This is a genomic window from Caulobacter sp. GW456-12-1-14-TSB4, from assembly GCF_059424195.1.
The window spans coordinates 1-54,640 of record NZ_JBWKZF010000032.1; the positions used below are offsets into that span (position 1 = coordinate 1).

Annotated in this window: 58 protein-coding genes, 1 other RNA gene and 1 pseudogene (1 of these 60 cut by a window edge); 29 read left to right on the plus strand and 31 right to left on the minus strand. The window is 67.8% G+C overall.

All coding sequences use genetic code 11. The features are described 5' to 3' along the window. The first annotated feature begins 49 nt into the window (after nucleotides 1–49). The 5 genes and pseudogenes from metH to AC07YH_RS22330 all read left to right on the plus strand — a co-directional run. Nucleotides 50–2,719, plus strand: coding sequence for a methionine synthase (gene metH / locus AC07YH_RS22310; RefSeq protein ID WP_494749118.1), 2,670 nt, complete (start codon nucleotides 50–52; stop codon nucleotides 2,717–2,719). 151 nt (nucleotides 2,720–2,870) lie between these two features. Further along, nucleotides 2,871–3,338 (plus strand): DUF805 domain-containing protein, encoded by a 468-nt coding sequence (locus tag AC07YH_RS22315; protein ID WP_494749119.1) that lies wholly within the window; start codon nucleotides 2,871–2,873, stop codon nucleotides 3,336–3,338. A gap of 190 nt (nucleotides 3,339–3,528) precedes the next feature. Further along, nucleotides 3,529–5,694, plus strand: coding sequence for a putative bifunctional diguanylate cyclase/phosphodiesterase (locus tag AC07YH_RS22320; protein ID WP_494749120.1), 2,166 nt, complete (start codon nucleotides 3,529–3,531; stop codon nucleotides 5,692–5,694). 74 nt (nucleotides 5,695–5,768) lie between these two features. Then, complete coding sequence (locus AC07YH_RS22325) at nucleotides 5,769–7,211, plus strand: GH1 family beta-glucosidase (RefSeq protein WP_494749121.1); 1,443 nt, start codon at nucleotides 5,769–5,771, stop codon at nucleotides 7,209–7,211. Next, a pseudogene (locus AC07YH_RS22330) lies at nucleotides 7,207–7,320 on the plus strand (hypothetical protein); the annotation flags it as partial. The gene AC07YH_RS22325 and the pseudogene AC07YH_RS22330, both read left to right, overlap by 5 nt. A 15-nt stretch (nucleotides 7,321–7,335) precedes the next feature. On the opposite strand, the gene AC07YH_RS22335 reads toward AC07YH_RS22330, so the two are convergent. Continuing rightward, nucleotides 7,336–8,199, minus strand: coding sequence for a hypothetical protein (locus AC07YH_RS22335; RefSeq protein ID WP_494749122.1), 864 nt, complete (start codon nucleotides 8,197–8,199; stop codon nucleotides 7,336–7,338). Nucleotides 8,200–8,482: 283 nt separating this feature from the next. On the opposite strand from AC07YH_RS22335, the gene AC07YH_RS22340 reads away from it, so the two are divergent. The 5 genes from AC07YH_RS22340 (at nucleotide 8,483) to AC07YH_RS22360 (ending at nucleotide 12,573) form a co-directional block, all read left to right on the plus strand. After that, nucleotides 8,483–9,178 carry a TerB family tellurite resistance protein gene (locus AC07YH_RS22340; protein WP_494621777.1) on the plus strand — a complete coding sequence of 232 codons (696 nt, stop codon included), beginning with the start codon at nucleotides 8,483–8,485 and terminating at the stop codon, nucleotides 9,176–9,178. A 111-nt stretch (nucleotides 9,179–9,289) separates the two neighbouring features. Further along, nucleotides 9,290–9,604, plus strand: coding sequence for a hypothetical protein (locus AC07YH_RS22345; protein WP_494749123.1), 315 nt, complete (start codon nucleotides 9,290–9,292; stop codon nucleotides 9,602–9,604). A 289-nt stretch (nucleotides 9,605–9,893) separates the two neighbouring features. Continuing rightward, nucleotides 9,894–10,184 (plus strand): putative quinol monooxygenase, encoded by a 291-nt coding sequence (locus AC07YH_RS22350; protein ID WP_494749124.1) that lies wholly within the window; start codon nucleotides 9,894–9,896, stop codon nucleotides 10,182–10,184. Between the two features lie 6 nt (nucleotides 10,185–10,190). After that, the gene (locus AC07YH_RS22355; RefSeq protein WP_494749125.1) at nucleotides 10,191–11,402 is read left to right on the plus strand and encodes an acyl-CoA dehydrogenase family protein; all 1,212 of its coding nucleotides are present in this window, start codon (nucleotides 10,191–10,193) and stop codon (nucleotides 11,400–11,402) included. 79 nt (nucleotides 11,403–11,481) lie between these two features. Then, nucleotides 11,482–12,573: an NADH:flavin oxidoreductase gene (locus tag AC07YH_RS22360; protein ID WP_494749126.1), complete on the plus strand. Its 1,092-nt coding sequence runs from the start codon at nucleotides 11,482–11,484 to the stop codon at nucleotides 12,571–12,573. Nucleotides 12,574–12,776: 203 nt separating this feature from the next. On the opposite strand, the gene AC07YH_RS22365 is transcribed toward AC07YH_RS22360, so the two are convergent. Then, nucleotides 12,777–13,568, minus strand: a complete 792-nt coding sequence (locus AC07YH_RS22365; protein ID WP_494749127.1) for an SDR family NAD(P)-dependent oxidoreductase — start codon at nucleotides 13,566–13,568, stop codon at nucleotides 12,777–12,779. Between the two features lie 212 nt (nucleotides 13,569–13,780). Beyond that, nucleotides 13,781–14,692, minus strand: a complete 912-nt coding sequence (locus AC07YH_RS22370; RefSeq protein WP_494749128.1) for an SMP-30/gluconolactonase/LRE family protein — start codon at nucleotides 14,690–14,692, stop codon at nucleotides 13,781–13,783. A 345-nt stretch (nucleotides 14,693–15,037) separates the two neighbouring features. Here AC07YH_RS22370 and AC07YH_RS22375 point away from each other — a divergent pair, with 345 nt between their 5' ends. Beyond that, complete coding sequence (locus AC07YH_RS22375) at nucleotides 15,038–16,057, plus strand: hypothetical protein (RefSeq protein ID WP_494749129.1); 1,020 nt, start codon at nucleotides 15,038–15,040, stop codon at nucleotides 16,055–16,057. 82 nt (nucleotides 16,058–16,139) lie between these two features. Beyond that, complete coding sequence (locus tag AC07YH_RS22380; RefSeq protein WP_494749130.1) at nucleotides 16,140–16,556, plus strand: hypothetical protein; 417 nt, start codon at nucleotides 16,140–16,142, stop codon at nucleotides 16,554–16,556. Here the strand turns inward: AC07YH_RS22380 and AC07YH_RS22385 are convergent. The 4 genes from AC07YH_RS22385 to AC07YH_RS22400 all read right to left on the minus strand — a co-directional run bounded on the left by AC07YH_RS22385 (nucleotide 16,553) and on the right by AC07YH_RS22400 (nucleotide 19,719). Further along, a complete protein-coding gene (locus AC07YH_RS22385; protein ID WP_494749131.1) occupies nucleotides 16,553–17,062 on the minus strand; it encodes a dihydrofolate reductase in 510 nt (169 codons plus the stop codon). The genes AC07YH_RS22380 and AC07YH_RS22385 overlap by 4 nt on opposite strands. Further along, nucleotides 17,059–17,898: a thymidylate synthase gene (locus AC07YH_RS22390; RefSeq protein WP_494749132.1), complete on the minus strand. Its 840-nt coding sequence runs from the start codon at nucleotides 17,896–17,898 to the stop codon at nucleotides 17,059–17,061. Before AC07YH_RS22390 ends, AC07YH_RS22385 begins: the two co-directional genes overlap by 4 nt. Nucleotides 17,899–18,125: 227 nt before the next feature. Continuing rightward, nucleotides 18,126–19,076 carry a CsgG/HfaB family protein gene (locus AC07YH_RS22395; protein ID WP_494749133.1) on the minus strand — a complete coding sequence of 317 codons (951 nt, stop codon included), beginning with the start codon at nucleotides 19,074–19,076 and terminating at the stop codon, nucleotides 18,126–18,128. 82 nt (nucleotides 19,077–19,158) lie between these two features. Next, nucleotides 19,159–19,719, minus strand: a complete 561-nt coding sequence (locus AC07YH_RS22400; RefSeq protein WP_494749134.1) for a DUF924 family protein — start codon at nucleotides 19,717–19,719, stop codon at nucleotides 19,159–19,161. A 108-nt stretch (nucleotides 19,720–19,827) separates the two neighbouring features. Between AC07YH_RS22400 and AC07YH_RS22405 the strand changes: the two genes are divergently transcribed. Next, on the plus strand, nucleotides 19,828–20,853 hold the full coding sequence (locus tag AC07YH_RS22405; RefSeq protein WP_494749135.1) for an RcnB family protein: 1,026 nt from the start codon (nucleotides 19,828–19,830) through the stop codon (nucleotides 20,851–20,853). A gap of 112 nt (nucleotides 20,854–20,965) precedes the next feature. Here AC07YH_RS22405 and AC07YH_RS22410 read toward each other — a convergent pair whose 3' ends face one another. Further along, nucleotides 20,966–21,901, minus strand: coding sequence for a flavodoxin family protein (locus tag AC07YH_RS22410; RefSeq protein ID WP_494749136.1), 936 nt, complete (start codon nucleotides 21,899–21,901; stop codon nucleotides 20,966–20,968). A 167-nt stretch (nucleotides 21,902–22,068) separates the two neighbouring features. Here AC07YH_RS22410 and ilvC point away from each other — a divergent pair, with 167 nt between their 5' ends. After that, nucleotides 22,069–23,088 carry a ketol-acid reductoisomerase gene (gene ilvC, locus AC07YH_RS22415; protein WP_494749137.1) on the plus strand — a complete coding sequence of 340 codons (1,020 nt, stop codon included), beginning with the start codon at nucleotides 22,069–22,071 and terminating at the stop codon, nucleotides 23,086–23,088. A gap of 339 nt (nucleotides 23,089–23,427) precedes the next feature. Further along, nucleotides 23,428–24,009, plus strand: coding sequence for a YceI family protein (locus tag AC07YH_RS22420; RefSeq protein ID WP_494749138.1), 582 nt, complete (start codon nucleotides 23,428–23,430; stop codon nucleotides 24,007–24,009). Between the two features lie 159 nt (nucleotides 24,010–24,168). Here the strand turns inward: AC07YH_RS22420 and AC07YH_RS22425 are convergent, their stop codons facing one another. Then, entirely contained in the window at nucleotides 24,169–24,984 is an 816-nt protein-coding gene (locus tag AC07YH_RS22425; RefSeq protein ID WP_494749139.1) for a CAP domain-containing protein, read from the minus strand. Between the two features lie 53 nt (nucleotides 24,985–25,037). Here AC07YH_RS22425 and AC07YH_RS22430 point away from each other — a divergent pair, with 53 nt between their 5' ends. After that, nucleotides 25,038–25,598, plus strand: coding sequence for a nucleoside 2-deoxyribosyltransferase (locus AC07YH_RS22430; RefSeq protein WP_494749140.1), 561 nt, complete (start codon nucleotides 25,038–25,040; stop codon nucleotides 25,596–25,598). A gap of 3 nt (nucleotides 25,599–25,601) precedes the next feature. Here the strand turns inward: AC07YH_RS22430 and AC07YH_RS22435 are convergent, their stop codons facing one another. Next, nucleotides 25,602–26,012, minus strand: coding sequence for a DUF6180 family protein (locus tag AC07YH_RS22435; RefSeq protein WP_494749141.1), 411 nt, complete (start codon nucleotides 26,010–26,012; stop codon nucleotides 25,602–25,604). 815 nt (nucleotides 26,013–26,827) lie between these two features. Next, complete coding sequence (locus AC07YH_RS22440) at nucleotides 26,828–27,571, minus strand: methyltransferase (protein WP_494749142.1); 744 nt, start codon at nucleotides 27,569–27,571, stop codon at nucleotides 26,828–26,830. 99 nt (nucleotides 27,572–27,670) lie between these two features. On the opposite strand from AC07YH_RS22440, the gene AC07YH_RS22445 reads away from it, so the two are divergent. From AC07YH_RS22445 to AC07YH_RS22455, 3 genes are all read left to right on the plus strand, one after another. Then, nucleotides 27,671–28,681, plus strand: a complete 1,011-nt coding sequence (locus AC07YH_RS22445; protein ID WP_494749176.1) for a polyprenyl synthetase family protein — start codon at nucleotides 27,671–27,673, stop codon at nucleotides 28,679–28,681. 60 nt (nucleotides 28,682–28,741) lie between these two features. Then, complete coding sequence (locus AC07YH_RS22450; protein ID WP_494749143.1) at nucleotides 28,742–29,278, plus strand: hypothetical protein; 537 nt, start codon at nucleotides 28,742–28,744, stop codon at nucleotides 29,276–29,278. Between the two features lie 147 nt (nucleotides 29,279–29,425). Further along, on the plus strand, nucleotides 29,426–29,812 hold the full coding sequence (locus AC07YH_RS22455) for a YccF domain-containing protein (RefSeq protein WP_494749144.1): 387 nt from the start codon (nucleotides 29,426–29,428) through the stop codon (nucleotides 29,810–29,812). Nucleotides 29,813–29,882: 70 nt separating this feature from the next. Here the strand turns inward: AC07YH_RS22455 and AC07YH_RS22460 are convergent, their stop codons facing one another. From AC07YH_RS22460 to fumC, 4 genes are read right to left on the minus strand one after another with little or no spacing between them, the layout of a single operon-like run. Further along, nucleotides 29,883–30,290 (minus strand): DoxX family protein, encoded by a 408-nt coding sequence (locus AC07YH_RS22460; protein ID WP_494749145.1) that lies wholly within the window; start codon nucleotides 30,288–30,290, stop codon nucleotides 29,883–29,885. After that, the gene (locus AC07YH_RS22465) at nucleotides 30,274–30,972 is read right to left on the minus strand and encodes a phytanoyl-CoA dioxygenase family protein (protein ID WP_494749146.1); all 699 of its coding nucleotides are present in this window, start codon (nucleotides 30,970–30,972) and stop codon (nucleotides 30,274–30,276) included. The genes AC07YH_RS22460 and AC07YH_RS22465 overlap by 17 nt, the downstream gene beginning before the upstream one ends. A 2-nt stretch (nucleotides 30,973–30,974) precedes the next feature. After that, entirely contained in the window at nucleotides 30,975–31,412 is a 438-nt protein-coding gene (locus tag AC07YH_RS22470; RefSeq protein ID WP_494749147.1) for a GNAT family N-acetyltransferase, read from the minus strand. A 6-nt stretch (nucleotides 31,413–31,418) separates the two neighbouring features. Continuing rightward, complete coding sequence (fumC, locus tag AC07YH_RS22475; protein ID WP_494749148.1) at nucleotides 31,419–32,810, minus strand: class II fumarate hydratase; 1,392 nt, start codon at nucleotides 32,808–32,810, stop codon at nucleotides 31,419–31,421. A 93-nt stretch (nucleotides 32,811–32,903) separates the two neighbouring features. Here fumC and AC07YH_RS22480 point away from each other — a divergent pair, with 93 nt between their 5' ends. The 4 genes from AC07YH_RS22480 (at nucleotide 32,904) to AC07YH_RS22495 (ending at nucleotide 35,401) form a co-directional block, all read left to right on the plus strand. Further along, entirely contained in the window at nucleotides 32,904–33,224 is a 321-nt protein-coding gene (locus tag AC07YH_RS22480; protein WP_494749149.1) for a YbjQ family protein, read from the plus strand. Further along, nucleotides 33,225–33,764: a DUF1697 domain-containing protein gene (locus AC07YH_RS22485; protein ID WP_494749150.1), complete on the plus strand. Its 540-nt coding sequence runs from the start codon at nucleotides 33,225–33,227 to the stop codon at nucleotides 33,762–33,764. A gap of 10 nt (nucleotides 33,765–33,774) precedes the next feature. Continuing rightward, nucleotides 33,775–34,950, plus strand: coding sequence for an acyltransferase family protein (locus AC07YH_RS22490; RefSeq protein ID WP_494749151.1), 1,176 nt, complete (start codon nucleotides 33,775–33,777; stop codon nucleotides 34,948–34,950). A gap of 61 nt (nucleotides 34,951–35,011) precedes the next feature. After that, entirely contained in the window at nucleotides 35,012–35,401 is a 390-nt protein-coding gene (locus AC07YH_RS22495; protein WP_494749152.1) for a RusA family crossover junction endodeoxyribonuclease, read from the plus strand. Here AC07YH_RS22495 and AC07YH_RS22500 read toward each other — a convergent pair. The 7 genes from AC07YH_RS22500 to AC07YH_RS22530 form a co-directional block, all read right to left on the minus strand. After that, nucleotides 35,369–35,755 (minus strand): hypothetical protein, encoded by a 387-nt coding sequence (locus AC07YH_RS22500; RefSeq protein WP_494749153.1) that lies wholly within the window; start codon nucleotides 35,753–35,755, stop codon nucleotides 35,369–35,371. The two genes, AC07YH_RS22495 and AC07YH_RS22500, sit on opposite strands and share 33 nt — an antisense overlap. An 83-nt stretch (nucleotides 35,756–35,838) precedes the next feature. Further along, nucleotides 35,839–37,989, minus strand: coding sequence for a serine hydrolase domain-containing protein (locus tag AC07YH_RS22505; protein WP_494749154.1), 2,151 nt, complete (start codon nucleotides 37,987–37,989; stop codon nucleotides 35,839–35,841). A 190-nt stretch (nucleotides 37,990–38,179) separates the two neighbouring features. Further along, a complete protein-coding gene (locus AC07YH_RS22510; protein ID WP_494749155.1) occupies nucleotides 38,180–38,953 on the minus strand; it encodes a C13 family peptidase in 774 nt (257 codons plus the stop codon). An 11-nt stretch (nucleotides 38,954–38,964) separates the two neighbouring features. Further along, nucleotides 38,965–39,438 carry a PaaI family thioesterase gene (locus AC07YH_RS22515; protein ID WP_494749156.1) on the minus strand — a complete coding sequence of 158 codons (474 nt, stop codon included), beginning with the start codon at nucleotides 39,436–39,438 and terminating at the stop codon, nucleotides 38,965–38,967. Nucleotides 39,439–39,451: 13 nt separating this feature from the next. Further along, nucleotides 39,452–39,937, minus strand: coding sequence for an SspB family protein (locus AC07YH_RS22520; RefSeq protein WP_494621847.1), 486 nt, complete (start codon nucleotides 39,935–39,937; stop codon nucleotides 39,452–39,454). A gap of 278 nt (nucleotides 39,938–40,215) precedes the next feature. Further along, nucleotides 40,216–40,579: a transfer-messenger RNA gene (ssrA, locus tag AC07YH_RS22525) on the minus strand. A 5-nt stretch (nucleotides 40,580–40,584) separates the two neighbouring features. Beyond that, nucleotides 40,585–40,827 (minus strand): Atu4866 domain-containing protein, encoded by a 243-nt coding sequence (locus AC07YH_RS22530; RefSeq protein ID WP_494621849.1) that lies wholly within the window; start codon nucleotides 40,825–40,827, stop codon nucleotides 40,585–40,587. Nucleotides 40,828–41,163: 336 nt separating this feature from the next. Between AC07YH_RS22530 and AC07YH_RS22535 the strand changes: the two genes are divergently transcribed. Continuing rightward, entirely contained in the window at nucleotides 41,164–42,072 is a 909-nt protein-coding gene (locus tag AC07YH_RS22535) for an AraC family transcriptional regulator (protein ID WP_494749157.1), read from the plus strand. Between the two features lie 97 nt (nucleotides 42,073–42,169). Next, nucleotides 42,170–42,832 (plus strand): aquaporin, encoded by a 663-nt coding sequence (locus tag AC07YH_RS22540; RefSeq protein ID WP_494749158.1) that lies wholly within the window; start codon nucleotides 42,170–42,172, stop codon nucleotides 42,830–42,832. Between the two features lie 47 nt (nucleotides 42,833–42,879). Here the strand turns inward: AC07YH_RS22540 and AC07YH_RS22545 are convergent, their stop codons facing one another. From AC07YH_RS22545 to AC07YH_RS22565, 5 genes are all read right to left on the minus strand, one after another. Then, a complete protein-coding gene (locus tag AC07YH_RS22545; RefSeq protein WP_494749159.1) occupies nucleotides 42,880–43,317 on the minus strand; it encodes a hypothetical protein in 438 nt (145 codons plus the stop codon). 87 nt (nucleotides 43,318–43,404) lie between these two features. Next, a complete protein-coding gene (locus tag AC07YH_RS22550) occupies nucleotides 43,405–44,229 on the minus strand; it encodes a hypothetical protein (RefSeq protein ID WP_494749160.1) in 825 nt (274 codons plus the stop codon). Nucleotides 44,230–44,232: 3 nt separating this feature from the next. After that, a complete protein-coding gene (ilvN, locus tag AC07YH_RS22555; RefSeq protein ID WP_454759230.1) occupies nucleotides 44,233–44,790 on the minus strand; it encodes an acetolactate synthase small subunit in 558 nt (185 codons plus the stop codon). A 49-nt stretch (nucleotides 44,791–44,839) separates the two neighbouring features. Next, entirely contained in the window at nucleotides 44,840–46,645 is a 1,806-nt protein-coding gene (locus AC07YH_RS22560; protein ID WP_494749161.1) for an acetolactate synthase 3 large subunit, read from the minus strand. A gap of 113 nt (nucleotides 46,646–46,758) precedes the next feature. Further along, nucleotides 46,759–46,806 carry a hypothetical protein gene (locus AC07YH_RS22565; RefSeq protein ID WP_024265762.1) on the minus strand — a complete coding sequence of 16 codons (48 nt, stop codon included), beginning with the start codon at nucleotides 46,804–46,806 and terminating at the stop codon, nucleotides 46,759–46,761. Nucleotides 46,807–46,979: 173 nt separating this feature from the next. On the opposite strand from AC07YH_RS22565, the gene AC07YH_RS22570 reads away from it, so the two are divergent. Next, nucleotides 46,980–48,047 carry a serine hydrolase domain-containing protein gene (locus AC07YH_RS22570; RefSeq protein WP_494749162.1) on the plus strand — a complete coding sequence of 356 codons (1,068 nt, stop codon included), beginning with the start codon at nucleotides 46,980–46,982 and terminating at the stop codon, nucleotides 48,045–48,047. Here the strand turns inward: AC07YH_RS22570 and AC07YH_RS22575 are convergent. Both AC07YH_RS22575 and miaA read right to left on the minus strand, forming a co-directional pair. Beyond that, nucleotides 48,044–48,538: a CinA family protein gene (locus AC07YH_RS22575; RefSeq protein ID WP_494749163.1), complete on the minus strand. Its 495-nt coding sequence runs from the start codon at nucleotides 48,536–48,538 to the stop codon at nucleotides 48,044–48,046. The two genes, AC07YH_RS22570 and AC07YH_RS22575, sit on opposite strands and share 4 nt — an antisense overlap. Before the next feature lie 22 nt (nucleotides 48,539–48,560). Then, complete coding sequence (gene miaA / locus AC07YH_RS22580) at nucleotides 48,561–49,454, minus strand: tRNA (adenosine(37)-N6)-dimethylallyltransferase MiaA (protein ID WP_494749164.1); 894 nt, start codon at nucleotides 49,452–49,454, stop codon at nucleotides 48,561–48,563. Here miaA and serB point away from each other — a divergent pair. After that, nucleotides 49,435–50,313, plus strand: coding sequence for a phosphoserine phosphatase SerB (serB, locus tag AC07YH_RS22585; RefSeq protein WP_494749165.1), 879 nt, complete (start codon nucleotides 49,435–49,437; stop codon nucleotides 50,311–50,313). The two genes, miaA and serB, sit on opposite strands and share 20 nt — an antisense overlap. Beyond that, nucleotides 50,310–50,990, plus strand: coding sequence for an HAD family hydrolase (locus AC07YH_RS22590; protein ID WP_494749166.1), 681 nt, complete (start codon nucleotides 50,310–50,312; stop codon nucleotides 50,988–50,990). Before serB ends, AC07YH_RS22590 begins: the two co-directional genes overlap by 4 nt. A gap of 135 nt (nucleotides 50,991–51,125) precedes the next feature. Here the strand turns inward: AC07YH_RS22590 and AC07YH_RS22595 are convergent, their stop codons facing one another. After that, on the minus strand, nucleotides 51,126–53,462 hold the full coding sequence (locus AC07YH_RS22595; RefSeq protein ID WP_494749167.1) for a putative bifunctional diguanylate cyclase/phosphodiesterase: 2,337 nt from the start codon (nucleotides 53,460–53,462) through the stop codon (nucleotides 51,126–51,128). 9 nt (nucleotides 53,463–53,471) lie between these two features. Next, a complete protein-coding gene (locus tag AC07YH_RS22600; RefSeq protein ID WP_494749168.1) occupies nucleotides 53,472–54,089 on the minus strand; it encodes a cupredoxin domain-containing protein in 618 nt (205 codons plus the stop codon). Between the two features lie 175 nt (nucleotides 54,090–54,264). Between AC07YH_RS22600 and AC07YH_RS22605 the strand changes: the two genes are divergently transcribed. After that, nucleotides 54,265–54,640: the beginning of a DUF3034 family protein gene (locus tag AC07YH_RS22605; RefSeq protein WP_494749169.1), read on the plus strand. 503 nt of this gene lie beyond the right edge of the window; the window shows 376 of its 879 coding nt (coding positions 1–376); it begins with the start codon at nucleotides 54,265–54,267; the stop codon falls past the right edge of the window.

A 54,640-nucleotide genomic window follows, 5' to 3' on the forward strand; every position in this document is an offset into this window, starting at 1 on the left:
ACCCCAACCCCTCCCCATCGAGGGGAGGGGCGAATTGTTTGGACCGACCATGAGACCCGTCTTCGTCAACATCGGTGAGCGCACCAACGTCACCGGCTCGGCCAAGTTCAAGAAGCTGATCGTCGAGGGCGACTATCCGGCCGCGCTGTCGGTCGCGCGCCAGCAGGTCGAGGCCGGCGCCCAGGTCATCGACGTCAACATGGACGAGGGCCTGCTCGACTCCAAGCAGGCGATGATCACCTATCTGAACCTGATGGCCGCCGAGCCGGACATCGCCCGCGTGCCGGTGATGATCGACAGCTCCAAATGGGAGGTGATCGAGGCCGGGCTGAAGTGCGTCCAGGGCAAGGCGATCGTCAATTCGATCTCGATGAAGGAAGGCGAAGAGAAGTTCATCGAGCAGGCCAAGCTGTGCCTGCGCTACGGCGCGGCCGTGGTGGTGATGGCCTTCGACGAGGTCGGCCAGGCCGACACCGCCGCCCGCAAGATCGAGATCTGCGAAAAGGCCTACAACATTCTGGTCGACAAGGTGGGTTTCCCACCGGAAGACATCATCTTCGACCCCAACATCTTCGCGGTGGCGACGGGGATCGAGGAGCACGACAACTACGCCGTCGACTTCATCGAGGGTACGCGCGAGATCAAGAAGCGCTGCCCCTACGCCCGCGTGTCGGGCGGGGTGTCGAACGTGTCGTTCAGCTTCCGCGGCAACGAGCCGGTGCGCCGGGCGATCCACTCGGTGTTCCTGTACCACGCCATCGCGGCGGGCATGGACATGGGCATCGTCAACGCCGGCGACCTGCCGGTCTATGACGCCCTGGACCCCGAGCTGCGCGAGGCCGTCGAGGACGTGATCCTCAACCGCCCGCAGCGGACCAACGTCTCCAACACCGAGCGCCTGGTCGACATGGCCCCGCGCTACAAGGGCGAGAAGGGCCAGGTCCAGACCGCCAACCTGGCTTGGCGCGAAGGCACGGTGAACGAGCGCATCACCCACGCCCTGGTCCATGGCATCACCGAGTTCATCAACGAGGACACCGAGGAAGCGCGCCTGTCGGTCGCGCGGCCGCTGCACGTCATCGAAGGCCACCTGATGGACGGCATGAACGTGGTCGGCGACCTGTTCGGCTCGGGCAAGATGTTCCTGCCGCAGGTGGTGAAGTCGGCCCGCGTGATGAAGCAGGCCGTGGCCTGGCTGGAACCGTTCATGGAAGCCGAGAAGGAAGGCCAGGAACGCCAGGCGGCCGGCAAGGTGCTGATGGCGACCGTGAAGGGCGACGTCCACGACATCGGCAAGAACATCGTCGGCGTCGTGCTGCAGTGTAACAACTACGAGGTCATCGACCTGGGCGTCATGGTCCCGGCCGACCGCATCCTCGACGAGGCCAAGAAGCACAAGGTCGACATGATCGGCCTGTCGGGCCTGATCACGCCCTCGTTGGACGAGATGGTGTTCGTCGCCGCCGAGATGGAACGCCAGGGCTTCACCATTCCGCTGCTGATCGGCGGGGCCACCACCAGCCGCACCCACACGGCGGTCAAGATCGAGCCGGCCTATCACAAGGGCTCGACCACCTATGTGCTGGACGCCAGCCGGGCGGTGGGCGTGGTCTCGGGCCTGCTGTCGCCGACCGAGCGCGACCGCCTGCAGGCCGAGACCCGCACCGAATATGTCCGCATCCGCGAGCAGTACGCCCGGGGCCAGACGGCCAAGGCCCGCACCAAGATCGCCGACGCCCGCAAGAAGAAGTTCGCCATCGACTGGGACGGCTATGTCCCGCCCAAGCCGGCCTTCATCGGCGCGCGCACCTTCGAGCCCACGCTCGACGAGCTGGTGCCGTTCATCGACTGGTCGCCGTTCTTCGCCAGCTGGGAGCTGATCGGCCGCTTCCCGCAGATCCTAGAAGACGACGTGGTCGGCGAGGCCGCCACCGACCTCTATCGCGACGCCCGCGCCATGCTCGACAAGGTGCTGGCCGAGAAGTGGTTCGGGGCCAAGGGCGTGATCGGCTTCTGGCCGGCCCAGGCCGACGGCGACGACATTGTCCTCTACACCGACGATACGCGCGCGACCGAGCTGTCGCGCCTGTTCACCCTACGCCAGCAGATGGACAAGGGTGAGGGCAAGACCAATGTCGCGCTGTCGGACTTCGTCGCGCCGATCGGCCAGGGCGGCGACTATGTCGGCGGCTTCGCCGTCACCGCCGGCCATGGCGAGGACGAGATCGTCAAGAAGTTCAAGGACGCCGGCGACGACTACAGCGCCATCATGGCCTCGGCCCTGGCCGACCGCCTGGCTGAAGCCTTCGCCGAGTGGCTGCACTACAAGGCCCGCGTCGAGCTGTGGGGCTACGCGCCCGAAGAGGCGGCCGACACCGACGTGATGATCGCCGAGAAGTACCAGGGCATCCGCCCCGCGCCCGGCTATCCGGCCCAGCCCGACCACACCGAGAAGGGCACGCTGTTCGCGCTGCTGGACGCCGAGGCCGCCACCGGCCTGAAGCTGACCGAGAGCTACGCCATGACCCCCGGCGCGGCGGTCTCGGGCCTCTATTTCAGCCACCCGCAGGCGCACTATTTCGGCGTGGGCAAGGTCGACGCCGACCAGGTCGAGGACTACGCCCGCCGCAAGGGTTGGGACCTGGCCACGGCCGAGCGCTGGCTGTCGCCGATCCTCAACTACGACCCAGCGGCGCGGGCGCGCGACGCGGCGGCCTGATTTGATACGCCTCCCGCCCTCGATGGCGGGAGGAGGAAAGCGTTCGTACCATTTTGGCGCGAAACTTTTCTCTACCTAGGGTTATTTGGCTCGCGATAAGCGGCAGCGTTTTTGCAGCGACCCGTCCATGGCAACAAGGACGAGGTCTGTGATGTCTAACTACGCGCGATTGGCGAGCTTCCTGGGGCGTGGCCCCGTCTCGACGTTCTGGTGGGCGGTGTCCGGCGCGACGCTGGTCGCCCTGGCCCCGGTGTCCAGCGATGGCCTGCTGAGCTTGGTGGGCTTGCCCAACTGGCACCCGCTGGCCGTGATCGAGGGTCACACGGCCGGCTGGGCGATCTGGCAACAGGCGGTCAGCATGGCCTATCTGGTGGTCCTGATCCCGACGACCTGGCTGCTGCTGGCCGCCCTGGTCCGGCGCTGCCACGACCGCGATCGGAGCGGCGCGTTCCTGCTGGTGCTGCTGGTTCCGCTGGTGCAGCTGTGGCCGCTGATCGAGCTGGGGCTGATGCGGGGCTCGCCCGGCGAGAACGACTACGGACTTCCGGACGAGATGCTCCTGGAAGCTCAGCCGCTGGAGCCCGCTCAGGTCGTGCCGACGCCGTACGTGGCGGCCTGACGACGCGCGCCGGGCCTCGAAGCCCGGCGACGTTGCGCGAAGTTTGGGCGGTTTTGCCCCGCTGTGTCGGCGAGCTGACGCTGCAAAACCCAAATCGCGTAACGCCGTGCGACAAAATTGTCCCCGGTTCGTCCTGGTAAGGATTTCCGCAAGAGTTCCTGTGAAGGATGCGCCATCTCAGGGGAGTGGGATGGATCGTCGGAACATCGAGCTCAAGATCTTTGGCCTGATCGCCGGCATGGCGGCGGGCATGATCCTGCTCGCCGGTGTCGCTCTGACCGTCGCCACTCGCCACGCCGACCTGCGCGAGCGCCAGTACGAGCAGACCCTGGTTGGCAACGGCCTGCGTCAGCGCGGCCAGGAGATCCAGACGGCCCTCAATCCCTACGTCATCTGGGACGAGGCGGTCATCAAGCTGGACAACCAGTACGACCCGGCCTGGGCCAGCCAGAACGTCGGCGCTTCGCTGGGCGGGGCGCTGGGCTTCAAGGTGGTCTTCGTCCTCGACGCCGACGGCAAGCCGATCTACGGCCACATCAACGGCAAGGACGTCTCGCCCGACGCCTATCGCCGCTACGCTGGCCCGACCACGCGGCTGGTCGACGCGGTCCGCGAGATCGAGACCGATCCCGAAAAGGTCGCCAAGCTTCGCGCCGTCCACAAGAGCCGCGTCGAGCTGATCGGCGACGAGCCGGTGCTGATCACCGTCTCGCTGGTCCGCCCCGACCTGAAGGCCAAGACCCGCGGGCCGCGCGCGCCGCTGCTGGTGACCGGCATTCCGGTGGCCAACAGCGTCATCAAGACCTTCTCCGACCGCTTCCTGCTGCACGACGCCCATATCGAGATCGTCAAGCCGGAGGCCGTCCACACCAAGGCCGCCCAGGCCATCCTGGGCAAGGCCGCCGACGGCCGCCGCATCGTCCTGCGCTGGACCCCGCGCCAGCCGGGCGAGGAGCTGCTGAAGTCGGCCACCCCGATGCTGGCCCTAGCCGTGCTGGCCGCCGCCGCCGGCTCGTTCCTGCTGTTCCGCATCACCCGCCGCGCGGCCAAGAAGCTGCTGCTGAGCGAGGCCGAGGCCAAGCACCTGGCGCTGCACGACCCGCTGACGGGCCTGGCCAACCGCACCCTGTTCACCGATCGCCTGGTCCACGCCCACGCGCTGCTGCGCCGCAAGCCGGGCCATCTGGGCGTGCTGTGCATCGACCTCGACCGGTTCAAGGAGGTCAATGACAGCTACGGCCACGACGCCGGCGACCAACTGATCCGCGAGGTCGCCCGCCGGCTGAAGCATATCTGCCGCGAGACCGACACCATCTGCCGCCTGGGCGGCGACGAGTTCGCCATCATCCTCCCCGACACCTCCCCCGCCGGCGCGGCCACCATGGCCCAGCGCGTGGTCGAGGGCCTGTCGGGCGAGGTTGATCTCACCATCGGCCGGGCCCAGCTGTCGTGCTCGGTCGGCGTGGCGGTGGTCTCCGACGCGGAGCAAGGCCAGGCCGAGCTGCTGCGCCAGGCCGATGTCGCCCTCTACCGCGCCAAGGAAGCCGGTCGCGGGCGCTTCGCCTTCTTCGAGCCCGAGATGGACGCGGCCCTGCGCCTGCGCAAAGGGTTGGAGCGCGACCTGCGCACCACCCTGGAAAGCGACGCCCTGGCCGTGGCCTACCAGCCGCTGATGGACGCCAAGGGCGTAATGATCGGCGTCGAGGCCCTGGCCCGCTGGACCCACCCCGAGCGTGGCGAGATCTCGCCCGCCATCTTCATTCCGCTGGCCGAGTCCTGCGGCCTGATCGGCCTGGTCGGCGCGTCGGTGTTCCGCCGCGCCTGCTACGACAGCCTGCGCTGGTCGGGCCTGGAGGTGTCGGTCAACGTCTCGGCCATCCAGCTGTCGAGCCCCGACTTCGTCGACGAGATGGTCGCCACCCTGGCCGAAACCGGGGCCCGGGCCGACGTCTTCATGCTGGAGATCACCGAAACGGCCCTGCTGAAGGACAGCGACGGCGTCCACGAGGCCCTGCGCCGCCTCAAGCGCCTGGGCTTCCGCCTGGCCCTGGACGATTTCGGCACCGGCTATGCCAGCTTGGCCTATCTGCGCCGCCATCCGATCGACAAGCTGAAGATCGACCGCTCGTTCGTCTCCAGCCTGCCGGGCAACAGCGAGAGCATGGCTGTCGCCAGCGCCATCGTCAGCCTGGCCAAGTCGCTGGGCCTGAAGACCACGGCAGAAGGCGTCGAGACCCAAGGCCAACTCGACGCCCTGGTGAAGCTGGGCTGCACCGAGTTCCAAGGGTTCCTGCTGGGCCGCCCGATGCCGGCCGACGCCATCGCCGGCGTGCGCGAGGCCGCCACGGTTCGCTAGCTGCCGCCGGGTGAACTAGCCAAATCCACAACCCGCCCGCATCCTCCCTCCCAACGACAAGACGGGAGGGGACGATGGAACGGTCAGGCGTCAGCCGGCGGGCTCTGGGCGCGTTGGCGCTGGGCGGCGCGGCTATGGGTCTTTCAGGCTGCGAGCCCCGGCACGAAACGGACCTCAAGCCCAAGAGCCGGCAGTTTCCCAAGGACTTCGTCTGGGGCGTGGCCACGGCGGCTTTCCAGACCGAGGGCTCGCAGGCGGCCGACGGGCGTAGGCCCAGCGTCTGGGACCTGTTCGAGAAGGTTCCCGGCCACGTGAAGGACAAGTCGGACGCCACGGTGGCCACCGACAGCTATCGTCGCTTCCAGGAAGATGTCGATCTGATCGCCGGGGCGGGGCTGGACGCCTATCGCTTCTCGATCAGTTGGTCGCGGGTGTTGCCGACCGGGCAGGGGGCGGTGAACGCCGCCGGGCTCGACCACTACTCAAAGCTGGTCGACGCCCTGCTGGCCAAGGGCGTCACGCCGTACGCCACGCTGTTCCACTGGGATCTGCCGCAGGGCCTGCAGGGGATGGGCGGTTGGGCCAATCGCGATACGGCGCTGCGCTTCGCCGACTACGCCCATGCGGTGGTCGAGAAGTTGGGCGACCGGCTGAAGAACTACATCATCCTCAACGAGGCGGCGGTGCACGCCGTCTTCGGCCACGTGCTGGGCGAGCACGCGCCGGGGCTGAAGGACATCAACCTGCTGGGCAAGGTCGTCCACCACATGAACCTGGGCCAGGGGTTGGCCATGCAGGCGCTGCGGACCGGAGCGAGTGGTCTGCAGGTCGGAACGACCATGGCGCTGCAACCCTGCCGGCCGGCGGGAGGACTGCCCTGGAACCGACTGGCCTCCGACGGCCTGGACGCGCTGTGGAACAAGGCGTGGCTCGATCCCCTGTTCAAGGGGACCTACCCCAAGGACATGGACGACCTGCTCAAGGGCGTCGTGCAGGACGGCGACCTCAAGACGGTGAAGCAGCCGGTCGATTTCCTGGGCGTGAACTATTACGCGCCGGCCTATGTGCGGCTGGACCTCAGCTCGCCCAGCAAGATCGCCCCGGCCAACCCGCCCAAGGGCGCGGAGCTGGACGCCTTCGGCCGCCACATCGATCCGTCCGGCCTGTTCGAGGTGCTGGACCGCGTGCGCCGCGAATATGGCGCGCCGAAGATGATGGTGACCGAGAACGGCTGCTCGGACCCGTTCGGCAGCGGTCCGGCGATCCTGAATGACCAGTTCCGGATCACCTATCTGCGCCGCCACCTGGAGGCGGTGCTGGCCGCCCGCGAGGCCGGCTGCGAGGTCGGCGGCTATTTCGAGTGGACCCTGATCGACAACTTCGAATGGGACCTGGGCTACACCTCGAAGTTCGGCCTGGTGGCGATGGACCGGACGACGGGCGTGCGGACGCCGAAGGCGTCGTATCGGTGGTTCAAGGCGTTGGCGGAGACGGGCTTACTGCCCTTAAAGCCGTAAAACAGCTTGTCATCCCGGCCGCAGCGAAGCGGAGAGCCGGGACCCAGGGGCAACCGCAATGCGTCGACCCCTGGGTCCCGGACAGCCTCTGCGAGGCTTCCGGGATGACAAGTGTTTGTGTGGTTTAGTCCGCCTTGCAGATCAGCACGTCGCGGCCGCCGCGCTTGGCGGGGACGAGGCTGCCGGCGCAGGGGACGGGGTTGACCGGATCGACGATCACCTCGTTGCCGCCGATCGGGGGCAGCTTCTTGGCCGGGGCGGGGGCCGCAGCCTTGACTGGCGGCTTGGCGGCGGGGGCAGGTTTGGTCTCGGCCTTCACCGGCGCAGGCTTGGCGACGGCTGGCTTCGGCGTCGGAGCCGGCTTGGTTTCGGCGACCGGCGTCGGCGCAGGTTCCTGGACCGGCGGGGCGACAGGCTCCGGAGCCGCGGGCGGGGGCGCTTCAGGCGCGGGCGCCGGGGCAGGGGCCTCCGGCGCGCTCTTCGTCGCCGACGCGGCGTTGTTGTAGTTCAGCGCCTTGCCCAGGATGCTCGACTTCATCTCAAGCGCCTTGGCGCGCTTCTCGCAGTCGCCGGGCGGGCTCCAGCTCATCCACATCTGGGCCAGACGGGCCTTGTCGACCGTGTCGGAGCCTTGCCAGACGGCCTGGCCGCGCTTGACTTGCGAGCCGCCATATTCCGAGATCGGGCGCGGGCTAGCCTTCTCGGCCGCCGTGATCGCCGAGGCGAAGGTCTTGAGGTCCTTCTGCGCCTGCGCGCGCATTTCCGGATAGGTCTTCAGCGAGGCGGCGACGCCGTCGGGACCCGGGAACGCCTTCTCGATCCGCGTCACCTCCGGCATCACGCGATCGTACAGGTTGGCGTAGCCGCCCAGGGCGCCGTAGCACCAGGCGACATAGCCGTACTCGTCGGTCGGCGGAGCATTGGGGCCCTGGGACGTTTGGCCGTCCTGGGCCAGGAGCGCGAGAGCGAGGAAGAGGGCGTTCGCCATGCGGGCGGATGTCCTTTTTACAATAGGTCGAGTCTGACTAGAGCATTTCGGTCGGGAATGGGACCGTTGCGTGGCCATGAGCGGTCAAGCGTGGCCATAACGAGCGAACGCGCGATCGGCTCCCTCGTCGCCCGCCTTTGTCGCAGCGTCGAGCCGTTTCGCCGCATTGCACTAAAGTCATGTGAACGATCATTCTCATTGTGCTAGAAGCACCGTGACGGGGTGATCCGTATCGGCCCGTCATGCGTATTTCTAACGTCTGTCGCTGGTTTCGAGGCGCTCCATGACCTTCTGGCGCAACATCGCGAGCATCGCCGCCCGGCGCCTGGACCTGGCTGACTGCACGGAATGTCCGAGCGGTCTGCCTGGCGAGGACCCGGCGTTCTCGACCGCCGTCACCGCCCTGGGCGCGAAGTTGGCCAAGGTCGACGGTCGCGCGGACGGCAGCGAATTCCTGGCCTTCACCGAGGTGTTCCAGCCCGACCCGGCGTCGGAGCAGAACATCCATCGCCTGTACGATCTGGCCCGCCAGACGACTCACGGCTTCGAGAGCTACGCCCGGCGTCTGGCCAAGCGCTACAGCACTTGCCCGCAGCTGCTGGAAGACGTGGTCGATGGCCTGTTCCACATCGCCAAGTCCGACGGCGTGGTGACCCAGGACGAGCTCGATTATCTCGAGCGGGTCTCGGACCTGTTCGGCATGTCGCCGCTGTCGTTCCGCCGCCTGCGCGCCACCCATCTGGGCGTCGGCAAGGACGATCCGTACGCCATCCTGGAAGTGCCGGCCGACGCCGACGACGCCACGGTGCGCAAGGCCTGGAAGCTGGCTCTGTCCAGCGCCCACCCCGACCGGGCCCGCGCGCGCGGCTTGCCGACCGAGTTCATCGAGGTCGCCGAGGCCAAGGCCGCCGCCATCAACGCCGCCTTCACGACGGTGATGCAAGAACGCCGGGAACTGGGTCTGGCCGCGGCGGGTTGAGGTCGCGGGTGAATTGAGACCATCCGCCGCCCCCGTAAGGCGCCGAAAAAGGCTTTTCTTCCGGGTTCGGCGGGTGTTCAGTTGCGGTTCAGCGCTCATGAACCAACTTTGTTGATCATGAGCGCGGACGAGAGGATCAAGATGAGCAGCCAAGGCGCCGCAGCTTCGCCCTTCCACAGCCTGGCCTGGATGGCCGGCGCGCTCGCGACCTCGGTCGCTGTGGTGATCGGCGCGGTCCTTGCGGTCATCTTCGCCGCTACCGTCGTGGCGGTCGGCTTCCTCGGCAGCGCCCTTTTCGGCCTCGCCGCCTTCGCCTTCCGTGGCCGCAAGGTCGCCAAGGCCCCGGCGGGCGATCCCAGCTTGATCGAAGCCCGCAATGTCGGCGGCCACTCGTGGGTCGCGTACGGCTGGAACGAGCGGTCGTAATTCACCGAGAAAACCCTCTCTCATAGAGGGAGGGACCCGCGCCGTAGGCGTGGGAGGGTGAGAGGTTACACCCTCACCGAATGAAACTCAGACAAAGACAGCTATCAGCGGCTCGAACGCCTGCCTGAACGTGCGAGGTTTCTCCGGCTGGCGGTGAAACCTCTCACCCTCCCACCGCCTGCGGCGGCGGGTCCCTCCCTCTCTCTATGAGAGAGGGTTTCAAACGAGCCCTTGCCCCCGCCGCCTTGCTCCCCCATCCTTCCGTTCAAACAAGCGTTGGGAGGTAAGCATGATCGGTGTCGTCGCGGTTCTGAAGGTCCAGCCGGACAAGGCTTCGGATTTCGAGAAGGTGTTCCTGGATCTCCAGAACAAGGTGAAGGCCAACGAGCCGGGTTGTCTCGTCTATCAGCTGACCAAGTCGCGCACCGAAGAGGGCGTCTATAAGGTCCTGGAGCTGTACGCCTCGACCGACGCGCTGAAGGCCCACGGCGGCACGGACTATTTCAAGGCCGCCGGCGCCGCGATGGGGCCGACCATGGCCGCCGCGCCGGTCATCGAATATCTGGACGCCGTGGAGTAGGCGGCGATGGACCTGGCCTTCTCGCCCGAGGACCTGGCCTTCCAGCAGGAGGTCCGCGACTGGATCGCGACCGCCTATGACGAGGGTCTGCGCAAGCAGTTCAGCCAGTCCAAGAACGGCTATCTCGACAAGGCCGGCCAGGTGGCCTGGCAGAAGAAGCTGGCCGATCGGGGCTGGGCCGCGCCGGACTGGCCGGTCGAGCTGGGCGGGGCGGGGTTTTCGACCTCGCAACGCTACATCTTCAACATGGAGATGAGCCTGGCCGGTGTGCCGACGTCCTCGCCGATGGGCCTGAAGATGGTCGCGCCGGTGATCATGGCGTTCGGCATCCCCGAGCAGAAGGCCCAGCACCTGCCGCCGATCCTGAAGTCCGACATCTGGTGGTGCCAGGGCTATTCGGAACCCGGCTCGGGATCGGACCTGGCGTCCCTGCAGATGAAGGCCGAGCGGGACGGCGACGATTACGTCCTCAACGGCTCGAAGATCTGGACCACCCACGCCCAATGGGCCGACTGGATGTTCTGCCTGGTCCGCACCTCGTCGGAGGGCAAGCCGCAGGAAGGCATCTCGTTCCTGCTGCTGCGGATGGACACGCCCGGCATCCAGATCAAGCCGCTGGTCACCCTGGACGGCCCGCCGCAGGGCGAGCAGGAGATCAATCAGGTCTTCTTCGACAATGTCCGGGTGCCGGTGTCCAACCGCATCGGCGAGGAGAACAAGGGCTGGACCTATGCCAAGTATCTGCTCGAGTTCGAGCGCGGCAACGCCTACGCGCCGGGCCTGATGAACATGCTCAAGAAGGTCAAGCGCATCGCCGCGATGGAGCTGGCCGATGACGGCGGCCGGCTGATCGACGACGCCGACTTCCGCAGCAAGATCACCAATCTGGAGATCCAGGTCGAGGCGCTGAACGCCACCGAGCTGCGGGTGTTCACCGGCCGCACGACCGGCAAGGCGATCGGTCCGGCCTCGTCGATGCTGAAATGCGTGGGCTCGGAGTACCAGCAGGCGATCACCGAGCTGACGCTCGAGGCGGTCGGGACCTACGTCGCGCCGTTTGTCGAGGACCCCTGGTCCAAGAGCAACGAACTGCGGGCGGGGCCGGACTACGCGGCTCCGGCGGCGCCGGCCTATTTCAACTACCGCAAGGCCTCGATCTACGCGGGATCGAACGAGATCCAGCGCAACATCATGGCCAAGATGGTGCTGGGACTCTAGCGCCTCAGTTTTTCTCTATGGCGCGCGGTCCGAACAGGTGTTTGGATCGCGCGCAACACCTCCTGTTTCGGAATCCCCCATGTCGCTCGACGCCCTGTTCAAGCCGTTCGAATTCAAGTCGCTGAAGCTGCCCAACCGGACGGTGATGGCGCCGATGACGCGGTCGTTCTCGCCCGGCGGCGTGGCCACCGACGATGTCGCCGCCTACTACCGTCGTCGCGCGGAAGGCCAAGTCGGCCTGATCGTCACCGAGGGCACGGGCGTGGCCCGTCCGGCCTCGCTGAACGACGCCAACGTGCCGCGCTTCCACGGCGACGCCGAGCTGGCCGCCTGGAAGAAGGTGGTCGACGAGGTCCACGCCGCCGGCGGCCTGATCGCTCCGCAGCTGTGGCACGTGGGCTCGGCCAAGGGCACGGCGCAGCTGGGCAAGGTCGACAGCCCCTCGGGTCTTTCCAAGGCCGGCGGCGCGCAGTTCACCGAGCCGATGAGCGACGAGGATGTGGCCGACACCATCGCCGCGTTCGCCACGGCCGCCGCGGACGCCAAGCGCCTGGGCTTCGACGCCATCGAGCTGCATGGCGCCCACGGCTATCTGATCGACCAGTTCTTCTGGAACGGCACCAATGTCCGCGACGACCTGTTCGGCGGCGCGACCATCGCCGACCGCAGCAAGTTCGCCGCCGAGATCCTCAAAGCCGTCCGCGCCGCCGTGGGTCCCGACTATCCGGTGATCATCCGCCTGTCGCAGTGGAAGCAGCAGGACTATGCGGTCAAGAACGCCGAGACCCCGCAACTGCTGGAAGCCTGGCTGCAGCCGCTGGCCGACGCCGGGGCCGACATCTTCCACTGCTCGCAACGCCGCTTCTGGGAGCCGGAATTCGAGGGCAGTGACCTGAACTTCGCCGGCTGGGCCAAGAAGCTGACCGGCGCGCCGACCATCACGGTGGGTTCGGTGGGCCTGTCGGGCGAGTTCATCGCCGCGTTCGGCGGGGAGGGCAGCCAGCCCGCCTCGATCGACGGCCTGCTGGAGCGCCTGGAGCGCGGCGAGTTCGACCTGGTCGGCGTCGGCCGCGCCCTGCTGCAGGATCCGGAATGGGTCGTGAAGATCCGCGACGGCCGCGAGGACGAACTGCAGAACTTCGAACGCGCCGCGCTCGGTACGCTGTACTAGCCGACACCCCCTGTTCCGGGGCTGTGCCTCAGGCCGGCCCCGGATCATCGTCGTCCCGCTCACGAGAGGGAGACGACGATGTCCTGGTTGCCCTATCTGTCCGGTTTGCTTGCGCTTCTGGCGATGGCGCTGCTGGTCGCCGGCGCCTTCCTGCGGGAGTAGGCGGGGGAGCGGGGGCTGACGCTCCTCCCGCCGCTTAGTCCCTAAGCGATCGTCGTCACCAGACCGCCCTCAGCCTTCAGCGAAGCGCCGTTGGTGGCCGCCGACAGCGGGCTCGCCACATAGGCCACCAGGCTGGCGATCTCCTGCGGCTCGATCATCCGTTGCAGCAGCGACGAGGTGCGGTGCTTCTCGAAGAACTCGGCCTCGTGCTCGTCGGCCGTGCCGTTCGGATTGGCCGAAACGCTCTTCAGGAACTCGAAGATGCCGGCCGCGCGGGTCGGGCCCGGCAGCACCGAATTGACGGTGACGCCGGTGCCCTTGGTCTGCTGGGCCATGCCGCGCGCGACGGCCAGCTGGGCGCTCTTGGTCATGCCGTAGTGGACCATCTCGCCGGGGATCGCGAGACCCGACTCCGACGAGATGAAGATCACCCGGCCCCAGTCGCGCTCCAGCATGCCCGGGAAGTAGCCGCGCGACAGACGCACGCCGCTCATGACGTTGACTTCGAACAGCTTCAGCCAGTCCTCGTCGGCGATGTCGGCGAAGGCCTTCATCTCGTAGATGCCGAGGTTGTTGACCAGGATATCGACCGAGGGGACGGCCTTGAGGATGGCCGTCGAGCCATCAGCGGTGGCCGCGTCGGCGAGCACGCCCTCAACATTCTTGCCGCCCGAGGCGCGGATACTGGCCAGGGCCTCGTCCAGCTTGTCCTGGGTGCGGCCGGTGACGAACACCTTGGCGCCTTCGACGGCCAGGGTGCGGGCGATTTCCAGGCCAATGCCGGCGGTCGAGCCGGTCACCAGCGCGGTCTTGTCGTTCAGTTTGAGGTCCATCGCTGGGCTCCGTTGCTTTGACGGATCCAAGATGGGCCCGCCACGACGCAGAACTACGCCGTGGCTAGGCACAGGACTTGTGACTTCAGTTCATGATTTGGATGCTTCCCTCTCGGGGGAACTGTCGCGGAGCGACTGAGGGGGCATCGCCGGCCCAGGCCGAGCTTGCCCCCTCCGGCCCTTCGGGCCACCTCCCCCAGAGGGGGAGGATCTTACGCGTTGAAGTTCAACTTCAGGCCCGGACGCGGCCAGCGGGCCTTGTAGAGCTTGCCGGTCCCCGAAGCCGTGATCCACGCGTCGCGCAGGTCGGCCCCGCCGAAGCAGATGTTGGTCACGATCACGTCCGGGAAGGCGTAGTGCTCGGTCGAGCCGTCCGGGTCGAAGGCGGTGACGCCGCCATTGATGATCGTCGCCACGCAGACCTTGCCGCCGGCCTCGACCGCCAGGCTGTCCAGCAGTTGGTAGCCCGGCAGGTTGCAGACCACGTTGCCGGGCTGCAGGGGCAGGGGATCGGCCAGCACGCCGGGCGAGGCGATGTCGAACGACCACAGCCGGCCCAGCATGGTGTCGGCCATGTAGACGGTCTTCTCGTCGGGCGAGAGGCCCACGCCGTTGGGCGAGACGAAGTGGTCGCGCCAGCGCGTGATCTTCGAGCCGTCGGCCAGGGCGTAGTACAGCGCGCCGTACTTGCGGCCTTCCGGCGTCGAGCAGCCGTGGTCGGTGAACCAGAAGCCGCCCTGCTTGTCGAAGACCAGGTCGTTGGGACCGACCAGCGCCTTGCCGTCGCACTCGGTGTAAAGCGTGGTGATCGCGCCGGTGGCGATGTCCACGCGCTGGATCGAGCCGCCCGTATGCGTCGGCGGGGTAGGGCCGGGGATGTTCAGCCCATTGGCCTCGAAGAACTGGAAGGCGCCGCCGTTATTCGTGACATAGAGCGCACCGTCCGGCCCGATCGCCGCGCCATTGGGACCGCCGCCGGTCTCGGCGACCGTCTCCTTGCGGCCGTCCGGCCAGACCCGCATCAGGCGCTGGCCCTGGATCTCGGTGAGGATCACCGAGCCGTCGGCCACGGCGATCGGACCTTCGGGGAATTGCAGACCTTCGGCGACCAGCTGGATGTCCATCGACGTCTCCCTATGCGCCTCTGATGAGCGCTGGCGACGACTATAAACGCCCGTTTGAACCTGGCGAGGGTTCCGTTCGGCGAACCGTGTCGTGCGGGTCACAGCAACCACCGCGCGTGCGTGAACGGTGTTCTCGGGACTTGTCGCGAGTCGTCGATCGTGGGATCAGCCAGCCTCCAAACCAGCTCCGGGAGCCGATCCGCCGCATGACCCTCGCCACCGCACAGACCAAAGCACCGCCGAAGGCGGGTTGGCGTGCGCCGTCGATGTCGCGCCGCCGATCCGCAAACCTCTCGCGTCTCTACCGCTAGCCGCGGCCGCTCCGGCCGCCGCCGGAGCTTTTCAATGACCGTCCTGTCCCTCGCGAGTACGACCTCCGTCGCCTCGCCTTTGCTACGCCTGATCGCGCCGGCCTATGCCGACGTGCTGGCCGCCCTGTGGCCCGCGCCCCATACCGCCTTCGTCACCGCCCCGGCGGCGCGACGCCACCTGATATGCCTGATGCTGGCCGCTGAACCCCATGGCGGCCCGCCCATCGACGTCGTCGGGCTGATGGACCTGTCCCTGCGCAAGGCCATCGCCCTGGCCCTGGAAGACGCCGCGCCCGCCGGCCTGCGCCGGGCGCTGGAGCACCTGGGCGAGATCGCCTGGGCGTCTGAGGACTACCGCGCTCTGGCGCAGCTGCTGGCCGATCCCGCACCGGCCAAGACCCTACGCCACGCCGAGGTGATCACGCCGGACCTCGTCCGCGCTCTCGCGGCGCTGCCGGCCGAGCTGCGCGAGGTCGGCGGCGTGGCCCTGCGCGTCAGTCCCGCCCAGGCCGCCCTGCTGGCGGAGGCCCACGCGGTGCTGAAGAAGCGTCTGTCGCCCGAGCTGTTGGCCCAGCGGATCGCCGCCTGGGGTCACGTCCCTACGCCCAAGGCGCTGTTCACCCTGGTGGCCGAGGACTTCCGCCGCGAGCTGCCGCCGCCGCCCCATCCGGGCACCCCGCGCCTGCGACCGCTGGAGACCGCCGCGGCCGTCCGCGACGCCGCGCGCCGTTACCGCAACTGCCTGGTCAACTACCTGGACTGCGCGGTCGACCAGCGTACGGCCCTCTATGAGTGGCTGCCCGCGCCGGGCGCGGTGGTCGAGCTGATCCCCGACAGCTTCTTCGGCTGGCGGCTGGATCAGGCGCGCCTGCGCAACAACGAGACCGTCGAGGAAGCCACGCGCGAGGCCATCGTCGCCGAGCTGCGCGGCATGGGCGTCCATGTCGGCCGCAGCGCCTGGCAGATCCGCCGGGCGCTGGAGCAGGCCGCCTCGCCGAAGTTCGCGCTGGAAACGGTGGACGCGGCGATCGCCGACTACTTCACCGACGACTGAGTTCGCCGAGTGATTGGGGCCTTGCGCCCGCCACGATTTCGCGGTGAGCGTGGGCTGAAGTACGGACAAGGGATTCTGGGTAATGCGGGTATCTGTTTTGGCGGTCGCGGCGGCGGGTCTGGTGCTGACGGGCTGCGCGGCCGTGCCCTCGATGCCGTGGTCGAAGTCTAAGGCGATGCCGACGCGGGCCAGCTGCCCGGCGATGAAGAACGATCAGTGGAAGCCGGTCGTCGACGGCGCGATCCACAAGACCTTCGATCGCGATCTGCAGAAGCGCTTCGGCGACACCGGCGTCCATACGCTGCTGGCCTGGAGCAAGACCGACAAGGGTAATACGGTGATCACCGCCCAGCGGATCGGCCCGGCCAAGTTCGCCATGCCCGAGGCCGGCAAGGGCGGCGAGGTCGAGATCGTCTTCCAGGCCTGCACGGGCAAGCTGCTGAAGACGCGCAAGATCGCTGAGCTTGAGAAGAAGCCGCTGCCGCTGCCGGCGAACTAGCGCCGCTCCAGCACCCGGAACACGAACGCGTGGTCGTCGCCTTCGCCGGCCGCGTGTTCCTCGCGCCGGACCTCGGTCCATGCGCTCTCGTCGAAGTCGGGGAAGTGGACGTCGCCCTCGACCTCCGCCGCCACCTCGGTGATGTAGAGCCGCTTGGCCTTCGGCAGGGCCAGCTCGAACAGGGCACGGCCGCCGATCACGCAGACCTCCTCGGCTTCGTCGTCAGCCGCCTGTTCCTTGGCGATCTGGACGGCTTCCATCCAGGTCTCGCAGGCCACCGCGTCCTGAGGCTCGAAGCTCTGGTCGCGGGTCAGCACGATGTTCATGCGGCCGGGCAGGGGCTTTCTGGGCAGGCTGTCCCAGGTTTTGCGGCCCATGATGATCGGCTTGCCCAGGGTGTTGGCCTTGAACAGGGCCAGGTCCGACTTCAGCCGCCAGGGCAGGTCGCCGTCCCGACCGATCACGCCGTTGGCGGCGCGGGCGACGACCAGAGCCAGACCGATCAAACCGAGACCTCGGCCTTGATGTGCGGATGGGCCTGGTAGCCTTCCAGGGTGAAGTCCTCGTAGTCGAAGGCGAACAGGTCGCGCTTGTCGGCGATCTTCAGGGTCGGGAAGTCGAACGGCTCGCGCTGCAGCTGCTCGCGGGCCTGGTCCAGGTGGTTGAGATACAGGTGGGCGTCGCCGAAGGTGTGGACGAACTCACCCGGCTCCAGGCCGACGACCTTGGCGACCATCAGGGTCAGCAGGGCGTAGCTGGCGATGTTGAACGGCACGCCCAGAAACACGTCGGCGCTGCGCTGGTATAGCTGGCAGCTCAGTTTCCCGTCGGCGACGAAGAACTGGAACAGGCAGTGGCAGGGCGGAAGGGCCATGTCGTCGACATCGGCCGGGTTCCAGGCCGTGACGATGTGGCGGCGGCTGTTGGGATTGGTCTTCAGGTTCTCGACGAGATTGCTGATCTGGTCGATCACGCGACCGTCGGGCGTGGCCCACGAGCGCCATTGCTTGCCGTAGACGGGGCCCAGGTCGCCGTTCTCGTCGGCCCACTCGTCCCAGATGCGCACGCCGTTGTCCTTGAGATAGGCGATGTTGGTGTCGCCCTTCAGGAACCACAAGAGCTCGATGAAGATCGAGCGCAGGTGCAGCTTCTTGGTGGTCAGGACCGGGAAGCCCTTGGCCAGGTCGAAACGGATCTGCCGGCCGAAGACGCCCAGCGTGCCCGTGCCCGTGCGATCGCCGCGCTGCACGCCGTTTTCGAGGATGTCGGCGAGCAGGGCCAGGTACTGCCGTTCGGGATGATCGGCGGCGGCTTTCGGGGCGTCGAGGACGGCGGTGGTCATGGCCGCCAGTGTGGTCGCGAATCGCGGTGTTGAACACTGCGGCGCGATGATGCGTCCACAGGACGCCGCCAACTATCCTCCCCCTTTGGGGGAGGGGGACCGCCGAATGGCGGTGGAGGGGCTAGCGCCAAGGCTACGCACGTCGTGCGGCGCCCCTCCGTCTCGCTGCGTATCCGCAGCGATCCACCTCCCCCAGGAGGGGGAGGAGAGATCACCTTCGCGTCGGTTTACTTCCCCGGCTCGAGCGCCGTGTTCAACACCCAGCCAACATTGTCGTTCTCGTCGGCGACTTCCCACCACAGGTCCTGCTTCTTGCCCGTCGGATAGACGATGGCGCCGGCCGGGAGGGCGCGGATCAGCTTGCCGGCGGCCAGCGGGGTGGCGCGCAGGTTGGTGACGCGGGTGGCCACGAAGGTCTTCGAGGGCGCGGCCGCCGCGGCCGGGCCGCTTTCCGACAGCAGGCCCAGGTCGCCGATCATCTTCGAATAGGCGTTGATGAACGACAGGGTGACGATGCGGCCGATGTCGGTGTCTTCATAGCCGCCGCCGACCGCGCCGGCGAAGCCCAGGCCGCCGCCCGCGCCCCAGCCGATGTCGTTCTTCACGGCGTAGCCTTCCGACACCGACATGGTCTCGGTGGTGCGGACATTGGTCAGCGACAGCTGGGTGTTGGCTTCCAGCTTCTTGGTCTTGATGCCGCCGACCAGGCCGCCGACGCGACCGCCGATCAGGCCGCCGATGGCGCCGGCCACCGCGCCGCCGCCGACATTGCTGTTGCTGCCGGCGACCTCGGCCACCAGCACGTAGTCGGCGGCCTTGACTTGGCCCTGACCGACGTTGGAGCCGCGCTGCAGGCCCAGATTGCCGCCGATGTTGCGTTCCTTCTCGGCCGCGCTGAGGCCCGCGCCGCGATCGACCAGGTTGAAGCAGCCCGAACGCTGGACGATGGCGCGCAGCACCTTCTGCGGTGAGGCGAGGTTGTACTGGGTCCAGCCGCTGGAATCGTCGCCATCGACGATCGACAGCGTGCCCAGCTTGCGATTGCAGCGCGGGACCTCCGACGAGGCCTGTTGTTGCATCGTCTGGCCCTTGCTGGCCTTGGCTTGCGCGAACACGGCGGTGGGCGCGGCGGTGGTCAGCGCCAGGCCAATGGCCAGCGCGCTACGGAAGGCTTTCATACGTGGTATTTCCCCGGAATGTCCCCGACTTGGCGGTCACCCTACAGGCGAGGCCGGGTCACGCCAAGATTGAGGCGCGCGCTTAACCGGCGAAACCACCCTCATCGAGGAACTCCTGCTCGGCCTCGGTCGTCTGGCGGCCCAGGCCGGCGTTGCGGTGGGGGAAGCGGCCGAACCGGGCGATGATGTCCCGGTGCAGGAGGGCGAACTTCATCGACTCCTCGTCGCCGGTGTCGGCTTGGAGGCTGGCGAACAGCTGGACGCTGAGCTCCTGATCGACCAGCGATTCCGAGTGCTCGAACGGCATATAGAAGAACCGCCGCAGCTCGGCCTCGATCGACGGATCGGTGTCATGACCGGCGGCGATGGCGTCTTGCGCGAACATCCGTGCCAGCGGGTCGGTGGCGAAGGCGTGGGGGGTGTTGCGGAACATGTTGCGCGGGAACTGGTCCAGCAGGATCAGCAGCGCCAGCGCGCCCGTCGCCGTCTCGGCCCACTTGTCGTAGCGGCGCATCGCGGCGCGATAGTGGGTCTGCTCGAACTTCAGGATGATGGCCTGGTCGAAGGCGCCGTCCTTCTTGAACCACTTCTTGGGGCCCGCGCCGCGCCAGAAGGCGACGACGTCGTTGTAGTGCGCGCTCATCGCCGATCCTCACGCGTTCTTCCGTTCAAGCCCGGTTCATCGGACGAGTCCGACACTGCTATCAAGGGACAAGCCCGGGCCGCGCTTCAAGGCCCTTCGGAGCAAGAAATGAAACGTCTGATCACGACCGCCCTGGCGCTTTCGCTGTTGGGCGGCGCGGCGGCGGAGGCCGGGGCCGCCGCCGGCGTGGCGGCGCAGCAACAGCAGTTCGCCCAGCGCGATCGCGGCGACGGCGGCCAACGAGGCGATCGTGGCGGCGGTGATCGCGGCCAAGGCGGCGGTGGCGGCTGGCAAGGCGGTGGCGACCGGGGCGGTGATCGCGGCGGTGGCGGCGGTTGGAACCGTGGCGGCGGCGATCGTCCGCAACAGCAGCAACCGCAAGCCCAGCCTCAGCCTCAAGCTCAGCCGCAACCCCAGGCTCAGCCGCAACCCCAGGCTCAGCCGCAACCCCAGGCTCAGCCGCAGCAGAACAACGGCGGCGGCTGGAATCGAGGCGATCGCGGCGATCGTGGCGGCTGGAACCGTGGCGACCGTCCGCAGACCCAACCCCAGCAGCAGCCTCAGGCCCAGCAACCGCAGAACAACGGCGGCTCGGGCTGGAACCGGGGTGGCAATGACAACCGTGGCGGCTGGAACCGTGGCGACGACAATCGTGGTGGCCGGCCCGACCGGAACGACGATCGTGGCCCCAATCGCGGCAACGACAACCGTCCGGGCGGCTGGGACCGCAACGACAATCGCGGCGGCTGGGATCGCAACGACAACAACCGTTGGGACAACAACCGGGGCGGCTGGGACCGGAACGACCGTCGTCCGGGCCAAGGTCAGTACCGCGATCGCGACCGTGGCCGTCAGCAGTACGACCGCAGCTACTATCGTCCGAGCTATCGTTCGTCGCAGCGCTATCGGATCGGCGCCTACCGCTATCCCAGCGGCTGGTATGCGCGCAGCTGGTCGTTCGGTGACTACCTGCCGGGCGGCTGGTACGGCAGCTCGTACTACCTGAACTGGGGTTCGTACGGCCTGCCGCTGCCGCCGATCGGCTGCGAGTGGGTCCGGGTCGGCTCGGACGCCCTCCTGGTCGACGTCTGGAGCGGTCAGGTCCTCAGCGTCTACTACGACCTGTTCTGGTAAGCGCCTTGCGTGAGCCTCGCCCTTCGACAAGCTCAGGGTGAGGCTCATTGCAGACGCGACGGATCAGTAGAAACCTCATCCTGAGCTTGTCGAAGGACGAGGTTTCGGCTTCTCAAACGTTGGTCGTCGACAGCGCCGCGCGTTCGTCGTCCTTGGTCGCCACGACGCCCTTCTTCTCCACGTGGCGGATGAAGCCGCTGGCCCAGGCGTCGAAGGCCTTGATGCTCTCTTTTTCGGCCATCATGTCCTCGACCTGGTCGTCGGCATAGGGCTCGCCCTCGCCGAACACGCCGGCCACCCACAGCTCGTCGGGGACCTCGATCCCGCTGTAGCGGCACTGCCAGACCAGGCCCTGATAGGCCATCCGCTCGTCCTGATAGGGCTCCTCGCGCGGGTTGAACCACTCCTTGCGTTGGACGAGCTTGGGCCGACCGTCGGCGCCCATCTCGTTGGCCCCGCCGTCGCAATAGGTGAAGAACGCCGCCGTGCGGCCCTCAAGGTGGTTCTTCGTAAGCTGCTTCCACTCGGGCGAGCGCTCCAGGGCCTGGGCCTTGAGCGTGTCCTTCTTGTCGATCAGGTCCGGGCGGGGATTGCCGCCAGCCGCGCAGACCAGACGGTCGAACATCAGCTTGAAGTTGGTCGTCGGCCCGTACCAGTTGGTCGGCCCGATGAACGCCCAGGCGTCGGCGCGGGCCAGGCGGCCGTAGAGGTCCAGGTCCCACATCAGGTCCGGCTGGTTGCTTGAACGCGGGCCGTAGCAGTTGCAGGGATAGACGCAGAGCGCCATCGACGAGCTGACGCAGGCGTTGCAAGCCTGGATCTTGGGCTTGCCGTGCTGGTTGCCCAGGTCCTCGGTGTCCACCTGCCAGCCGGGCGGCATGCGCGCGGCGGCCCGCAGCATCAGGGCGCGCGCCTTGGAGTCGAGGCCAGGGCAGCTGTTGTGGCGGCGCTGGGACCCGGCGACAAGCAGCACCCGCAAGGGGCGCTGTTCGGTCGGATGGACGGCGGCGGCGGGCGGCTCGTGACCGTCCTTTTCGGGTGTCGGCATGGCGTACGAACGCGCGAGCGCCTAAAACGTGGCCGCAGAGGTCCTGGCATTACGACGTTCTTCCGGCTTCGCCTTGACGAAACGGCAAAAAAACGCTCAAACGCCCGGCCTTTGTCGCTTCGCCGTTGCGCGAGGCGGCCAAATTGACCAGTCCTTGGAGAAGAAACATGCGCGTCTATTATGATCGCGACGCCGACCTCGCCCGCATCTTGGACAAGAAGATCGCGATCGTAGGCTATGGTTCGCAAGGTCATGCCCACGCGCTTAACCTTCGGGACTCGGGCATCAAGAACGTAGCCGTCGCGCTGCGCGCCGGCTCGCCGACCGCCAAGAAGGCCGAAGGCGAAGGCCTGAAGGTCATGACCGTCGCCGAGGCCGCCGCCTGGGCCGACCTGATCATGATCCTGGCTCCCGACGAGCATCAGGCCGCGATCTACAAGAACGACATCGCCCCCAACATCCGTGACGGCGCGGCCCTGCTGTTCGCCCACGGCCTGAACGTCCACTTCGGCCTGATCGAGCCGAAGGACACCATCGACGTCCTGATGGTCGCGCCGAAGGGCCCGGGTCACACCGTGCGCGGCGAGTACCAGAAGGGCGGCGGCGTGCCCTGCCTGATCGCGGTGCACCACAACGCCACCGGCAACGCCCACGACCTTGGCCTGGCCTACGCCTCGGCCATCGGCGGCGGTCGCTCGGGCATCATCGAGACCAACTTCCGCGAAGAGTGCGAGACCGACCTGTTCGGCGAACAGGCCGTCCTGTGCGGCGGCACCGTCGAGCTGGTCCGCGCCGGCTTCGAAGTGCTGGTGGAAGCCGGCTACGCGCCGGAAATGGCCTATTTCGAGTGCCTGCACGAGCTGAAGCTGATCGTCGACCTCATGTACGAAGGCGGCATCGCCAACATGAACTACTCGATCTCGAACACCGCCGAGTACGGCGAGTACGTGACGGGTCCGCGCATCATCACGCCGGAAACCAAGGCCGAGATGAAGCGCGTGCTGGAAGACATCCAGTCGGGCAAGTTCGTCCGTGACTTCATGCTGGAAAACCAAGTGGGCCAGCCCAGCTTCAAGGCGACCCGTCGCCGCGCGGCCGAGCACCAGATCGAGGAAGTCGGCGGTCGCCTGCGCGACATGATGCCCTGGATCGCCAAGAACAAGCTGGTCGACCAGGCCAAGAACTAAACTTCAGTACTCCGCTTAAATCCCACGAAGCCCTCGGCCCCCCAAAGGCCGGGGGCTTTTCGTTGGAAGAAGTAACCGGACTCCGCCTGACGACGGAAGCTCAAGCCCTATCGCTGCTCGCCACGGAGAGCGCTCAGGCGCTCCGGGAAAATTTGCGTCCGGCGGGCTACGCTCAAAACGAGTTTCAAAGCGCACCTCCTTCCCAGCAGCAAAATGCTGAGACACTGCAGTTGGTGTGTCGCTTTGGAGAGAACAAGGTCCCTTTGTGGCTTGCGCCGGTCTCCGGTGCGCGGAACAGTCCCCGCCGGTCCCGCTTGGGGACGAGAGGGAAACGCCCCCATGAAACGCCTGCTCGCCGCCCTGATCGCCACCGCCGCCGTGTCGGCCGTCGCCGCGCCCGCCTTCGCCGCCGAGGTCGCCTACAAGCTGGACCCGGCCCACACCGAGACCTCGTTCACGATCGACCGCTTCGGCTTCACCTCGATCCTGGGCATTTTCGCCAAGGCGGACGGCACGATCTGGCTGGACGAGGCCGCGCCCGAGAAGTCGCGCGTCGAGGCCACCGTCGAGGTGGCCAGTCTGCAGGCCGGCAATCCCGCCCGCGAGGAGCACGTCACCGGCGAGCGCTGGCTGAACGCCGCCAAGAGCCCGACCATGACCTTCAAGTCGACCAAGGTGGTCAAGACCGGCGACATGACCGCCAAGGTCACCGGCGACATGACGATCATGGGCGTGACCCAGCCGGTCACCCTGGACGTCAAGCTCAACAAGCTCGGCACGGGTCCGATGGGTCCCAAGAAGATGGCCGGCTTCACCATCACCGGCGCGATCAGCCGCAAGGCCTTCGGCAGCACCGGCGGCGCGGGCGCGATCGGCGACGAGGTCAAGATCCACATCGAGTCGCTGGCGGTGGCGCAGTAGGCTCCTAGAGCCAACCCAAGCTTGTCATCCCGGCCAAAGCGAAGCGTAGAGCCGGGACCCAGGGGCGGTGCGCACAGCGCTCTGTCACTCCCTGGGTCCCGGACAGCCTCTGCGAGGCTTCCGGGATGACAAGCGTTGGGAAGCTTTGATCGGGCGGGTTTATCCCAGCACGAACACTGGCCCCCAGGCCACCTCGTAGCGATGTTCGCCCGTCGACAGGTGCGGGCGCAGCTGCCAGGCGCCGGGGGCCAGGACGCTTTCCGGGCGGCCCTCGACATAGGTCGTGGTCAGGATCTCGCCGCCGGGTTCGGACACCGAGAACTGCTGGATCGCCGGAGCCGCGTGCGACAGGGCCGAGGCGATCGTGTCGGTCGTGCTCACCTGCAGCGGGGCCGGCCCGGCCAGGCGCGCGGCCACTTCGGCATAGGCCCCGACGGCGATGACCTGCTGGCCCTTGTGATAGACGCCATAGCCGACATGACTGAAGCCCTTGGCCAGCAGGTTGGCGCGGTGGCCGGGGCTGGTGCGCCATTGCTCCATGATCTGTTCGGGCCGAACCGCGTCGGCGGCGTTGCGGCGCATGGCGATGTTCTCGCCCGGCGCGCCAACCAGGTCGCGAGCCAGCAGGCCGATGCGGCCGGCGGGGGAATAGCCCTCGCGGGTCAGGTGGTCGAAGTCGCCGGTCACGGCCATGTCGGCGGCGTGGGCGCGGGCGGCGAGGGCCAGGCCCTTGTCCCAGGCCAGCGACGGCGATCCCTGGCGATCCCGGAAGATGTTGTTGAGGTCCAGCAGGGTCTGCTCGAAGTCGGGGTCGAAATCGCCGCCCTCGGGCGGATCGGCCAGCAGGCCGCGCAGGCGGCGGTCATAGGCGATCCACGGCTGGGGCGAGGCGGCGAAGCTGGGCGTGACGAGAAGGGGCGCCGCGACCAGGGCGAGGCTGCCGGTCAACAAGGTTCTGCGCGCGATCGACGTCATGGCTTCTTTCGACAAACATTGACAGCGAGGGTCTGGGACCAGACCTAAGACGCATGCGTCCTGTCCGTTCCCTTTGGCTCGCCGGCCCCGAACTCTGGCTCCCCGACCACGAAGCCCAGGCGGCGCGCCAGCGCGCCTTGTGCCTGGAGGCCGGCCTGGAAGCCATCGTCTCCACCCCTATGCCGCCAGGCGAGGGCGGCGACGAGATGGCGGCCCGTCAATTCTACGCGAGCCGGATGGCGCAATTGCGCCAGGCCGACGCGGCGATCGTCAACCTGTCGCCGTTCCGCGGACCCTCGGCCGACGCGGCCACGGTGTTCGAGGCCGGCGTCCTGGCGGGCCTGGGCCGGCCGATCTTCGCCTATCTGAACGTCACCAGCGAAGCCGAGGCCGAATATGTGGGGCGCGTCGACACGACCCTCGGCGCCGCGCTCGACCCCTCGGGCGTCTGGCGCGACGGCGACGGCTGTGTGGTCGAGGACCACGGCCTGCCCGAGACCGTCATGCTGTGGGGCGAGGCCCGCCGCCTGTTCGTCATCGTCACCCACGACCTGCTGCGCGACCTGACGGGCCTGGAGCTGTGCCTGGAGGCCTTGGCGCTGTACGCGGAGTAGGGGCTAGCGCCGCGCGGCGGCCAGCAGCGCGCCGTGGACGCGGTCGGCGATGCGCTTGGACTGCGGGCTGCTCGTGCGATTGTAGTCGATGGCCTGGACCACGAAGGCGGTCTTCTGGTCGACGGCGATGCAATAGACGATCAGCGATGAGCCGCCGTTGGCCGGACCCGAGGCGAAGGTGGTCAGCTGGCCCGGATAGCGGTTCTCCAGCGCCGGAACATAGCCGATGGCCGCCGACTCACGCTTGGCGACGTCCAGGCAGGTGGCGATGCTGAGCTTGGCCGAGGCGGTGCGTTCGACCCGGTACTCCAGCGCGAACCGCTCGCTGGCGGCGGACGCGGCGACGGGCGCGGCCAAGCAGGCGAGGGCGGCGGCTGCGGACAGCGCGCGGCCGGTAAGCGAAAACGACGTCATGCGATACTCCCGATGGCGGACGCGGCGTGAACGCGCGAGGGGCGGGGAGGCTGCGTCACCGTTTTATGGCGGGGCGTATGCTGGACCCCTCTCTCTTTGAGAGAGGGAGGGGCCCGCGCCGTAGGCGTGGGAGGGTGAGAGGTTAGGCGAAGCCCGTGGAGGATCTTGGCGCCGTTGTGGGCGATGTGCCGGCACGCCGTCGAACTTCGTAACCCCTCACCCCAACCCTCTCCCTATGGGAGAGGGAGCCTCTATGGGGATTGGACGGCTTCTATCCTCGGCGTTCGCAAGATCGAACCCCACGAATTCAATCGCTTGTCGATTTTACGCGCCGCTGAATGATCCGCGTTGAATCCCACCGCACAATCATAGCCATCCCCGTCGCGGGGGAGGGCGTTTGGATCCGGCCCAAGACGGCGGCGGGGCTAGGTTGAGCGGGGCCGTTGGCGGTTCCCGGAGGCTCGAAAGTCGTCCCGTCTGTACTCTTTAGGCAGACCGGCTGGCGAACGGGCAGCTTCCGGGATCAAGGCCGACAGCGGGGCGACAGGGCGGTGATCGTATAAGCCGCCTATCGTGGATCGTCGGGGTCGAGACGGATGTAGCCGATCGACTTGGTCCGCGCCCGTCCGGGGGCTAGTGGGGACCCGAGCTGAAATACGCTCACGCCTCCCATCCTCACGGGCAAGAACAGCCTGGCGGAGCGGTCAGCGAGCCGAAACACACAAACCATTACGGTCTCCGGGTTCGCCCGGCCGCTCCGTCGCCTCCCCAACACCTTCAGCGGCTGGCCGCGTGAAGCCGAGGACGCATGAGCTTCACCACCCGAGCGCCGCCTCGCCCCGCAGAATCGCTTCGGCTTCGTCCGAGTGCTGCGCGCCGCCACGGTCGTGCAGCACCAGCGGCGGCAGCAAAACGAGCGGCGCCTTGCCGGTCTTGATCGCTCGCACGATCACCCGCTTGGCCGGGGCGTCGGCGAAGGGCGCGATCGGGCGGATCTTGAACGAGCCGGCCTTGGGAGCCAGCAGGTCGAGGATGTCGGCCAGGCGGTCGGCGCGGTGGATGATGGTGATCGTTCCGCCCTCGCGCACCGCCTTCAGGCAGAAGCCGGTCCAGGCGGAGAGGCCCCCGTCGGCCATCCAGGCCCCGCTCTTGGCCGGAGCCGGGGCGCGTAAGGTCGCCGGATCGTCGAAGAACGGCGGATTGGTCATCGCCGCGTCGAACACCGGCAGGTCCAGCGCCCGGAAACCGGCCTCGACATCGCCCTCCGTGACACTCACGCGGCCCGAGAGATCGTTCAACGCCGCGTTCTCGATGGCCAGGGCGGCGGCGGCGGAATCACGCTCCACGCCCTGGAAGATCGCCTCGGCACGGCGAGTCGCGGCGGCCAGCAGGGCGCCGCCGACCCCGCAGCCGGCCTCGATCACGCGCTGGCCGGGCAGGGCGTCGCAGGCGGCCGCCAGCAGGGCCGCGTCCATGCCGGCTCTATACCCGTCGGGCCTCTGGCGCAGCCGCACGCGACCTCCCAGAACCCGATCCTCCGTCACCTGCTGATCGTCCAATGCTTTCTAGGCCTTGTGCTCGCCTTGACCGTGACCTATCCCGCCACCATTGTCCCTCGCAACGGTTCAAGCGGGGAACGCCGCAAGGAGTGTATGGTTTTGGACGCAGCCGCAGCGACCCTCACCCGTAAGCCGGGTTCGGTGGATCGTCTCGTCCGCCTCGCCGAGACCGACATGGCGGGCGTGAACCGGCTGATCACCGATCGCATGCAGAGCGACGTGCCGATCATCCCGGCTCTGGCCGAGCACCTGATCGCCGCCGGCGGCAAGCGCCTGCGTCCGCTGCTGACCGTGGCCGCCGCCCGTCTGGCCGAATCCGACAATGACCACTGCCTGAAGCTGGCCGCGTCGGTCGAGTTCATCCACACCGCCACCCTGCTGCACGACGACGTCGTCGACGGCAGCCAGCTGCGTCGCGGCAAGGTCGCCGCGCACCTGATCTGGGGCGCGGCGCAAAGCGTGCTGGTCGGCGACTTCCTGTTCGCTCGCGCCTTCGAGCTGATGGTCGAGACCAATTCGATGAAGGCGCTGGAGATCCTGGCCCGCGCCAGCCGCGTCATCGCCGAGGGCGAGGTGCTGCAGCTGATGCGCAGCCACGATCTGAACCTGTCGCAAGCGGTCTATCTGGAGATCATCCAGGCCAAGACCGCCGAGCTGTTCGCCGCGGCCTCCGAGGCCGGCGCGGTCTCGGCCGGCGTCGATGCCGCCAAGACGGGCGCCCTGAAGGCCTACGGCCTGAACCTGGGCCTGGCGTTCCAGCTGGTAGACGACGCGCTGGACTACGGCGGCACGACCGAGGCCCTGGGCAAGAACGCCGGCGACGACTTCCGCGAAGGCAAGGCGACCCTGCCGCTGCTGCTGGCCATCGCCCGCTCGGGTCCGCGCGAAGCCGAGTTCTGGGAGCGGGCCATCGGCCGCCGCGAGCAGACCGAGGCCGACTTCCGCCGGGCTCGCGAGCTGATCGTCGGCTCGGGCGCGCTGGACGCCACGCTGGACCTGGCCGCCGACTATGCCGACAAGGCCAAGGCGGCGCTGGCGATCTTCCCGGCCAACGACTGGCGCGAGGCGCTGGAAGACCTGGCCGACTTCGCCGTCAGCCGCAGGGCCTAGATGTTCAAGCGGAAGTCACCCTCCTACGGCGGACTTCCCCCGACGCGACCCGGCGAGCCCTTGCCGCATCTCCAGACGATCATCGCCACCTCGCCGGAAAACCCCGGCGGCGACCCCAACGTGCGGCCTCACGAGGCGGGCGAGGCGGCCGGCAAGGTCATCGGCGGGGGCCTGGGCCTGGTGGCCGGGGCGGTGCTGATCATCCTGATGATGGGCCCGGTGCTGTGGGCGCCGCTGTGGGCGGGCCTGCGCACGGCGCGGTTCGTCGCCGGGCCGTGGCTGCCCTGGCTGGTGGGCCTGCTGGCCGGCGGTGTGACCGCCTTCATCCAGACCGTCCTGCTGGTGCAGCGCAGCCCGCTGCTGCGGTATCCGATCGTGCTGCTGCTGGCCCTGATCTGGATCGGCGGTCTCTGGCTGGAGTTCACCTCGCCGCGCCACGACTGGATCACGACCGCGCCGACCCTGCACATGCCGGGAACCTGGAGCTGGGTGCTGATCGGCGTGGGCACGGTGCTCTATGCCGGCGTCTACCTCCTGGCGCTGGCGCCCTTCGGCAAGAGCCGCTGGGCCAAGCGTTGGCAACTGATCAAGGCGTGAAGCCTTCCCGATCCGATATCGGATCGGACAAGAAGGCTGGCCGAGAATGGTCCCGAGGTGAATTCGCCGTAACGCCCTTCACAGAAGGGGCGGACAGGGCCACGTCTAGGGCCTGGGCGGCTTTCGCCTTCTTGGGGACCTTTGGACGTGATCCGTTTCATCCTGAATGTGCTGTGGTTGATCTTCGGCGGCCTGCCGCTGGCCTTCGGCTGGTTCGTGGCGGGTCTCATCCTGGCCATCACCGTCGTGGGTCTGCCCTATACGATGGCGGCCTGGCGTATCGCCGGCTTCGCGCTCTGGCCGTTCGGCAAGGAGATCATCCACCGCGAGAATGGCCCGGGAACGGGTCCGATGGGCTTCGTGCTGAACGTGATCTGGTTCGTCCTGGCCGGCTGGTGGCTGGCCTTGGGCCACCTGGCGGTCGCGGTCACCGAGGCGATCACGATCGTCGGCATTCCCTTCGCCATCAAGGACCTGCAACTGGCCCACATCGCCCTGGCCCCGATCGGCCGCGACGTGCGGCGGGTCGACTAGAACCCGGTGAGCAGGCGGTCGGGCGCGCGGCGGATGTCGTCTTCGCGCTCGGCCGCTGAACCGATCGAAATCACACGGACGAGCGTCGGCGAACCGGCCAGTCGATCACGTCGACCGCCCACAGTGGAGCCCAGATAAAGAACGGTTGCAGGAGCAGCAGTCGGGGCGCGTGATACCACCACGAGCTGGGCAGCGGCGGCACGGAGACGCCGCTGAACGCGTGCCAGATGTTCGCCGGCCAGACGCAGACGGCGTAGAGCGCCAGCATGATCCCGGCCAGCCGCCGGATTTGCGGGATGAGCAGTCCGATAGCTCCGGCGATCTCGCAGAGGCCCGTGAAGATCACCACCTCGCGCGGAAACGGGATCCCCGGCGGCATGATCGCCAGGAAGCCATGGGGCGCGATCACGTGCACGACGCCGAACGGTGCATAGATGGCCGCTAGCAGCAGGCGGAGAAGGCTACGGGCGTGGGGCATCGCCCCTATCAACGCCGAGGCCGAGCCATTCGAGCCCGTCGGGTAAGTCGAAATCGGCATAGTCCACCTGAAGCACGCGTCGCCGACGGGGCGGGGCGGCGCGGTCGGAGGCGTGGAGGATCGGCGTCGAATAGGCCCAGACGTCGCCGGTCTCGGCTAAGCAGACCAGTTGGGACAAGGCTTCGGCCTCTCGCGTCGCCCCCTCGGCCGGGACACGACCCAGGCGATGGGAGCCGAGAGCGACCCGTAGCGGGGCATTGCCGGCGTCGACGGGGTCGAGGTGGACGCGGATGGTCAGCATCCGGGCAAGGACCTCGAACGGCGGGGCGACGTGGAGTACGCCGTCCTTGGTCGACCAGGGGCCGAAGCCCTCGACCTCGCGGCGTGTCCGCACCGGGATCACGCGGTCCTGGTGCCAGGCGACGATCCAGTTGGCCTCCGGCGTCTTGTCGAACATCACCGCGCGCACCGGCCGGGCGGCGTCGGAGGTCAGGCGGGCCGCCAGGGCGCCGACAGGGCCTTCAGGCGACAGAACCTCGGCGAGGGCCGCATCGCCGCGCAGGCGGGCTCCTGGGCGCTTGCCGACGACCCTTTCGGCCAAGGCGCGCAGGGCTTCGATCTGGTCTTGCGAGAGCAGGGCGGGGACGAGAACCACACCATCGCGATCGAGCGTCTCGCGCATAGTCAGGCTTTCCGCATCACGTGCGTCCACGGTCCGCTCGTATCCGTCGCGAACCCCTGCGCCTCCCAGAACGGTCCGGCGGCCTCGGAGGCTCGCGCATTGACGGTCAGCAACCCCACGCTGTCGAAACCCTCGTGGATCAGGGCCGAGGCGAGGGCGGTGGCGATGCCGCGGCGGCGCATGGCAGGGCGGATGTAGAAACGGCGCAGGCGGCGGGCGGGCTCGGAAGCGGCGGGTTCGATGCCGAGCGCGCCGATTCCCGCCAACTCGCCGACCAGGAACGCGGCGAGGATCGCCTCGCCGTCGTCCTGGAAGCGTGCGCCGGCCTGCCAGCCTTCGGCCAGCAGGGCCATGTTGCGCACGCCTTCGCCGGAGGCCTCGGCGACCAGGTCGTCGAAGCCGTCCGGCAGGTCGTCAAAGATCCTGACGAGCTGGAGCAATCAAGCTCAGCCCGGCGAGACCATCTTTTCGGGACGGACGTACTGGTCGAACTCCTCGTTCGACAGATAGCCGCCGCCGACGGCTTCCTCGCGCAGGGTGGTGCCGTTCTTGTGGGCCGTCTTGGCGATCTTGGCGCAGATGTCGTAGCCGAGGCGGCCGTTCAGGGCCGTGACCAGCATCAGGCTGTTCTCGACGCCCTTACGGATGTTGTCGATGCGCGGCTCGATGCCGACCACGCAGTTGTCAGTGAAGCTGATCGCCGCGTCGGCCAGCAGGCGGACCGACTGCAGGAAGTTGTAGGCCATCACCGGGTTGAAGACGTTCAGCTCGAAGTGGCCTTGGCTGCCGGCGAAGGTCAGGGCGGCGTGGTTGCCGAACACCTGGACGCAGACCTGGGTGAGGGCCTCGCACTGGGTCGGGTTGACCTTGCCCGGCATGATCGACGAGCCCGGCTCGTTTTCCGGCAGGGACAGTTCGCCGAGACCCGCGCGTGGGCCCGAGCCCAGGAAGCGGATGTCGTTGGCGATCTTGAACAGCGAGGCGGCGACCGTGTTGATGGCGCCGTGCGAGAACACCATGGCGTCGTGGGCGGCCAGGGCCTCGAACTTGTTCGGAGCGGTGGTGAACTCCAGGCCGGTGATCGCGGCGATGGCCTCGGCCACGCCTTCGGCGAAGCCGATCGGGGCGTTCAGGCCGGTGCCGACGGCGGTGCCGCCCTGGGCCAGCTGCATCAGCTTGGGCAGGGTGCTCTCGATGCGCTCGATGCCGTTGGCGACTTGTTGCGTGTAGCCGCCGAACTCCTGGCCCAGGGTCAGGGGCGTGGCGTCCTGGGTATGGGTGCGGCCGATCTTGATGATGTCGGCCCAGGCCGCCGTCTTGGCTTCTAGGGCGGCGTGCAGATGCTTGAGGGCCGGCAACAGGTCGTGGACGATCTGTTCGGCGCAGGCCACGTGCATGGCCGTCGGATAGGTGTCGTTCGACGACTGGCTCATATTGACGTGGTCGTTGGGGTGGACGGGCTTCTTGGTGCCCATCTCGCCGCCCAGGATCTCGATCGCGCGGTTCGAGATCACCTCGTTGGCGTTCATGTTCGACTGGGTGCCCGAGCCGGTCTGCCAGACGACCAGCGGGAAGTGGTCGTTCAGCTTGCCGTCGATGACTTCGTTGGCGGCCTGGACGATGGCGTCCTTCAGGCCCGCGTCCAGCTTGCCCAGCTTGAAGTTGGTCTCGGCGGCGGCGCGCTTGACGATGCCCAGGGCGCGGACGACCGGCAGGGGCTGCTTCTCCCAGCCGATCTTGAAGTTGCCCAGGCTGCGCTGGGCTTGCGCGCCCCAGTAGCGGTCGGCGGCGACTTCGATCGGGCCAAAGGTGTCGGTCTCGATGCGCGTGGCGGTCATGCGGAGATCTCCGGAAAAACGGTCGAGCGCGGTCTAGACCTTGGGGGCGCGAAGGGCAATGTTCGCAAGCGCGAAGAACGCCGGAGGGACCCCATGCTTGTCGCCACGACCAATGATCTTGTCGGCTATCGCGTTGTCGAACAGCTGGGCATGGTGCGCGGCGTCACCGTCCGCTCACGCAGCGTGATCGGCAATATCGGCGGCTCGATCCAGTCGATCTTCGGCGGCAATCTGTCGATCTACACCAAGCTGGCCGAGACGGCCCGGCAGGAGGCCTACGACCTCTTGGTGCAGCACGCCCGCGAGGTCGGCGCCAACGCCATCCTGGCCATGCGTTACGACGCCAACGAGATCATGGAAGGCATCACCGAGGTCCTGGCCTACGGCACGGCCGTGCGCGTCGAGGCGCTGTAGGTGGCGGCTTTCGTCGCGCTGCCGCGCTCGATCAACACCGGCAAGCGCAAGGTGCTGAAGGAAGACCTGCTGGGCGTGGCGGCGGACCTGGGCTTCAAGGAGGCCAAGACCTACTTGGCCAGCGGCAACCTGCTGCTGTGGGGCGACCACGCCGGCGGCGAGGCCTTGGAAGCCGAACTCGAGGACGCGCTCGAAAAGCGCATGGGCCTGCGCACCGACTTCATGGTCCGCGCGCCGGCGCAGCTGCGGGCGCTGGTCGAGGCCAATCCCTTCAAGGCCGAGGCGCTGGACCATCCCAGCCACGTGATCGTCAATTTCCTGAAGGTCCCGCTGCCCGACGGCGACGAGGACATCCTGCGGGCGGCCAATACGGGACCGGAGCGGTTCGTGGTCGGACCGCGCGAGCTCTATCTCGATTTCCCGATCAGCATGGCCGACTCGCTGTTGGATCGGGACTGGAAGAAGACCAAACGCAATCCGGTTGGCACGACCCGCAACTGGAACACCGTGCTGAAGCTGACCGAGATGCTCGGGGCCTGAAGGGACAAGCATGACGACGACGTCGACGGGCCAGCGCATCGTGTCGCTGGACCTGCTGCGCGGCCTGGCCGTGGCCGGCATGATCCTGGTCGACAGCCCCGGCTCCTGGGCCAAGGTCTATGCGCCGCTGGAGCATGCCGCCTGGCACGGCCTGAGCGCGGCGGACCTGGTGTTCCCGACCTTTCTGTTCTGCGCGGGCATGGCCATCGGCCTGATGGTCCCACGCCTGACCGCCGAGGCGCGGGCCGGCTCGGCGTTCTGGCTGAAGGTCGCGCGGCGGACGGGGCTGCTGATCCTGCTGGGCCTGGCGATCAGCCTGCTGGGCAACGGCTTCGACCTCGCGCACCTGCGTTTTCCCGGCATCCTGCAGCGGATCGGCGTCTGCTACGCGGCGGCCGTAGCGATCTGCGTGCTGACGGCGCGGAGAGGCGAGGGCGGGCGCCTCGTCTTCAACCTGCCGGCCACGGCGGGGGCGGCCATCGTGCTGCTGGCGATCTATTGGCTGCTGGTCGCGCTCGTGCCGGTTCCTGGCTTCGGCGTCGGACATCTGGATTCCTACGGCTCGCTGCCGGCTTATGTCGATCGCCAGGTGTTCACGATCGCCCATCTGTGGGTCGGGGCGACGACGCCTGGCTTGGGCGTCACCTATGATCCCGAGGGGCTGATCTCGACCCTGCCGGCGGTGGTCAATACCCTGATGGGCGCGGTCGCGGCGCGGGTCATGATGCAGCGACGCGAGCGGGGCGGGGATGGGCTGACGCCGGTGCTCGTGCTGGGCCTCGCCCTGGTCGTCATCGGTCTGGCGTTGAGCCCGGTCATGCCGGTCAACAAGAAGATCTGGACGCCCAGCTTCGCCCTGCTGACCAGCGGGATCTCGACCCTTATCCTGGTCGGCTTCGAAGTCATCGCGCGGTCCGGACGGCGGCTGGGCTTTGACGCCGTGCTCGGCGTGCTGGGCGGCAACGCCATCCTGGCCTTCATCCTGTGTCAGTTGCTGGGCATCTTCAGCGGCCTGCGGGTCATCCCCGGTTCGAACCCGTCGCCGCAGGGCTTCGTCTACGCCCTGGCCCAGAAGGCGCTGCCCGATCCTTATCTGGCTTCCCTTGCCTGCGCGGTTCTGGTTCTTGCCTTCATCACCGCGATCCTGATCCCGCTGCACAAGCGCGGGATCCACCTGAGGCTCTAAGCGTGGCAGCCGAAAGTGTGGCGGTTTCGGCGGCCGCCACGCGACAGACAAAGGCGAAGCTTTGCTCGAAGACGACTGGACCCACCACGGCAAGGTCCGCGCCCGCGAGGCCGGGGGCGAGTTGACCATCGTGGTCGACGGCCTGACCACCCAGGGCAAGTACTACAAGCCGCTGATCTATGAGTTCTTCCGCAAGTCCTGGCGCGGCTCGCGGCCGGCCTGGGGCGAGTTCAGCGTCGAGATCGGCATGGAATATGTCGGCGAGCCGCCGTGGATGGACCTCGACAACCTGGCCAAGGCCCTGCTGGACGCCATCAAGGGCTATGCCTTCCACGACGACGCCCAGGTCGCCCGGCTGCTGGTCGAGCGCCGGCCGGGCGAACGCGAGCGGATCATCATCCAGGTGCGGAAGCTGACCTCAAACCTTATGCGGCGCACGCTCGAAGATTGAGGCGGCCACGGCGATGTACAGCACCGCCAGGAACGCGCCGTAGCGGCCGGTGCTGACCGGATCGCCGGTCGGCATCACCTCGGCGTAGCGGGCCACCACCAGCGCGCCGCCGACCAGGCCCGGCGTCGAATACAGGATCATCGGGAACAGGCGCCGATCACGCGGCGTATGCGTCAGCCGAGCCACCGCCCAGAAGGCGAAGGTCAGCGTCGCGGCCGCCGCGAAGGCGTTCAGGGCGTAGAACCAGAAGGCGCTTTCGAGGACCCCCCCGCCGAAAGCCGCATAGAACAGGGTCGCCGCCGCCCAGGCGACAAGACCTGTTCCGCCGAATGCCAGGCCGTCCAGTTTTGACACGTCGCGTCTCCCTCGCTCGTCTCCGAACGGCGATCTGCAAGCAGGGCGCCTGGAGACGAGGCTAGGGATGGATCGCGACGGGATCAGCTGCGCGGCAGCAAGTAGCCCCACATGCCCAGCAGGACGCTGAGCAGCACGAACAGCAAGGCGGTGAAGGTGAAGGCCACCTTGCGGCCGCTGCTCCAGCTATCGACGCGGCGACCGCCGCGCCAGACCATCGGCAGGGCGCCCAGGGTCAGCAGGCTGAGCGCCGCGGCGACCAGGGCGCAGGCCGAGCCGCTGAGCAGCCAGCCCGAGGGCCAGCCGAAGAACACGGCGGTCTGGTCCGAGGCCTTGAGCGAGAAGGCGCCCAGGCAGCCGGCCGAGATCAACCACAGCACCGCCTGCATGGTCTGCATCTGGGCGGCGCGGGCCTGGACCGGGGTCTGGCGGGCCTCGCGGCGGTTGCGGAACAGCACGCCCAGGATGGTGGCGATGCTGGCGAAGCCGGCGATGATCGCCGTCCAGCTCAGCAGGCCGGCCGAGCGGAAGAAGCCGATCCGCTCATAGGTCGAGAAGCCCCGGGCGGCGTAGAAGCGCGAAGGCTTGTCGCCATTGGCGTCGAAGACCAGCATCAGCGGACCGTCGACGGCCTTGAACACGCCGGGGCGGCCCGTGCCGTTGTAGAGGCTGCTGACGCCGCCCTCGATCACCGTCAGGCGGCCCTCGGCCGTGGCCCGCACGCTGGCGCGGCCGATGATGCGGCCGGTGAAGCCCTCCAGTCCGGCATAGGCGCGGCGGGTGGTCAGGTAATCGCCTTCATAGATCCTGGCCTGCTCGTAGCTGATGGCGCTGTCGGCCGGCACGGCCGGGGCGGGGGCGTAGAAATGCTCGACGATGGTGGCGGGCAGGTTGGCGGTCAGGTTGGCGCCGCTGTCGGTGTTGGCCGAGATGAAGATGCCCAGGCCCAGCTCCGGCACGATCACCATGTTCGAGTTGAAATACAGGGTCGCGCCCTGGTGGCCCAGGCCACGGCGATTGCCCGGCATCGGGCTGTCCTGGAAGCCGGCGTTCCAGCCGGCCGCTTCCGGGGCGGGACGGTACATCGGCGTGCGGAAGGCCAGGGCGGTCTTGGGCGAGAAGATGGTCTTGCCGTCGATCGTGCCGTTGGCCAGCAGCAGGGTCATGTAGCGGGCCATGTCGCCGGCCGTGCTGGAGGCCGAGGCGGCCGGAGCCACCTGGCCCATGAACTCGCGCGGTTGGGTCTTCCAGCCCATCGGCGTCCACGAGAAGCCGTCCGACAGTTCGGCGGCCAGGGCCTCGTTCATCGGGGCCGGCAGGCCGTCGCGCCACGGGCGGGCCTCGCGGAAGGTCGTGTGGCTCATGCCGGCCGGCAGGATGATCTCCTCGCTGACCAGCTGCTCGAACGGCTTGCCGGTGACGTTGGAGACAGCGGCGCCGGCCAGGGCCGCGCCGTAGTTGGAATAGCTGGGCAGCAGACCCGGCTCGCGCACCCGGCGCGGGCGCTCCTGGCGCAGGTAGTCGGCCAGGGTGCGGACGCGGTTGGGGTCGCGCTCGAACAGCTGGCCCATCGACCGGTCCTCGAAGCCGCCGGTGTGGGTCATCAGGTCGCGCAGCCGCACCTGGGTCTTCTTGCCCTGGTCCTTCAGCTGCAGCGGCTCGGGCAGGTAGAGGTTCACCGGACCGTCCAGGCGCATGTGGCCCGACTCGATCTCGTTCATCAGGGTGATCCAGGTGAACGTCTTGGAGATCGAGGCGACGCGGAACAGCGTGGTGTCCGGATCGACCTTCTTGTGCTGGCCCAGATTGGCGAAGCCGTAGCCCTTCTTCAGCACCACCTGACCGTTCTGGACGACCGACAGGGTGACGCCGGCGATGTGGTCGCGGCTCATGGCGCGGCGGACGACGCCATCGACGAAGGCTTCCAGCTCCGGCGTCGCCATCGGCGTGTGGGCGGTGGGCGCGGGCAGGGCGGGCGTGGCCGGCGCTGGCGTGGCCGCGGCGACGGCCGGCGCGGTGACGGGCTTGGGCGCGGTGGTCGCGGCGGCGACCGGACGCGGGCGCACGCGGCGCGGACGCAGGCTGTTATAGGGACGCGGCGCGGAATTCAGCGTGGGTTCGGTCGCGGCGGGCGGCGGAGACGACTCCTGCGCCCGCGCCTCCGATCCCGTGATGGACCACAGTGCGATGAAGGCCGCCGCAAGGGCGGCTGCGGGCGATACGCGCGACGTCAACGATGTCCCCTGGGTATTTGCGGAAGAACCCCCTAGAGCCTTTCATGGCCAGATGGACCCATCTGGCCATGAAAGGCTCCAGACCTAACATTTAGAGCATGATGGCCGCCGAAACCGGCAGCCACTTTCGGCTATCATGCTCTATCGTTTGTGTAGCGTGCTGAGCGCGGGGGTCAAACCCGATCACCGCTCAAGGTGCGGATGGTTTGCTCCGGTTGAAAGCGTAGAGCGGCAGCATCGGCCGCAGGGCCGGACCGATCCACACCTGCGGTTCGGAGGCGGGCTCGGCCCCGGTCTCCTTCTCGCGGCGCGCCACGCAGGCCTGGACCGCCGCGCCGAGGGCCGCGAAGTCATGGGCGCCGGGCGCGGCCGACAGGAAGCAATCGTCGAAGAACGGATACTTGTCGTCCTCGCCACAGCCGAACGAGGCGCGATCGGCCCGGGCGGCGGTGATGATCAGCCGGTTCTTGTCCTGCAGCGGCGGGATGAACACGCCCGAAAAGCAGGCGGAGATCACCACCACGCTAGGCCGGTTGGGGCAGGCTTCGTTCACCAGGGCCGCCAGCAGCGGCGGGCGCAGGACCCGCGGCCCCAGAATCACGCCCTCCGGGCCGCCATGGGTGCTGATGTAGAACAGGCATCCGGCCTTGGCCGTCTCGGCCTTGGTCTTGAGCGCCTCGTAGATGGCGCTGCCCTCGGCCCTGCCGGGCGCATCGGCGGGATACCGTTCGGGCCGCACCGAGAACTGCTGGATCGCGCTCTTGTCGAAGCCCAGCTCGACCAGCGCCTTGGAGACGTCGCGGCGGGCGTTGTCGAAGGCCTCGGTGGGGCCGCCGGAATGGGCGTGGAAGTCGCCGGCCACCACGACCGCGCTCCAGTTGGCGAACGGCCCTGCGGCGTATGCGGATGAAAACGGTGCGAGCAGGAAAGCCAGAAGCCCGATGACCGCCGCCGCCCCCCGCATGGCCCCGTCCCTTATTTCTTCTTGAAGTTGGCGAAAGGCGTCGGGATCGCCGTGCCCGTGGACTTGGCCAGCAGACGCCCCTCGGCGTCGTAGAGCTCGCCTTCCATGAAGCAGACCGTGCGGCCCCATTTCACCACGCGGCCGACGCCGCGCAGCGAGCCGGGCATGGCGGGGCGCAGGAAGCTGGTCTTCATCTCCAACGTGGGCACGACGTGGGTCATGCCCGAAGTGATCATGCCGGCCACGGACATGCACTCGTCCAGCATGGCGCAGACGAAACCGCCCTGGATCTGCCCCATCGGATTGCACAGCAGCTCGGCCTTCGCCGTGAAACCGACCTCGACCTCACGATCGGCCTGGCGCACGGCGAGGAGTTCGAAGCCCAGGGTCTGGGATCCGGTCGGCTGGCTCTTGGATGCGCGGAAGCGCGCGAGGATCGCCTCGTCCGTCAGGGTTTGCGGAGCGTCCGAGGCGATGTCGCTCATTTCCGAAAGGCGCTCACTTCTTCCGGAACTGGTCCAGGGAGACGATCTTGGGACCGTCGTCGCCGGTCGGCGCGGGCGTCTTGTCCTCGGCCTCGGGCTCCGGCTCGGGCTCGTCCTCGATGACCTCGGGGGTCGAGAACTGCAGGGCGAACTGCACCGACGGATCGTAGAAGCGCGTCAGGGCGGCATAGGGCACCGACAGGCGCTTGGGCTGGCCGCCGAACTTCAGGGTCACCGAGAAGAAGGTCTCGCCCGGGGCGAGGTCCCAGTACTGGTGCTGCAGGACGATGGTCATCTCGTCCGGATACTTGCCCAGCAGGTCCTGCGGGCCCGAGACGCCCGGCGCCTTGGTCTTGAAGGTGATGTACAGGTGGTGCGGCTCGGGCAGGCCGCCCGGAGCGGCCGCCTTCTTCAAGGCCGCCTTGACCACGCCGCGCAGGGCGTCCTGGGCCATGGCCTCGTATTGCATGAGGTCTTCGGGCGGTTCGGTCTGGGACATGCCGGGAAGGGTACTTCGAACTGGATAAAGAGACTCCGAGCCTAACGCGTCAGGGGCCTCGCGCAAAGCGGGTGGCGACGGAATCCGTCTGCGCGCAAACGATGTCGTTCTCGTTCACGTGAGGAAAGGTAGAGGGATTGTGCCGGCAAGCTCCCGCATCTCTTCTCAAGAAGGAGGAGGGAACCTCGGCAATGTCATGGAAAGTGGAGGGATTCTGTTGGCAGGCTCCCCCAATCTCTTCTCAAGAAAGAGGAGGGAGCCTCGGCAATGTCGTGGAAAGTGGAGGGATTCTGTTGGCAGGCTCCCTCCGGGCCCCGCCTAGGGATCTGAACCCCTAGGACTTAAGAGGCGAATTCACCTGCACCGCATTACGCGGCGACGGCGAACTCTTCAGCGAAGTTATCGTTCGCATTTAGAAAAATGACCCGAAACGGTGGATCAAGCCGAGAGAAAGCATACACCTTTACACGTCTGTCGATGCTGATCGGCCCCATGCAGTCCCAGATAACTTGGGAGAGATTGGTGGAGCCGCCGGGAATCGCACCCGGGTCCAGTCCGCTTATTACGTGCGCGTTTATCCCCATAGTCCGACCGAGGTCGGACAGTTCCAATATAGGGGGTTCGGTCCGCCAAGGGAAGGGCGGGGGCTAAGCCGTCCCCAGGCTTAGGCGGCCGTCTACCAGCGTGCCGCTGATGACCGCGCCGCGATCCTCGAACAGTTTCAGCCTTTCGCCGACCAGGACATAGACGCCCGTGAAGACGTCGGCGAAGTCGGCGCGGGTCTCGATGAAGCGGCCGTCGGCGCGCAGTTCCAGCGAGATATGGCCGTCGGGGGAGGTCCAGACGCCGGCGACCGGGATGTGGGGAACGATGGCGGACATCATGGTCATGGGGCGATCCTCCAGGCGGTGGTTGCGGGTGCGGGCGAAGTGGTGGGGAGCATGGCGGTCGCGGCGGTCAGCGCGGCCGTCCCGCCCAGCAGGGCGGCGACGAACCAACGCGGAGCCGTCACGCCGCGTTGGGGCGTGTAGCGTCTCATCGCTGAGCTCAAATTGTGGGGTTGGCCGCATCGGGGAGCGGAACGAGGTCACTATGGGGCATGGACCCGTCCAGCGCGTAGACCGATGCTCCGACATGATTGCACGAAAATCCAGAACCGAACGCCGTGCCATGACGGAGGATCGTGCAAGGCCTATAAATAGCCTCACTGCGAAAAGGGAAAAAGCATGAGCACGCGCGAGGCGCTGGCCGCCCTGATTGAACGATTCGCACCGGACGAAGGTCCGGTCGAGACCTGCTGCCCCAGGGTCAATCTGTACCGGGTCCATGCGCCCACTGAGCCCATGCACGCGGTGCACGACCCGTCGTTCTGTGTGCTGGCCCAAGGTCGCAAGCGGGTGCTGGTCGGCGACGCCATCCACGAATACGACGACCTCAACTTCTTCCTGTCGTCGATCGACGTGCCGGTGGCCGGCCAGGTGATCGAGGCCTCGCCGGAGAAGCCGTACCTGTCCTTCCGCATCGTGCTGGACGCCAACCTGATCAGCGAGATGATCATGGAGTGCGGCCTGGCCGCGCGCCTCGACGCCGCCGCGCCCTTGGTCGGCGGCATGTCGGCCGGGGCGATGACGCCGCAGCTGTTCGACGCCGCCTGCCGGATGGTCAGCCTGATGGACTGTCCCGAGGACGCGCCGATCCTGGCGCCGCTGATCGAGCGCGAGCTGCTCTATCGCCTGCTGACGGGACCGCAGGGCGGCCGTCTGGCCCAGATCGCCCGCCGCGACGGCCGCCTGCGGCAGGTCAATCGCGCCATCGGCTGGATCAAGCGCAATTTCGACCAGCCGTTCAGCATCGACGCCGTGGCCGACGAGGCGCGGATGAGCGCTTCCGCCCTGCACCAGCACTTCAAGGCCGTGACCTCGCTGTCGCCGCTGCAGTACCAGAAGCAGATCCGCCTGCAGGAGGCCCGCCGCCTGATCCTGGTCCAGCGCCTGGACGCGGCCACGGCGGGTCACTCGGTCGGCTATGACAGCCCCTCGCAGTTCAGTCGCGAGTACGCCCGCCTGTTCGGCGCGCCGCCGCTGCGGGACGTGGCGCGTCTGCGCGAGCAGCCGGAAGCGGTCGCGGGCGCCTAGACCCAATACGGGTATTCCAAGACTCGGATAAATCCCGCATGGTTGAGCTTACGCAGGGTCCAAATCCTGCGGAAGCAAAGTCGGGGAGATCTTGGGAATGTCAAAAATTGTTGCCGAATTCATAGGGACGTTCGCGCTGGTTCTATTTGGCTGCGGTGCGGCAGTTCTGGGCGCTGATCATGTCGGGCAGTTGGGCATCGCCCTGGCCTTTGGTTTCGCCATCATCGCCCTGGCCTACGGGATCGGTCCGGTCTCGGGCTGCCACGTCAATCCGGCCGTCAGCCTGGCGGCGTTCGTCGCCGGGCGGATGAGCGCCAAGGAGATGGGGCTCTACTGGATCGCCCAGTTCGCCGGCGCCCTGGCCGGCGCGGCCGTCCTGGCCTGTATCGCCGGCGGCACGACCCATGGCCTGGGACAGAACGGTTGGGGCCCTGGCTATCTGGGCGCCTACCCGCTGCACGCGGCCTTCGTGTTCGAGGTGGTGATGACGGCGTTGTTCGTCATCGTCATCCTGGGCGCGACCGGCGCCGACGCCGCGCCGGGCTTTGCGGGCCTGGGCATCGGGATCGCCCTGGCGGTGATCCACATCGTCGGCATCCAGGTGACCGGCGTTTCGGTCAATCCAGCTCGCAGCTTCGGTCCCGCTGTCCTGGTCGGCGGCAAGGCGCTGGCCCAGCTGTGGCTGTTCTTCGCGGCTCCGGCGATCGGCGCCATCCTCGGCGCGCTGCTCTACCGCTTCAAGATCCTGAAGGTCGGCTGATGTCCTTGAGCGCCACCGGCTGATCGGCCGGTGGCGCGGACAGGCCGTCAGTGCGGGAGGTCGGACCAGTTGAGCTCCACCGAGGCCTTCGACTGGCCGACCAGGATCAGCGTCGAGTTCCGGTTGCCGACATAGACGTCGAAGATGTAGCGGGCGCCGGGTTTCTCGACGTTCTTCAGGACCTTGCCGGTGGCGTCATAGGTGACCACGGCGAACGAGACCCGGTTGTCGATGTAGCTGTAGATCCAGGTCTTTCCGGCCCCGTAGCTGATGACCGGGCAGCTTTTGCTGATGGGCGCGCCGTCGGTCGGCGCGTTGAGGCAGGTGACTTTCAGGCCCGCCGGAGGCTGCGGCGCCTCCGCGACCGGCACGAAATTGACCTGGGGCGCTTGCGAGGCCTGGGCCTGGGCGGCGCTGGCCGAGCCCAGAGCGGCGGCGACGCCGGCGACGGCCAGCATTGATTTCAGGGCGACGGTCTTGGCCATGGCGTTTCCTCCCGAGGTTATGGCCAAGGTTGATAACGTCGTTATCTTGAAAATGCAATTTTCAGGCGTGTTTTGAATTCTAGCGCGCTATGGGCGCGTCTCAGGCTCTTCCTCCGCCGGGGGAACGGGGACCGTCGGTGGCTGCGGACGGTTACGCTCTCCTGGTATCAGCCGCCCGCCCGAGGCGACGAGGTCGGCATAGGCTCGGGCCTGCGGAGAGAAATCCGCGCCGCGCGGCAGCACCGCGTCGAAGCGCGGATCGCGGCTCGCCGCCGCGCCGACCGCCGCCGACAGCAGCGACGCGATCGAGCCGACCTCGGCGTCGTCGCACGCCCGGCGCAGGTGGCGGGCCTGGCCAGGAACGATCAGGGTCACGTCCCACGACACGCCGTCCACGCACAGGGCCGAGACCGCGCCGCCGCCATAATCGACGATGACCGAGCGCGGCTGGCTCCAGGCGGGATCGTCGGCCAGGGTCCTCAGCGGCGCGATCTGTGATGCGCCCAGCTCGGCGTCGATATCGACCCGGCGGCCGATCTCCGGCGTGCAGCAGCCCAGACCGGCGCGGGCCTGGACGAAGGCGCGGCCGTCGCGGCGCAGGGTGACGCGGACCACGGCCTGGCGCACGCCGCGTGAAGGCCGGGCCCAGACCTCCAGGATCAGCTCGCCCTTGCGGACGATCTGGCTCTGCAGCGGCTGCAGGCCCCAGAGGCGGTAGAGCAGGGGCTCGACGCCGTTGTCGATGGGGACGGGCTGCTCGCTCTTGCCGAGGCGGCGGTTGGCGAGCGGTTCCTGCTCGGCGGCGGGCCGGGGAACGGCCGGCGACCACCAGGTCGCCGGATCGGGCGCTGGAAGGGCCTGCTGGACGGCGGCGAGAGCAAGTCCCGCGATCAGTCCGGTCAGGCCGCTCATCGCCTACATCCCTTCGACGCCCCGTTCGATGGAAAGGACGCCCGTGCGGGAAAGTTCCACCAGGCCCAGGGGGCGCATCAGGTCCAGGAACTTGTCGATCTTGGACGGCGCGCCCGAGATCTCGAACACGAAGCTTTCCAGCGTGGTGTCGACCGGCTTGGCGCGGAAGATCTCGGCGATGCGCAGGGCCTCGACGCGATCGGGGCCCGAGCCGCGCACCTTGACCAGGGCCAGCTCACGCTCGACGCCGTTCGGATCGCGGGTCACGTCGTGAACGCGGCGGACGTTGACGACCTTGTTCAGCTGGGCCTCGATCTGCTCCAGCACCTGACGCGTGCCGCGGGTCACCACGGTGATGCGGCTGGTGTGGGCCTTACGATCGGTCTCGGCGACCGTGAGGCTCTCGATGTTGTAGCCCCGCGCGGCGAACAGGCCGACCACGCGATGCAGCACGCCCGGCTCGTTGTCGACGAGCAGCGCGAAGGTGGCGGTCTGCTCGACCTGGCCCGTGGGGCTAAGGTCGTAGGCCGAGGCGGGGGCGGGTTGGACGTTGGCGGTCATGGATCGCTTCTATGCCAAAAGGATAGGGAAGGGCGAGGGCGCGGCGCGCTTACACCAGGCCCGCGCCATCCTCGCCGATCACGTTCCCGATGTCCTCGACCTCGCCCATGATCATCTCGTTGTGGGCCTTGCCCGAGGGGATCATCGGCAGGCAGTTCTCGTGCTTCTCGACCCGGCAGTCGAAGATCACCGGCTTGTCGCTGTTGATCATCTCCAGAATCTTGCCGTCCAGCTCGGCAGGGTCCGAGCAGCGGATGCCGTGGGCGCCATAGGCCTCGGCCAGCTTCACGAAGTCGGGCAGGCTGTCCGAATAGGAGTGGCTGTAGCGTTCGCCGTGCAGCAGCTGCTGCCACTGGCGGACCATGCCCATCCATTCGTTGTTCAGGATGAAGATCTTGACCGGCAGGTCGAACTGGATCGCCGTCGACAGCTCCTGGATGCACATCTGGATCGAGGCTTCGCCGGCGATGTCGACGACCAGCGAACCGGGATGGGCCAGCTGCACGCCCAAGGCGGCGGGCAGGCCGTAGCCCATGGTGCCCAGGCCGCCGGAGGTCATCCAGCGGTTCGGCTCCTCGAAGCGGAAGAACTGCGCGGCCCACATCTGGTGCTGGCCGACTTCCGTGGTGATGTAGACGTCCTTGTCCTTGGTCAGCTCGTACAGGCGCTCGATGGCGTACTGCGGCTTGATGACCGTTTCGGAGCGTCGGTAGTTCAGGCACTGGCGAGCGCGCCACTGGTCGATCTGGGCCCACCAGTCGGTCAGGGCGGCCTTGTTGGGCTGCAGGTTCGCGGCCTTCCAGGCGGCGATCAGGTCTTCCAGAACCGAGCCGGCGTCGCCGACGATAGGCAGGTCGACGCGGACGTTCTTGTTGATCGACGAGGCGTCGATATCGATGTGGATCTTCTTGCTGCCCGGCGAGAAGGCGTCGAGGCGGCCGGTGACGCGGTCGTCGAAGCGGGCCCCGACGCAGATCATCACGTCACAGTCGTGCATGGCGTTGTTGGCCTCGAACGTGCCGTGCATGCCCAGCATGCCCAGCCACGCCGGATCCGCAGCCGGGAAGGCGCCCAAGCCCATCAGGGTCGAGGTCACCGGCGCGCCGGTCAGGGCCTGGAACTCCCGCAGCGCTTCGCTGGCCTTGGGGCCGGCGTTGATGACGCCGCCGCCGGTGTAGAAGATCGGACGGCGGGCGCCGGCGATCAGTTTCGCGGCTTCGGCGATGCGGCCCGCGTCGCCCTTGGTGCGCGGCGCATAGGCGTGGGTCGAGGCGACTTCCGTGGGGCCGTAGTATTCGCCCTTGGCGAACTGGACGTCCTTGGGGATGTCGATCAGCACCGGGCCCGGACGGCCGGTGGTGGCGATCTTGAACGCCTCGTGGATGATCTGCGGCAGGTCGCGGACGTCTTTGACCAGGTAGTTGTGCTTGGTGCACGAGCGGGTCATGCCGACCGTGTCGGCTTCCTGGAAGGCGTCGGTGCCGATCAGGTGGGTGGGGACCTGGCCGGTGATGACGACCATCGGGATCGAGTCCATCAGGGCGTCCATGATGCCGGTGATGGCGTTGGTCGCGCCTGGACCCGAGGTGACCAGGACCACGCCCGGCTTGCCCGAGCTGCGGGCGTAGCCCTCGGCGGCGTGGGTCGCGCCTTGCTCGTGGCGGACCAGGATGTGCTGCAGGCGCGGCTCATGGAACAGCGCGTCATAGATCGGCAGGACCGCGCCGCCCGGATAGCCGAACAGCACCTCGACGCCTTGGTCCACGAGGCCGCGAACCACGATCTCGGCGCCGGTCATGGCGCGATCGGCGGTGTCTGCGGGAGCCTTGCTCTCGATGGTCTGGTGGGCGGTCATGGGACGGGTCCGGTGAAGGAAGGGGCGGGAAGCTGGACTGGTGGGAAGCGGAAAAGAAAAAAGGTCCCGAAGGACCTTTGCGCGCGCGACCGAGCTACGACGTGACTTCAAGGTCACCCCGCGAACGGCCGCTCCATAAGTACGATCATGGTTTTGCGCACGAGTCTTGCTCCAAAGCTACGAAAGGGGTGATGACATGCGCCAGCTGGAGCGTCAAGGCGCGCTTTGCCGCAAGGTTGTGCCTTTTTGGGCGGTGTGACCTTACCGGAGTTTCACGTGACAGGGGCAGGTTTTCCCCCGCACGGTCGCGCTCCTGGAATGACGGGGTGCATCAGTGTTCGGACGGCGTGAATTTCTGGCGGGCGCGACGGCGCTCGGCCTAGTCGAAAAGGCCGGGGCCAGCGTACTTTCCGGCGGCGCGGCGGACCGTGCGGTGGACGCCTTCCTGAAGGTCCAGCCGTTCCAGGGCGTGGTGCTGATCGGCCGGGCCGGCAAGCCGATCTATTCGCGGACGGTCGGGTTCGCCGACATCGAGGCCAAGAAGCCGGCCACGCTGGACACGCCCTATGTCATCGCCTCGATCTCCAAATGGCTGACCTCGACGGCGCTGTTGAAGTTGGCCGAGGCGGGCAAGGTCGAGCTCGACGCGCCGATCACCCGTTACCTGCCCGACTACCGCGCCGACACCGGCGCCAAGGTCAAGTTGCGCCACCTGATGACCAACATCAGCGGCGTGCCGAACGGCTTCGCCACCTGGACCAAGGCCAATCCCGATCCGGACCTGTTCAAGAAGACCTTCACGACGGCCGAGGCGGTGAAGCTGTGGTGCTCGGGCGACCTGATCTTCGAGCCGGGGACGAAGTTCGACTATGTCCTGACCAATTGGGTGATCATCACCGCGATCATCGAGACAGTGACCGGCAAGCCCTACGCCCAGGCGATGGCCGAGCTGCTCATCGGCCCGCTGGGCCTGACCCGCACAACGCCGGCCGATCCGGCGGATATCGCCATCTCGTACCGCACGCTGGAGCCGCTTGCGCGGGGAGACAACCAGCGTTTCCCGTTCTTCGCGGCCAGCGGCGGCTATGTCAGCACGGCGGGTGACCTGTTGAAGGCCGCGCACGCGGTGCTCGATGGCGGGTTCCTGCCGCCGGCCCGCAAGAAAGAGCTGCTGACCGTCGGCTGGCCCGATCAGGAGTACGCCCTGGGCGGCCGGGTGAAGACCCTGTTCGCCGACGGCATCCCGCGCGTCTTCGCCTGGGAGACGGGGCGGGCGGCCGGCTATCGCTCGGTGCTGGGCCACCGCTTCGACGACCAGACCACCGTCGTGCTGCTGAACAATACGAGCATCACCCAGAAGGCCATGGACGAGTTCGCCTACAGCCTGTTCGGGACGGTCTAGGCGTCGAGTTCGTCCAGGGTCTTGGCCAGGAAGCCGAGCGCGGCGGCGGCGAACGCTTGCATGTTGGCGGTGCGCTGGTCGCTGCCGGTCTCAAGCGTGGTGCTGACCGACACCTCTTCACCGACCACGGCGAAGCAGCAGTGACCGGGCGCATCGCCATAGCGGTTGCCGTCCGGGCCGGCCGCGCCGGTCTCCGACAGCGCCCAGGTCGCCTTCAGGTTCTTGCGAGCCACGCGGGCCAGCATCACCGCGTAGGGCTCGCTGGCGGAGCGCAGGCCGTCCATGGCCTTCTGCGGGATGTCCATCAGGGTGAGACGGGCGCGGGCCGTGTAGACGACCGCGCCGCCGACATAGAACTTCGACGCGCCCGGCACGGCCAGCAGCGCCGCCGAGATCAGGCCGCCGGCCGAGGACTCGGCGATGGCGATGGTCTCGCCGCGCGCGGTCAGGCTGGCGGCGACGCGTTCGGCGAGGGCGTGGAGATCGGACATCATGCTTCTTTCGTAAGGACCATCACGGCGCGCTGACGCGCTCCCAGTCCGGTGTCTGGTTGCGGAACCAGGTCAGTTGGCGCTTGGCGTAGCGGCGGGTTTCCTGGCGGGCGGCCTCGAGGGCCTGGTCCAGGGTGGTCTCGCCACGCAGGTGGGCGGCGAACTCGCGGTAGCCGACGGCCTTGAGAGCGGGGAGGGACGGATCCAGGCCTCGCGCCTCCATGGCCGCCACCTCGTCCAGGGCGCCTTGCTCGACCATCACCGACAGGCGGGCGTCGCAGCGGGCATAGAGCTCGGCGCGTGGCGGATCGAGCACGCGGCCTTCCCAGGTCCCGGGCTTCAGCGTGGGCTTGGTGTCGGTCTGCCACGAGGTGAGGGACTTGCCGGTGGCCACGGCCACGGCGTGAGCGCGGACCAGACGCTGGCGGTCGCCGATCTCGATGCGCGCCTCGGCCTCGGGGTCGAGCGGGCGCAGGATTTCGCGGAACTCCGGCTCGCCTCGGGCGGCGTAGAGCAGGCCGGAAATCTCGCGCTGGGTCTCGGGCACCGGCGGCACGTCGGCCAGGCCGTGGGTGAGGGCGCGAAAATAGAGGCCGGTGCCGCCGACCACGATGACCGGATTGCCCCGCGCCTCGATCTCGGCGATCGCCTGGGTCGCGGCTTCCAGCCACTTGCCGACCGACCAGCCTTGGGCCGCGTCGGCCACTTCGAACAGATGATGCGGGGCCTTGGCGCGCTCCACGGGCGAGGGGCCGGCGGTCAGCACGCGCAGGCCGGCATAGATCTGCATGGAGTCGGCGTTGACGATCTCCGCGCCCGTCCACTCGGCCAATTGCAGCGCATGAGCGGACTTGCCGCTTGCGGTCGGGCCCGCGATCAGCCAGATGCGGGGCGCGATGTCCGAACTCTCCACCATTCCGACCGTCCTCACCGTCGTGGGGGCTGACCCCGACGCATATGCACAAGCCGTTTCGCGCGTCGAAGCCAGGCTGTCCAGCCGTCGCGAGGACTTGGGGCCGCTGGCCGCCGACTTCTTCGTCGAAGGCGGTGACCTGGAGGCGCTGAAGGCCGACCTGGCGGACCTGCCGGTCGACTTCGCGATCCAGTCGGCCGAGAACCGCAGGAAGCGCCTGCTGATCGCCGACATGGACTCCACGATCATCAACGTCGAGTGCCTGGATGAGCTGGCCGACTTCGCCGGCGTCAAGGAACAGGTCTCCGAGATCACCGAGCGCGCCATGCGCGGCGAGCTGGCCTTCGAGGGGGCCCTGCGCGAGCGGGTCGGCATGCTGAAGGGTCTGGGCGTCGAGGCGCTGCAGAGCTGCTACGACCAGCGGGTCCGGCTCAACCCGGGCGCGGAAATCCTGGTCCGCACCATGGCCCAGCACGGCGCGCGCTGCGCCCTGGTCTCGGGCGGCTTCACCTTCTTCACCAGCCGGGTGGCGCAGGCGGCGGGTTTCCACCTGAACCGCGCCAACACCCTGATCGAGCTGGACGGCGCCCTGACGGGCGAAGTCGGCGATCCGATCCTGGGTAAGGAAGCCAAGCTGGCCGCGCTCAACGAAGAGACGGCGGACCTGGGCGTGACCCGGGCCGAGGCTCTCGCCGTGGGCGACGGGGCCAACGATCTGGCGATGATCGAGGCCGCCGGCCTGGGCGTCGCCTACCGCGCCAAGCCCATCGTCGCGGCCCAGGCGCACGCCAAGGTCGACCACACCGACCTGACGACCTTGCTCTACTTCCAGGGTTACAAGACCGAGGAGTTCTACAAGTGAGCTTTCCCCGCCGCGTAGAGGCCGTCGTGTTCGACATGGACGGCCTGCTGCTGGACACCGAGATCGTCTATCGCGCCGCCATGATCGAGGCGGGCGAGGTCTTCGGGGTCCACTTCACCGGCGAGACCTACGCGGCGATGGTCGGCAAGACGACGCCCGAATGCGGCGTGATGCTGCGCGAACTCTATGGCGACGACTTCCCGGTTCAGGCCTATTTCGAGCGCGTCTGGGCCGATGTCGAGGATCTGCTGGCGGCCGAGACCAAGCTGAAGGCGGGGGTCATCGAGATCCTCGACTATCTGGACGACCTGGGCCTGCCGCGCGGCATCGCCACCTCGAACGGCATGGTCGCGGTCGAGAAGTATCTGGGGCGCTTCGACCTGCTGCACCGGTTCAACGCGGTGGTCGCCCACCAGGACGTCACCAAGCACAAGCCGAACCCGGATCCCTATCTGCTGGCGGCCGAGCGCCTCGGCGTCGATCCGGCCCACTGCCTGGCGCTGGAGGACAGCCACCCCGGTGTCCGGGCCGCCCACGCGGCCGGCATGATGACGATCATGGTCCCCGACATCCTCGATCCGAACGAGGAGATGCACGACAAGTGCGTGCACATCGCCGACAGCCTGCACCACGTGCTGGACCTGCTGAAGGCCTCGGTGGAAGAGGTCGCGGCTTAGCGCCCCCTCCGTCACGTCGCCTATCGGCGCCGCGCCACCTCCCCCGCAAGCGGGGCAGGAGGAAAGACCTTCTCCTCCCCTGCGAAGCGGGGGAGGTGGATCGCTGCGGATACGCAGCGAGACGGTGGGGGCGCTCTAGGCCTGCAATCGCGCCGGGGCCTCCGCCGGCAGCTCGATCGACCATTCGCCCAGGAAGTCGACCAGCTTGTCCAAGCCCATCGGCTTGGCGACGTGGTAGCCCTGGGCCAGGTCGCAGCCCATCAGCTGCAGAGCGGCCAGGCCTTCGCGGGTCTCGACGCCCTCGGCGGTGACCTTCATGCCCAGGCTATGGGCCAGGTCGACCGTGGATTTGACCAGCAGGGCGTCCTTGCCGCCGGACTCCAGGCTCATGACGAAGGCCTTGTCGATCTTCAGCTCGTCGGCGCGGATCTGCTTCAGATAGGCCAGGGACGACAGGCCTGAGCCGTAGTCGTCGATCGACACCGGGATGCCGGCCTCGGCCAGGCGGTCCAGCACCGACAGGGCCACGTCAGGATTGCCGATCACGGCGGTCTCGGTGATCTCGAAGCACAGGCGCGCCCCGGCCGCCGTGACCTCGGCGATGGCGTGCTCGGCAAAGCCGCAGTCGTCGATCAGGCGGCCCGAGACATTGACCGACATCAGCACGTCGTGACCGGCGGCGCGCAGGCGGGCCTGGTCCTCGATCGCCTGGGTCAGGACATAGTCGGTGAGGGCGCGGATGTGGCCGGTCTCCTCGGCCATGCCGACGAACAGGTCCGGACGGATGAAGCCGCGCGTGGGGTGGTTCCAGCGGGCCAGGGCCTCGACGCCGGTGATCGCGCCGGTGCGCAGATCAAGCTTCGGCTGGTGGTTCAGATAGAGTTCGCCCTTGCGGACGGCCTCGAGCATCTCGCTCATCAGCGACAGATTGGCCGACGGGTCGCCATAGGCGGCGGCGTCGAAGGCCATGAACTTGCGGTGGCTGGCGCGGGACTGGTCCAGGGCGATCAGGGCGCGCTCGATCAGGCGGGCGGCGTCCAGCTCGCCCTGCGTCGTGGCGGCCAGGCCCTGGGTGATGTGGACGTCGACCAGCTCGCCGCCGACCGCGATCGGGGCTTCCAGGCCGGGCAGAGCGTCCTCGACCAGCTCCAGCACGTGGTCGAGGCTGTTGGAGGCCGAGACGACGCAGAGGATCGAGGTGGTCAGGCGCGACACCAGCACACCGGGCGCGATCTCGAAAATCCGCTGGCCCAGCTTGGCGACCAGCTCGGTGGCCAGCTCATAGCCGATGGCGGCTCGAACCTGAGGAAAGCGGTCGAAGCCGATGGCGGCGATCACCACCTGCTCGCCGGGGCCGATGGCGGCCAGGCGCATCTCGATGGCGCGCTCCAGGGCGCGGCGGTTGGGCAGGCCGGTCTCGCCGTCATGCAGCGCCTGGCGGATCATCTCCGCCTCGCGCTCGCGGATTTCGCTGGCCATCAGGTTGAAGCTCTCGGCCAGGCGGCCGATCTCGTCGCGGGTCGTGACCTCCACGGTGACCTCCTCGCCGCGCTGCAAGCGGCGGGCGGCGACGTCCAGGGCGGTGATCGGCTTGGCCAGGCCGCGCGACAGGGCCCAGCTGGCGGCGGCGACCAGGGCCGCGCCCAGCAGGCCGGCGATGATCACGGCGGCCATCAGCGGCTGATAGGGGGCCATGGCCTGGGCCATGGGATAGCGCAGCACCAGGGCCGCGCCGGTGGTGCGATCCAGGGCCTTGATCGGCTTGACCAGCACCAGGCTGTCGGCCCCGCCGCGCAGCAGGGTCGGCGCCAGCAGCTTGTCGTGCATGGCCTTGCCGACGAAGTCGGCGAGCGGCTTGTTGACCGGACCCGCATCGGCCGAGACCCAGGCATCGCCGCGCTGGTCGAAGACCTGGGCGTCCAGGCCGATGGCCGACAGCTTTTCCAGACCCCGCATTTCGGGCTCGTCCAGTCGGGCGGCGAAGACGATCCAGCCCGTCAGGGTAGGCGACAGGATCGGGGCCGAGATCAGCTGATAGGGCTTGCCGTCGATCGTGAACACGCCTTGCGCGCCGTCCTCGGCGTCCAGGGCGCTCCACAGCTTCTCGAGGTTCAGGCGGGCTGGGTCCATGCCGACGACATCGCCGTCGATGCCGACGGTGAAGGCCAGGTCCAGGCCCAGGCGCTGACGCAGGTTGGCGACGGCCGACTCGACGGTCGGGCGGTCATGGGTGGCGACGGCGGCGCGGAAGCCGAAGTCGCGCGACAACAGTTCGGCGCCGTCGTGCAGGCGCTGGGTGCGCAGCGCCCAGACGCGGTCGAACACGGTGCCCGACGCGGCCAGTTCCTCGCGGACGGCGCGCTGGGCGTTGCTGGCGATCGCCACATAGACCGTCACCGCCACCACGCTCAGCGCCAGGGCGAAGAGCCCGGCGTAGAGGACGGTCAGCTTGGTCTGCAGGCGCTGGAACATCGCGGCGGCCTAGTGTCCGGCCGGGGCGCGAAGGTCCACGGCGACCTGCTCGCGGGCGGCGCCGGCGCCGACGCTGGTCGTGGCCAGGGCCTTCTCGTTCTTCATGGCCCGCATGTAGGGGTGCCAGACGCTGGCCTTGATCGCGCCGGCCGGGACGTCCTGGATCGTCACCACGCCGTTGGCGTCGGTCTTGCCGGCGTACTGGGTGTCAACCACGCGGATGAAGCCGACCATCTGGTCGTGGATGTTGCAGCCGATGGCCGCCACGCCGACCGTGCTCATCTTGGCGGTGCGGTTCTCTTCGTGGCCGAACAGCTTGATCTCGAACTTGTTGCCCGCCGAGAACGAATAGACGTGGTGGCGAACCTTATCGAGGTTCGGGAAGCCCACGTCCGCGCCGACCGGGACCACCAGCATGAACGGGTTGAATTGGATGTTCTGCTGCGCCACGCGATAGGGCCAGGGGAACTTGATCGGTCCTTTGGTCGGCTGGCCGTTCGGATAGACCATGACCACGGCGTCGGGCACGGGCTTGCCGTCGGACCCGCGCACGGTGACGGTGAAATCACCCGCCATAGCCGGTCCAGCCCAGAGCGCGGCCATCAGAAGTAGAGCAGCGTGTCTCATGAGATTTCTCCTAGCCTCTGCGGCATGAAATGCGCGTTAACGCCCAAGCTGGGGTGCGACGTTCGGTCCGGAACCAGATTTGGGTTTCTGAACTACTTCGCAACGCTCCGTAAAAGCTTTGCCTGCAAGGGTCCGCGCGCCGAGACGTGAGCCGTCTCCGGGTCTGGAGGGGGTAATGAAGCGACTTAAGATGCTGATGCTGGCCACGGCTGCAATGGTTTGCGGTCTGGCGTCGACCGCCACGGCGGGCGAGATCGAGACCGGCGGCAAGCTGCTGCTCACCCATGGCGTCAGCGCGGTCGAGGGCGGCGCTGGCGGTGGTCTCTCGACCTGGGCGGTGATCGCCGGCGACGAGACCGATCACGGCGTTGGCGGCGAAGTCCACGGGACCTATGTCGATGTCAAGGATTACAAGCTGCGCGCCTTCGGCGGCGCCGTCGGCTGGCATGACCGGGTCGAGCTGTCGGCCACGCGCCAGGAGTTCGACACCGGCGCGACGGGCGCAAAACTGGGCCTCGGCAAGGGTTTCACCTTCAAGCAGACGGTGCTGG

Bases quoted from the DNA above. Each gene is read 5' to 3' on its own strand.
- metH (WP_494749118.1), top strand. From the start codon at position 50: ATGAGACCCGTCTTCGTCAACATCGGTGAGCGCACCAACGTCACCGGC.
- AC07YH_RS22315 (WP_494749119.1), top strand. From the start codon at position 2,871: ATGTCTAACTACGCGCGATTGGCGAGCTTCCTGGGGCGTGGCCCCGTC.
- AC07YH_RS22320 (WP_494749120.1), top strand. From the start codon at position 3,529: ATGGATCGTCGGAACATCGAGCTCAAGATCTTTGGCCTGATCGCCGGC.
- AC07YH_RS22325 (WP_494749121.1), top strand. From the start codon at position 5,769: ATGGAACGGTCAGGCGTCAGCCGGCGGGCTCTGGGCGCGTTGGCGCTG.
- AC07YH_RS22335 (WP_494749122.1), bottom strand. From the start codon at position 8,199: ATGGCGAACGCCCTCTTCCTCGCTCTCGCGCTCCTGGCCCAGGACGGC.
- AC07YH_RS22340 (WP_494621777.1), top strand. From the start codon at position 8,483: ATGACCTTCTGGCGCAACATCGCGAGCATCGCCGCCCGGCGCCTGGAC.
- AC07YH_RS22350 (WP_494749124.1), top strand. From the start codon at position 9,894: ATGATCGGTGTCGTCGCGGTTCTGAAGGTCCAGCCGGACAAGGCTTCG.
- AC07YH_RS22355 (WP_494749125.1), top strand. From the start codon at position 10,191: ATGGACCTGGCCTTCTCGCCCGAGGACCTGGCCTTCCAGCAGGAGGTC.
- AC07YH_RS22360 (WP_494749126.1), top strand. From the start codon at position 11,482: ATGTCGCTCGACGCCCTGTTCAAGCCGTTCGAATTCAAGTCGCTGAAG.
- AC07YH_RS22365 (WP_494749127.1), bottom strand. From the start codon at position 13,568: ATGGACCTCAAACTGAACGACAAGACCGCGCTGGTGACCGGCTCGACC.
- AC07YH_RS22370 (WP_494749128.1), bottom strand. From the start codon at position 14,692: ATGGACATCCAGCTGGTCGCCGAAGGTCTGCAATTCCCCGAAGGTCCG.
- AC07YH_RS22375 (WP_494749129.1), top strand. From the start codon at position 15,038: ATGACCGTCCTGTCCCTCGCGAGTACGACCTCCGTCGCCTCGCCTTTG.
- AC07YH_RS22380 (WP_494749130.1), top strand. From the start codon at position 16,140: ATGCGGGTATCTGTTTTGGCGGTCGCGGCGGCGGGTCTGGTGCTGACG.
- AC07YH_RS22390 (WP_494749132.1), bottom strand. From the start codon at position 17,898: ATGACCACCGCCGTCCTCGACGCCCCGAAAGCCGCCGCCGATCATCCC.
- AC07YH_RS22395 (WP_494749133.1), bottom strand. From the start codon at position 19,076: ATGAAAGCCTTCCGTAGCGCGCTGGCCATTGGCCTGGCGCTGACCACC.
- AC07YH_RS22400 (WP_494749134.1), bottom strand. From the start codon at position 19,719: ATGAGCGCGCACTACAACGACGTCGTCGCCTTCTGGCGCGGCGCGGGC.
- AC07YH_RS22405 (WP_494749135.1), top strand. From the start codon at position 19,828: ATGAAACGTCTGATCACGACCGCCCTGGCGCTTTCGCTGTTGGGCGGC.
- AC07YH_RS22410 (WP_494749136.1), bottom strand. From the start codon at position 21,901: ATGCCGACACCCGAAAAGGACGGTCACGAGCCGCCCGCCGCCGCCGTC.
- ilvC (WP_494749137.1), top strand. From the start codon at position 22,069: ATGCGCGTCTATTATGATCGCGACGCCGACCTCGCCCGCATCTTGGAC.
- AC07YH_RS22420 (WP_494749138.1), top strand. From the start codon at position 23,428: ATGAAACGCCTGCTCGCCGCCCTGATCGCCACCGCCGCCGTGTCGGCC.
- AC07YH_RS22425 (WP_494749139.1), bottom strand. From the start codon at position 24,984: ATGACGTCGATCGCGCGCAGAACCTTGTTGACCGGCAGCCTCGCCCTG.
- AC07YH_RS22430 (WP_494749140.1), top strand. From the start codon at position 25,038: ATGCGTCCTGTCCGTTCCCTTTGGCTCGCCGGCCCCGAACTCTGGCTC.
- AC07YH_RS22435 (WP_494749141.1), bottom strand. From the start codon at position 26,012: ATGACGTCGTTTTCGCTTACCGGCCGCGCGCTGTCCGCAGCCGCCGCC.
- AC07YH_RS22460 (WP_494749145.1), bottom strand. From the start codon at position 30,290: ATGCCCCACGCCCGTAGCCTTCTCCGCCTGCTGCTAGCGGCCATCTAT.
- AC07YH_RS22465 (WP_494749146.1), bottom strand. From the start codon at position 30,972: ATGCGCGAGACGCTCGATCGCGATGGTGTGGTTCTCGTCCCCGCCCTG.
- fumC (WP_494749148.1), bottom strand. From the start codon at position 32,810: ATGACCGCCACGCGCATCGAGACCGACACCTTTGGCCCGATCGAAGTC.
- AC07YH_RS22480 (WP_494749149.1), top strand. From the start codon at position 32,904: ATGCTTGTCGCCACGACCAATGATCTTGTCGGCTATCGCGTTGTCGAA.
- AC07YH_RS22490 (WP_494749151.1), top strand. From the start codon at position 33,775: ATGACGACGACGTCGACGGGCCAGCGCATCGTGTCGCTGGACCTGCTG.
- AC07YH_RS22510 (WP_494749155.1), bottom strand. From the start codon at position 38,953: ATGCGGGGGGCGGCGGCGGTCATCGGGCTTCTGGCTTTCCTGCTCGCA.
- AC07YH_RS22515 (WP_494749156.1), bottom strand. From the start codon at position 39,438: ATGAGCGACATCGCCTCGGACGCTCCGCAAACCCTGACGGACGAGGCG.
- AC07YH_RS22520 (WP_494621847.1), bottom strand. From the start codon at position 39,937: ATGTCCCAGACCGAACCGCCCGAAGACCTCATGCAATACGAGGCCATG.
- AC07YH_RS22530 (WP_494621849.1), bottom strand. From the start codon at position 40,827: ATGACCATGATGTCCGCCATCGTTCCCCACATCCCGGTCGCCGGCGTC.
- AC07YH_RS22535 (WP_494749157.1), top strand. From the start codon at position 41,164: ATGAGCACGCGCGAGGCGCTGGCCGCCCTGATTGAACGATTCGCACCG.
- AC07YH_RS22540 (WP_494749158.1), top strand. From the start codon at position 42,170: ATGTCAAAAATTGTTGCCGAATTCATAGGGACGTTCGCGCTGGTTCTA.
- AC07YH_RS22545 (WP_494749159.1), bottom strand. From the start codon at position 43,317: ATGGCCAAGACCGTCGCCCTGAAATCAATGCTGGCCGTCGCCGGCGTC.
- AC07YH_RS22550 (WP_494749160.1), bottom strand. From the start codon at position 44,229: ATGAGCGGCCTGACCGGACTGATCGCGGGACTTGCTCTCGCCGCCGTC.
- ilvN (WP_454759230.1), bottom strand. From the start codon at position 44,790: ATGACCGCCAACGTCCAACCCGCCCCCGCCTCGGCCTACGACCTTAGC.
- AC07YH_RS22560 (WP_494749161.1), bottom strand. From the start codon at position 46,645: ATGACCGCCCACCAGACCATCGAGAGCAAGGCTCCCGCAGACACCGCC.
- AC07YH_RS22575 (WP_494749163.1), bottom strand. From the start codon at position 48,538: ATGTCCGATCTCCACGCCCTCGCCGAACGCGTCGCCGCCAGCCTGACC.
- serB (WP_494749165.1), top strand. From the start codon at position 49,435: ATGTCCGAACTCTCCACCATTCCGACCGTCCTCACCGTCGTGGGGGCT.
- miaA (WP_494749164.1), bottom strand. From the start codon at position 49,454: ATGGTGGAGAGTTCGGACATCGCGCCCCGCATCTGGCTGATCGCGGGC.
- AC07YH_RS22595 (WP_494749167.1), bottom strand. From the start codon at position 53,462: ATGTTCCAGCGCCTGCAGACCAAGCTGACCGTCCTCTACGCCGGGCTC.
- AC07YH_RS22600 (WP_494749168.1), bottom strand. From the start codon at position 54,089: ATGAGACACGCTGCTCTACTTCTGATGGCCGCGCTCTGGGCTGGACCG.